Annotated in this window: 44 protein-coding genes and 1 pseudogene; 25 read left to right on the top strand and 20 right to left on the bottom strand. The window is 59.4% G+C overall.

Translation table 11 applies throughout. The annotated features are described in order from the left end of the window. A partial coding sequence (locus tag NH344_RS14150; protein WP_253028059.1) for a LysR family transcriptional regulator occupies positions 1-572 on the bottom strand: 572 nt, incomplete at its 3' end. Positions 573-735: 163 nt separating this feature from the next. Here NH344_RS14150 and NH344_RS14145 point away from each other — a divergent pair. Continuing rightward, positions 736-2,670: pseudogene (locus NH344_RS14145) on the top strand (EAL domain-containing protein); the annotation flags it as partial. Here NH344_RS14145 and NH344_RS14140 read toward each other — a convergent pair. From NH344_RS14140 to NH344_RS14120, 5 genes are read right to left on the bottom strand one after another with little or no spacing between them, the layout of a single operon-like run. After that, positions 2,650-3,678: a GTP-binding protein gene (locus NH344_RS14140; protein ID WP_054641251.1), complete on the bottom strand. Its 1,029-nt coding sequence runs from the start codon at positions 3,676-3,678 to the stop codon at positions 2,650-2,652. The pseudogene NH344_RS14145 and the gene NH344_RS14140 sit on opposite strands and share 21 nt — an antisense overlap. Positions 3,679-3,681: 3 nt before the next feature. Further along, positions 3,682-4,674 (bottom strand): GTP 3',8-cyclase MoaA, encoded by a 993-nt coding sequence (moaA, locus tag NH344_RS14135; RefSeq protein ID WP_044630051.1) that lies wholly within the window; start codon positions 4,672-4,674, stop codon positions 3,682-3,684. Continuing rightward, on the bottom strand, positions 4,671-5,924 hold the full coding sequence (glp, locus tag NH344_RS14130; protein WP_253028057.1) for a gephyrin-like molybdotransferase Glp: 1,254 nt from the start codon (positions 5,922-5,924) through the stop codon (positions 4,671-4,673). Before glp (NH344_RS14130) ends, moaA begins: the two co-directional genes overlap by 4 nt. Continuing rightward, the gene (gene mobA, locus NH344_RS14125; protein ID WP_253028056.1) at positions 5,921-6,541 is read right to left on the bottom strand and encodes a molybdenum cofactor guanylyltransferase MobA; all 621 of its coding nucleotides are present in this window, start codon (positions 6,539-6,541) and stop codon (positions 5,921-5,923) included. Before mobA ends, glp (NH344_RS14130) begins: the two co-directional genes overlap by 4 nt. Further along, on the bottom strand, positions 6,538-7,395 hold the full coding sequence (locus NH344_RS14120) for a formate dehydrogenase accessory sulfurtransferase FdhD (protein WP_253028055.1): 858 nt from the start codon (positions 7,393-7,395) through the stop codon (positions 6,538-6,540). The genes mobA and NH344_RS14120 overlap by 4 nt, the downstream gene beginning before the upstream one ends. A gap of 151 nt (positions 7,396-7,546) precedes the next feature. Between NH344_RS14120 and NH344_RS14115 the strand changes: the two genes are divergently transcribed. From NH344_RS14115 to glp (NH344_RS14065), 11 genes are all read left to right on the top strand, one after another. After that, on the top strand, positions 7,547-7,987 hold the full coding sequence (locus NH344_RS14115; RefSeq protein WP_253028054.1) for a DUF3305 domain-containing protein: 441 nt from the start codon (positions 7,547-7,549) through the stop codon (positions 7,985-7,987). After that, positions 7,984-8,598 carry a DUF3306 domain-containing protein gene (locus NH344_RS14110; protein ID WP_253028053.1) on the top strand — a complete coding sequence of 205 codons (615 nt, stop codon included), beginning with the start codon at positions 7,984-7,986 and terminating at the stop codon, positions 8,596-8,598. The genes NH344_RS14115 and NH344_RS14110 overlap by 4 nt, the downstream gene beginning before the upstream one ends. A 200-nt stretch (positions 8,599-8,798) precedes the next feature. Then, positions 8,799-10,511 carry a 4Fe-4S dicluster domain-containing protein gene (locus NH344_RS14105; RefSeq protein WP_253028052.1) on the top strand — a complete coding sequence of 571 codons (1,713 nt, stop codon included), beginning with the start codon at positions 8,799-8,801 and terminating at the stop codon, positions 10,509-10,511. Between the two features lie 4 nt (positions 10,512-10,515). Then, the gene (locus NH344_RS14100) at positions 10,516-11,169 is read left to right on the top strand and encodes a molecular chaperone TorD family protein (protein WP_253028051.1); all 654 of its coding nucleotides are present in this window, start codon (positions 10,516-10,518) and stop codon (positions 11,167-11,169) included. A 79-nt stretch (positions 11,170-11,248) separates the two neighbouring features. Beyond that, complete coding sequence (locus NH344_RS14095) at positions 11,249-11,452, top strand: twin-arginine translocation signal domain-containing protein (protein WP_052509959.1); 204 nt, start codon at positions 11,249-11,251, stop codon at positions 11,450-11,452. 24 nt (positions 11,453-11,476) lie between these two features. Beyond that, positions 11,477-14,332, top strand: a complete 2,856-nt coding sequence (locus NH344_RS14090; RefSeq protein WP_253028050.1) for a molybdopterin-dependent oxidoreductase — start codon at positions 11,477-11,479, stop codon at positions 14,330-14,332. A gap of 61 nt (positions 14,333-14,393) precedes the next feature. Next, entirely contained in the window at positions 14,394-15,008 is a 615-nt protein-coding gene (fdh3B, locus tag NH344_RS14085) for a formate dehydrogenase FDH3 subunit beta (RefSeq protein ID WP_074211440.1), read from the top strand. A gap of 11 nt (positions 15,009-15,019) precedes the next feature. After that, complete coding sequence (locus NH344_RS14080) at positions 15,020-16,120, top strand: formate dehydrogenase subunit gamma (protein ID WP_253028049.1); 1,101 nt, start codon at positions 15,020-15,022, stop codon at positions 16,118-16,120. 103 nt (positions 16,121-16,223) lie between these two features. Beyond that, entirely contained in the window at positions 16,224-16,571 is a 348-nt protein-coding gene (locus tag NH344_RS14075; RefSeq protein WP_253028048.1) for a DUF1244 domain-containing protein, read from the top strand. A 3-nt stretch (positions 16,572-16,574) separates the two neighbouring features. Beyond that, positions 16,575-17,093 (top strand): molybdenum cofactor biosynthesis protein B, encoded by a 519-nt coding sequence (gene moaB / locus NH344_RS14070; protein WP_253028047.1) that lies wholly within the window; start codon positions 16,575-16,577, stop codon positions 17,091-17,093. Beyond that, positions 17,086-18,291: a gephyrin-like molybdotransferase Glp gene (gene glp, locus NH344_RS14065; protein WP_253028046.1), complete on the top strand. Its 1,206-nt coding sequence runs from the start codon at positions 17,086-17,088 to the stop codon at positions 18,289-18,291. The genes moaB and glp (NH344_RS14065) overlap by 8 nt, the downstream gene beginning before the upstream one ends. Here glp (NH344_RS14065) and NH344_RS14060 read toward each other — a convergent pair. From NH344_RS14060 to NH344_RS14045, 4 genes are all read right to left on the bottom strand, one after another. Continuing rightward, positions 18,274-18,444 carry a hypothetical protein gene (locus tag NH344_RS14060; RefSeq protein WP_253028045.1) on the bottom strand — a complete coding sequence of 57 codons (171 nt, stop codon included), beginning with the start codon at positions 18,442-18,444 and terminating at the stop codon, positions 18,274-18,276. The two genes, glp (NH344_RS14065) and NH344_RS14060, sit on opposite strands and share 18 nt — an antisense overlap. A 154-nt stretch (positions 18,445-18,598) precedes the next feature. Further along, positions 18,599-19,765 (bottom strand): glutathionylspermidine synthase family protein, encoded by a 1,167-nt coding sequence (locus NH344_RS14055; RefSeq protein WP_253028044.1) that lies wholly within the window; start codon positions 19,763-19,765, stop codon positions 18,599-18,601. Positions 19,766-19,800: 35 nt separating this feature from the next. Continuing rightward, positions 19,801-20,403, bottom strand: a complete 603-nt coding sequence (locus NH344_RS14050) for a DUF1190 domain-containing protein (protein WP_054641245.1) — start codon at positions 20,401-20,403, stop codon at positions 19,801-19,803. 12 nt (positions 20,404-20,415) lie between these two features. Further along, entirely contained in the window at positions 20,416-20,829 is a 414-nt protein-coding gene (locus NH344_RS14045; RefSeq protein WP_062360914.1) for a DUF350 domain-containing protein, read from the bottom strand. 302 nt (positions 20,830-21,131) lie between these two features. On the opposite strand from NH344_RS14045, the gene NH344_RS14040 reads away from it, so the two are divergent. Continuing rightward, entirely contained in the window at positions 21,132-22,730 is a 1,599-nt protein-coding gene (locus NH344_RS14040) for a solute:sodium symporter family transporter (RefSeq protein ID WP_062360912.1), read from the top strand. A 247-nt stretch (positions 22,731-22,977) separates the two neighbouring features. Then, the gene (gene mtnK, locus NH344_RS14035) at positions 22,978-24,240 is read left to right on the top strand and encodes an S-methyl-5-thioribose kinase (RefSeq protein ID WP_253028043.1); all 1,263 of its coding nucleotides are present in this window, start codon (positions 22,978-22,980) and stop codon (positions 24,238-24,240) included. A gap of 152 nt (positions 24,241-24,392) precedes the next feature. Here the strand turns inward: mtnK and NH344_RS14030 are convergent, their stop codons facing one another. Genes NH344_RS14030 through mtnB form a run of 3 tightly spaced genes read right to left on the bottom strand, consistent with a single transcriptional unit; the run spans position 24,393 to position 26,250 of the window. Next, positions 24,393-24,941, bottom strand: coding sequence for a cupin (locus NH344_RS14030; protein ID WP_253028042.1), 549 nt, complete (start codon positions 24,939-24,941; stop codon positions 24,393-24,395). 35 nt (positions 24,942-24,976) lie between these two features. Continuing rightward, positions 24,977-25,663 (bottom strand): acireductone synthase, encoded by a 687-nt coding sequence (mtnC, locus tag NH344_RS14025; RefSeq protein ID WP_253028041.1) that lies wholly within the window; start codon positions 25,661-25,663, stop codon positions 24,977-24,979. Next, entirely contained in the window at positions 25,660-26,250 is a 591-nt protein-coding gene (mtnB, locus tag NH344_RS14020; protein ID WP_253028040.1) for a methylthioribulose 1-phosphate dehydratase, read from the bottom strand. Before mtnB ends, mtnC begins: the two co-directional genes overlap by 4 nt. 105 nt (positions 26,251-26,355) lie before the next feature. Between mtnB and mtnA the strand changes: the two genes are divergently transcribed. Then, a complete protein-coding gene (mtnA, locus tag NH344_RS14015) occupies positions 26,356-27,375 on the top strand; it encodes an S-methyl-5-thioribose-1-phosphate isomerase (RefSeq protein ID WP_253028039.1) in 1,020 nt (339 codons plus the stop codon). Here mtnA and recQ read toward each other — a convergent pair. From recQ to NH344_RS13985, 6 genes are all read right to left on the bottom strand, one after another. Continuing rightward, entirely contained in the window at positions 27,372-29,492 is a 2,121-nt protein-coding gene (gene recQ / locus NH344_RS14010; protein ID WP_253028038.1) for a DNA helicase RecQ, read from the bottom strand. The genes mtnA and recQ overlap by 4 nt on opposite strands. Positions 29,493-29,554: 62 nt before the next feature. Then, positions 29,555-30,397: a carbohydrate ABC transporter permease gene (locus NH344_RS14005; RefSeq protein WP_253028037.1), complete on the bottom strand. Its 843-nt coding sequence runs from the start codon at positions 30,395-30,397 to the stop codon at positions 29,555-29,557. After that, positions 30,394-31,278 carry a sugar ABC transporter permease gene (locus NH344_RS14000; protein WP_253028036.1) on the bottom strand — a complete coding sequence of 295 codons (885 nt, stop codon included), beginning with the start codon at positions 31,276-31,278 and terminating at the stop codon, positions 30,394-30,396. Before NH344_RS14000 ends, NH344_RS14005 begins: the two co-directional genes overlap by 4 nt. 68 nt (positions 31,279-31,346) lie before the next feature. Then, a complete protein-coding gene (locus NH344_RS13995) occupies positions 31,347-32,627 on the bottom strand; it encodes an ABC transporter substrate-binding protein (RefSeq protein WP_253028035.1) in 1,281 nt (426 codons plus the stop codon). A 44-nt stretch (positions 32,628-32,671) separates the two neighbouring features. Then, complete coding sequence (locus NH344_RS13990) at positions 32,672-33,799, bottom strand: ABC transporter ATP-binding protein (RefSeq protein WP_253028034.1); 1,128 nt, start codon at positions 33,797-33,799, stop codon at positions 32,672-32,674. A 94-nt stretch (positions 33,800-33,893) separates the two neighbouring features. After that, positions 33,894-35,312 (bottom strand): sigma 54-interacting transcriptional regulator, encoded by a 1,419-nt coding sequence (locus NH344_RS13985; protein WP_228168755.1) that lies wholly within the window; start codon positions 35,310-35,312, stop codon positions 33,894-33,896. A gap of 287 nt (positions 35,313-35,599) precedes the next feature. On the opposite strand from NH344_RS13985, the gene speB reads away from it, so the two are divergent. The 6 genes from speB (at position 35,600) to NH344_RS13955 (ending at position 43,239) form a co-directional block, all read left to right on the top strand. Then, complete coding sequence (gene speB, locus NH344_RS13980; RefSeq protein ID WP_253028033.1) at positions 35,600-36,550, top strand: agmatinase; 951 nt, start codon at positions 35,600-35,602, stop codon at positions 36,548-36,550. A gap of 137 nt (positions 36,551-36,687) precedes the next feature. Beyond that, entirely contained in the window at positions 36,688-38,070 is a 1,383-nt protein-coding gene (locus NH344_RS13975; protein ID WP_253028032.1) for a YjiH family protein, read from the top strand. Positions 38,071-38,080: 10 nt separating this feature from the next. Next, positions 38,081-39,700 (top strand): 5-guanidino-2-oxopentanoate decarboxylase, encoded by a 1,620-nt coding sequence (locus tag NH344_RS13970; RefSeq protein ID WP_253028031.1) that lies wholly within the window; start codon positions 38,081-38,083, stop codon positions 39,698-39,700. A gap of 13 nt (positions 39,701-39,713) precedes the next feature. Continuing rightward, positions 39,714-41,024 carry a cytosine permease gene (locus tag NH344_RS13965; RefSeq protein WP_253028030.1) on the top strand — a complete coding sequence of 437 codons (1,311 nt, stop codon included), beginning with the start codon at positions 39,714-39,716 and terminating at the stop codon, positions 41,022-41,024. After that, the gene (locus NH344_RS13960) at positions 41,021-41,764 is read left to right on the top strand and encodes an MBL fold metallo-hydrolase (RefSeq protein WP_253028029.1); all 744 of its coding nucleotides are present in this window, start codon (positions 41,021-41,023) and stop codon (positions 41,762-41,764) included. Before NH344_RS13965 ends, NH344_RS13960 begins: the two co-directional genes overlap by 4 nt. 20 nt (positions 41,765-41,784) lie before the next feature. Further along, complete coding sequence (locus tag NH344_RS13955; protein WP_253028058.1) at positions 41,785-43,239, top strand: aldehyde dehydrogenase family protein; 1,455 nt, start codon at positions 41,785-41,787, stop codon at positions 43,237-43,239. Between the two features lie 16 nt (positions 43,240-43,255). Here NH344_RS13955 and NH344_RS13950 read toward each other — a convergent pair whose 3' ends face one another. Further along, on the bottom strand, positions 43,256-44,029 hold the full coding sequence (locus tag NH344_RS13950; protein ID WP_172416562.1) for an SDR family NAD(P)-dependent oxidoreductase: 774 nt from the start codon (positions 44,027-44,029) through the stop codon (positions 43,256-43,258). 257 nt (positions 44,030-44,286) lie between these two features. Here NH344_RS13950 and NH344_RS13945 point away from each other — a divergent pair, with 257 nt between their 5' ends. The 4 genes from NH344_RS13945 to opgC all read left to right on the top strand — a co-directional run bounded on the left by NH344_RS13945 (position 44,287) and on the right by opgC (position 48,616). After that, a complete protein-coding gene (locus NH344_RS13945; RefSeq protein WP_172416560.1) occupies positions 44,287-45,267 on the top strand; it encodes a TRAP transporter substrate-binding protein in 981 nt (326 codons plus the stop codon). A 123-nt stretch (positions 45,268-45,390) separates the two neighbouring features. Next, entirely contained in the window at positions 45,391-45,933 is a 543-nt protein-coding gene (locus NH344_RS13940) for a TRAP transporter small permease (protein ID WP_172416559.1), read from the top strand. Continuing rightward, on the top strand, positions 45,930-47,225 hold the full coding sequence (locus NH344_RS13935) for a TRAP transporter large permease (protein WP_253028028.1): 1,296 nt from the start codon (positions 45,930-45,932) through the stop codon (positions 47,223-47,225). The genes NH344_RS13940 and NH344_RS13935 overlap by 4 nt, the downstream gene beginning before the upstream one ends. 206 nt (positions 47,226-47,431) lie before the next feature. After that, positions 47,432-48,616 (top strand): OpgC domain-containing protein, encoded by a 1,185-nt coding sequence (gene opgC / locus NH344_RS13930; protein ID WP_253028027.1) that lies wholly within the window; start codon positions 47,432-47,434, stop codon positions 48,614-48,616. The last annotated feature ends 143 nt before the right edge of the window (positions 48,617-48,759 follow it).

Below are 48,759 nucleotides of genomic sequence, written 5' to 3'. Positions count from 1 at the left end.
GACCGCGACGTGAATGCGGCCCGCAACATTCTGCAAGCAGGCACCGCGCTATTAGCCGGTGCAGATGGTTGAAAGATCATACCGAGGGGCACTCGGGAATGTACGCCTGTGGAGTTTGTGTAAGACCAGCAGTGCCAAGGCATTGAAGGCAACGAACATCGAAGCAGGAACCAGGAAGGTAACGACCTGGGAATCCCCTTCCTTTCCGCTGCAAGGCGGCAGCGCAAGCTGAGGGAGGGGAGGATGTCAACGGTAATACCGATATTCAATTCGCCTTTGATAGTGTGATGCAGCGCGTTAACGTCACTTTTAAAGGTCTCCAGCGCCGTAAGCAGCGTTAGCCCTGCCTGATAAATCTCTTTCCCCTCTTCTGTTAGGCTGAATCCGCCGCGTCCTCGCTGACAGAGGGAAAACCCCAGACGCCCCTCCAGGTCGTTCATATGCTGGCTAATGGCCGAGCGACTAATCCCCAAGGTGGTTTCCGCAGCGGTAAAACCGCCGCACTCAACGACCGTCTTAAAAATGCGGATCAGGCGTATTTCGTAGTCGCTCATTTGGCCTAGTGATGCCATAACTGTCTCTTGATCAGGAAAAAAAGGGGGGGCTGCATTGCGTTTAACAAAAAATTGATATACATCAAAAAAGCGAAGCGTCACTATCCTGGCATTGCGCCCATAGAGTCGCGGTGGTGTATCTTCCACTGTTATCCATGCCATCGCAAAGGACAAGCTACTCTTGGGTAGCCAGCAAGCGCTAGGATTGCACTATCAGCAGGTGTTGCCCCCCGCGTTGGCAAACACCTTTGACGCCATCTTTCATCAAGTTCAGCAAACCCGTCAGGTGGCGACGTTTGAATACCCGCTGATGCTAGGCCAACAGCAACGTTACTTTCATGCCACTGTTAGCCCCTTGGCAAGCAAAGCAAAATACTTTGAAGGAGTGCTTTCTGTGACCCGCGATATTACCGACGCGAAGCAAGCCGAGGCTGAACTGCAAATCGCCGCTGCGGCATTCCAGGCGCATTTAGGCATTATGGTGACCGATGCGCGGGGCAATATCCTGAAGGTTAATGATACTTTTAAGCGTATTACCGGTTACAGCGATGAGGAGATGATTGGCAAAAACCCGCGTATGTTTAGTTCCGGCCACCATAACGCTGCGTTTTATCGTCGGCTGTGGCGTAGCGTTATGGCAACGGGTAACTGGGAAGGGGAGATCTGGAATCAGCGCAAAAACGGCGAGCTGTTTCCTGAGTGGCTGACCATTAGCGCGGTGTATGGCCACGGCGGTGAATTGACCCACTACGTGGCGACCATGAGCGATATTAGTGAGCGTAAAGCGGCCGAGGAGGAGATCCACCAGCTTGCCTTTTATGACCCGTTAACCGGCTTTGCTAACCGTCGACTGTTTATTGATCGTATTGGTACAGCGTTAAAAGAGCTTAACCGTCATCAGCGCTGCGGCGCGTTAATCCTGATCGATATTGATAACTTTAATCATGTTAACGATACCCTAGGCCACCATGCGGGCGACCAGCTGTTGCAAAGTGTTGCCCGGCGCTTTGGGCGAATGCTGCGAGATACCGACACCTTGGCAAGGTTGGGAAGCGACGAGTTTGCGGTGCTGATCGAAGGGATTGATGGTAGCCCACGGCAAACTCAGCAACTGGCTAAATATATCGCGTATAAGCTGCTGGTGGCGCTGGATGAGCCGATCAGCGTGGGGGAAGAGAGTGCGTTAGTCACCGCTAGCGTAGGTATTACGATCATCGCAGATAGCCAGCGCAGCGCAGACGACTACCTTCAACAGGGAGATATGGCACTTTCTCAAGCGAAAGCCAGCGGCCGACGAGCAGTGCGCTTTTTTGACCCTTCCATGCAGGCAAAACTGCTAGCTAAGGTAAAACTAGAGTCGGAGCTTCGCCAAGCGCTTGAGCATCAGCAATGGCGGCTGCATTACCAACCTCAGGTTGATCGTCGGGGTAGATTAATAGGCGTTGAAGCCCTACTGCGCTGGCAGCACCCTGAGCGTGGGTTAGTCTCGCCGGGCGAGTTTATACCGCTGCTAGAGAGCACAGGGCTGATTAATGATGTCGGGGAGTGGGTGCTGGAAGAGGCTTGCCAGCAGTTAGCCCAGTGGGCAGGTTCGCCGCTGCTGAATAGGCTCACGATTTCGGTGAACATCAGCCCACTACAATTCCGCGAGAACAACTTTCTGCAGCGGGTCGAGCAGGTATTTCAGCGCACTCAAGCGCCGCTAGAGCAGCTGAAATTAGAAGTCACTGAAACGCTGTTTGTAGAGGCGCGTGACGATGCACGCGATAAAATGCTCAGTCTAAAAGCCTTGGGCGTTCGTTTCTCGCTGGACGACTTCGGCACCGGCTACTCGTCGCTGGCTTACTTGGCCCAACTGCCGTTGGACCAGCTGAAAATTGACCAATCCTTTGTGCAGCAAGTGCTCGAGAGCAAAGCAAACGCGGCGATTGTGGAAAGTACCATTGCCCTGGCGAAGAGCTTAAACCTGGATGTGATTGCCGAGGGGGTGGAAGTGGAAGCGCAGCAGGCGTGGCTGATGGCCCATGGCTGTCACGCCTTTCAGGGCTATCTGTTCGGACGGCCGGTGTCCGTTAATGACATTGAAGCAGCCGTGCTAGCTCAGTCCTACGCTTGAGGCATGCAGCTTGATGAGTAACGCCGCGATCAGCGCGGCGTGCTCAAAGCTCTCGGGGGTAATCACCTCAAGCCGCGAGTCTTGCCGCCAAGCGCTGCTGGCAACGCTCAGGGCGCCATCCGCGCGGTTGAACCGTTTCCAGCCGTCGGTGGTGTGGAACACTCCCTTTACCCGCGCCGTAGCGGGCAGCTCGCCAATACAATGGGCGAGATGGTCGAGGTCGAATCGCTCGGTAGGGTGCCAGCGCAGGCCCGTACTGGTGTAACCCAGGGCAGTGGCGGTTTGCTGTTGGGGCTGGCCAGGAGGGGGCGGAAAATCGAAAAAAGCCCCCTCTAGGCTAGGGCTGGCTGCCAGAGCCTGATGCTCGGCAGGCATCGCAGGCTGATCTTGTTGGCGCGCCTGGCCGCTGTCCAAGATGAGCGACACCGGCAGCACCCCTTCCTCAACGGTGTACACCCATTTACGGGCCGGCCATAGCGTGCCGATAAACTGCTGCGCTTGTTGATGCTGGGCGCTGCTTGCCTGCTCGCCCATGGTGATGGCGATGGCGTCGGCCATGTGGAGCTGGTCCTGAAACGTGTCGTGCTCGCGCACGCGGGCTTCATCCAATCGGCGTGGGTCAAGCGTGGCGATGATATCCTGCACCGTCACCACGTCTTGAAACGCCTCGCCGCGCAGTAAATCTAATAACCCCGCCGGATGGCCAAGGCCCGATGGCTCGATAATCACCCGATCGGGCTTGCTGCGCGCCAATAAATTAACCAGCGCCGCCTGAAGCACAAACGCCAGCTGGCAGCATAGGCAGCCGCCGGGCAAGCCTTTTACCACCACATCATCGCGGGCATCAAACATCGCTTGATCAATGCCGATCTGACCAAATTCGTTGACCAAAATCGCCCACTTCTCATCCACAGGCTTTTGCTCGATCAGGCTGTGGATAAGCGTGGTTTTGCCGCTACCTAAAAAGCCGGTGACGATGTGAACGGGAACGCGTGAAGCGGCTGCCAACGGTTAACCTCCGGTCATGTTCATAAAGCGCACCACCTGCACGTCGCCATCGGTGGTGAAGTGGTGGCGTTCGGGCTTAAGCGGTAGGGCGTTAATAATGGCGGTTTTGAGCGCCTGCATATCGCCAGGATGGCGGCGCAATACGGCGCGCAGGTCCACCGAGTGCTCATTACCCAGGCAGAGCAGCAGGCGGCCTTCCACGGTGACCCGTACGCGGTTGCAACTATCGCAGAAGTTGTGGCTGTGGGGCGAGATAAAGCCCACCCGGCTGTCGCTGTCGGCCATTTTGAAGTAACGCGACGGCCCTGGTGTGCTCTCTGTGGTGGGCATCAGCGGGTAGCGTGTTTCGATCAATGCCTGAACGTCGTCGCTGGAGTAGAAGGTCTCTGCCCGGGAGTGGTCCGACACATCGCCCAGCGGCATCTCCTCGATAAAGCTAATATCGAGGCCCTCCTGACGGGCAAAGGTCACCAAGTCGAGCACTTCGTCTTCGTTACGCCCCTTCAAGATCACTGCGTTCAGCTTGATGCGCTTGAAGCCCGCCTCTTTGGCGGCGTGAATGCCGTCGATCACCTTGGCTAAGTCGCCGGTGCGCGTCAGCTGCTTAAAGCGCTCGGGGTTGAGGGAGTCCAGGCTGATATTGAGCCTACGCAGGCCGCCGTCATACAGCCGCTTGGCGTGCTTGCGCAGGCTGGCGCCGTTGGTGGTCATGGTGAAATCGTCCAGCCCCGGTAGGGCGCCAATCTCGTCCACCAGTTGCTCAATCCCTTTGCGCACTAGCGGTTCGCCGCCGGTCAGGCGGATCTTCTCGACGCCAAGCTCGGTGAAGGCGCGCGCCACCATGGCAAGCTCTTCCAGCGTGAGCACTTGCGCGCGGGGGAGAAACGTCATCTCCTCGCTCATGCAGTACACGCAGCGGAAGTCGCAGCGGTCCGTCACGGAGATGCGTACATAGCGGACACGGCGGCCAAAATCGTCAATCAGTTGTTCGGTCATTGCCAGCTCGTTATGGGTTGAATGCAGACCGCCTCGCCTGGTTGAGCGTCTGCTTGGTCATCGCCAAGTTCAATTAAGCAGTTGGCCATCACCATGGAAGTCAAAATACCCGAGCCCTGGGCACCTGTGCTGCGCACATGTAGCACGCCCTGCTCATCACAAGTATAAATGCCACGCAGAAAGTCGGTGCGCTTCAGGCGGCTTTTTAGCGGTGTTTGGACAATCGCTGTGAGTCGTAAGGGCGGAGAAGGCAGCTGCCCCTGCAGCCGTTGCAAAAGCGGCACCACAAACTGGCTGAAAGTAACCATCACCGCCACCGGATTACCGGGTAGCCCCACAAACGGTGTGCGGGAGTCACTCAGTTGGCCGCAGGCCATCGGGCGGCCAGGACGTAGCGCCACCCGCCAAAAGGCCAGCCGTCCGAGCTTTTCCAGCGCAGCGCGGGTGTAGTCCGCGTGGCCCACGGACACGCCGCCGCTGGTAATCACAAGGTCACACTGCGCCGCTGCTTCCGCAAGCGCTTGCTCAATAGCGCGCGGGTCGTCGGGCAGAATACCTAAATCCACCACTTCGGCCCCTTGCTCGCTAAGCATGCCGATCAGGGTGAAGCGATTGGTGTCGTAAATTCCGGCGCTGGGGAGTGGCTCTCCCGGCGGCGTGACTTCGTTGCCGGTGGAGAAGATCGCTACCTTTGGACGCTGATAGACGTCGATGGTGGCATGGCCTAATGAAGCAATCAGCCCCATGCTGGCAGCATCCAGCCGTGTGCCCGCCGTCAATGCAACGGCCCCTTTGGCAATATCCTCCCCGGCTTGGCGTACGTGCTGCCCAAAACTGACCCGCTCTGGCGCATCGATGGTGACACTGTCGTCACCCTCAATGAGCTGCTCACGCATAATCACCGTATCGGTGCCGCTGGGTAGCGGCGCGCCGGTGGTGATACGCACGCACTGGCCAGAGGGCACCTCACCCTCAAACGCTTGCCCGGCGAAGGCATCACCTACGATCTGAATATGTGTGGTGTAGGGTGGCTCTTTGGGCCAGGACAAGGCAACGCCATCCATCGCCGCATTGGTATTCTGTGGCACGCTAATAGGCGCAGTGATATCAGTCGCCAGCCTGCGTCCGTAGGCGCTGCCTATTGCCACCTGTTCTACCGCTACCGATTTCTCAACCAGCGTCATCAGCGCATCGCGGGCGGCATCGACGCTGAGCATCTGCTCGCCTAGCTCAAAACACGACAGGCTCATGGCGTCTCCTGGGAAGGCGTTGTCAGTGCCAGCTCCAAGCGGGCTTTCTCCTCTTCGGTATTGAGGTTGGCAAACGCTTCAGGGCAGTCGGACATATCCACCCGGCACCAGGCGTGGCGCGCGTACCAGCGGTCGATTTTACGTTCGCCTTCGGCCAGGGTGGCCGCTAAATCGTCAGCCAGCGACGTACGCAGCAGCGCGACGACGGGGTGCAGGCGCTCGCCATCGAACGCCACGGCGATATCGTGCTCGACACCCGCCTGGGTAATACCGGCGACCATGCGCGCCACCAAATTGTGGGGCAGCGCAGGGGAGTCGCAGGGGGCGACCAGCAGCCACGGCGTTTGAGCCGCCCGCAGGCCGCTGTAAATACCCATCAGCGGGCCTTTGAAGCCGCCTTCGGCATCTTCAATCACACGGTCGGCAAACAGTGCATACGCATCGCTATTACGGTTGGCGTTAATCATCAACTCATGGACGTGGCCATCGAAGCGCTTAACGGTGTGCGCCACCAGCGGCAAGTCTGCGAAGGGCTCGAGGCCCTTATCTCGCCCGCCCATACGGCGGCCTTCACCGCCTGCGAGAATCATGCCAGTCAGATCATGCTTGGCGATCATACGCCTGCCTCCTTGGACGAGCGCGCACTCGGCGGCTTGGGGGGAATCGCGTCCAGCGTCAAGCGGCCAGCGGCGTTAATGGCTTGGAAGCCTTTCCCCTTCGCACGGGCAATCAGCATCACGCCGAAACGCTCGGCCAGCTCTACGCCTTTTTGTGTCACGCCTGAACGCGATACCAGTACGCTAATGCCCATTTGCGCGACTTTTAGCACCATTTCCGATGTTAGCCGGCCCGTGGTGTAGAAAATATCGGCGCTACGGCTATCAGCTTGGTTAAGCCACTGGCGACCCGCCAGTGTGTCCACGGCGTTGTGGCGGCCCACGTCTTCGACGAAATCCATCACCTGAGCTTGGTGGCACAGCGCGCAGCCGTGTACCGCGCCCGCGCTGCGGTAGGTGTCGTTATAGGTGTTCAAATTGGTCAACAGTTGATAGAGCGTCGATTGGGCCAGCGGTGTCTCAGGCAGCGCTGTGAGAGAAGTTTGCTCCAACAGTTTACCAAACACCGTGCCCTGGCCGCAGCCCGTTGTGACGGTGCGCGTGCTAAGGCGCGCTTCCAAATCATCAGGCAGGTGGCGGGTAACGATCACCGCAGCCTCTACTTCCCAATCGACTTGAACCGCGGTTAAGTCCTCGGCGCTTCTTAATAGCCCCTGGTTGCGCAGGTAGCCTACCACTAGTGCCTCGGGGTCATCGCCTAGCGTCATCAGGGTGACAATTTCACGCTTGTTAAGATACACCGTAAGCGCACGCTCGGCGGCAATGGCCTGGGGGCGGGTGTCGCCGTAGGCATCCATGACATCAATGGTGGTCGTGGCCGGTAAGCGGGCTCGGCTTAACTGAAGGGCGGGCATCCGCAATCCTCACTGATACCAAAACGCTGTGTGGCTGACGCAAACACGGCGCACAAGATCATAATAGTTGAGTAAAATAGTCTGAGTTGACGATGATGGCGCTCAAAAGGCTTACTTGTCTACCCGTTCAAGGTCTAAGGTGGTGAAACCCATGAGTGATAGTTTACGCGCATTAAGCGTTACCTTAGTCGCCGAGCCCAAGCAGGTGCGCAGTTTCACGCTGACCCAGTGGCGCATTGCCGAGCTGGTGCCGGGGGACCAAGGGGAGTGCGTACTCAACCTGCAGCTCTATATGACCGAGCGAGCCGCCTATCGATTTAACCTCACCGCGCCGACGCCGCGCCTGTTCGTGCGTGCCGGGTTCACCGGGCAAACCCCGAAGCCCGATGCGATCACCGCCAGCCAGGATGTGGCCGCAGGCTGGCTGGATGGCGAGCAGCAAGTATTAGAAGCTGCGATGCCGATGGCGATTCAGGTGTGGATAGAGCACTATCTCGCGCGCCACGGTGAAGCGCCGGTGGAAACCCGCAAGAAAAAACGCAAAGGGGCCGGGCGTGGCAAAGAGATCCCGACCAAGGAGCAGCCACAGTGAGCCGTTTGGAGCGCTGGTCGCGTAAAAAGCGCGGCATTGAACATGAGAGTGATGACAGTCAGCCGGTGGAGCCGATAGAGCCTCAGTTGGAAGTGGAGACGCACGCGCCTGAGTCTGAGGGCATAGATGCCTCCTCCTCAGCGGTAGGCGAGCAAGAGGCCGCAGCTCCGCCCCTGCCGGGCAGCCTGGACCACACGTTGCCCGACCCAGACACCTTGCCTGCAGGCAGCGACTTCAGCGCCTTTATGGTGCCTGGCGTCAGTGCTGCGCTGCGCCGCCGTGCCCTGCGTAGGCTCTGGGCCACCGGTAACTACAATGTGCGCGATGGTTTGGATGATTACGACGCCGACTTCACTCAACAGTTAAAGCCCATGGCCAGCGAGCTAGCGGGCAAGCTGCGGCGTTGGGCCAATAAGGCGGAAGAGACCTTAGAGAAGCTGGAAGATTCGGCACAAAAAGACGCTGAACACAGCGAAAAAGTGGCGGCTGAGAGCCCGCCTGAGCAGGTGAGCGCTTGCACAAGTGATGACAGTTTTGTACAAAGTGCCTCGCCAGACGACCAGTCTGATTATCCTGATCACGCTCCAGGAGAGCGAAAAAAAGAAAGTTAGCTTTTTGAATCAGTGGGTTATGGTAAGTATGGTGGGCTTTCGTTGACAGCGGTGCGACCAAAGGAAGTGGCAAAAAAGCTGTTTTCGCCATACGCTGATACAAGAAGCTATGTCGTTATAACGCCGAAAGTCATCCGTGGTGAGATGACAAAATCTAATCTCTAATTATAACAAAAACGACCTCTTGACCGTGAGAATGCATGAACCAACGAATCCAACTGGCGTCGATTGACGACCAGCGCAACGTCGCCGCTCGTGAAGCGGTGCGTCGGCGTATCTCATGGCCGGTGAATTTAACGCCTGCCAACGTGACCTACCACAGCCGCGGTCATGTGCTGCTGCTCGGTAGTGCGCCGTCAGTGACTCAAGCGGCACGAGTGCTTCAGGGGCGAGGATTAGCGTCCCTCACGATGCTGACCACAGATGAGGCCGTTGATCTTCCCGTCGCCAGCGAGCCGCTTATCGCTCAAGTGCTGAGTGCGCATCAACAGTCACAGCTTAACATCGCGGGTCATTTGGGTGGTTTTCGTGCCACTCTGAGCCAAGACGATGGCGACTCTCTCAATCTTGCCCAAGCGCTGATTGAGCGGGACGTGTTTGACGTAGTGCTGGACCTTTCGGAGGGAGCACTTAACGTCGCTTCTTGGGAACTGCCCCCGCCGGGCTACCTGCGCCTCGCGTGGGAGCGCCAGGAAGCTGAGCGTGCCGACGTGTTAGAGAGCGTGACGGAACTGGTCGGTGAGTTCGATAAACCGCGCTATTTCCAGGTCAATACCGATCTTTGCGCCCACTCTTCCAGTGGTAACGTCGGTTGCACTCGCTGCCTCGACGTCTGCCCGGCGGATGCGATTTCTAGCATCCAAGGCCGCATTGAGTCGCGCATTGAGATTGATCCTTTCCTTTGCCAAGGCGTAGGCAGTTGCACCAGTGCGTGCCCTACGGGTGCCATCGAGTTTCGCCTGCCGGAAACCCGCCGTCAGCAGGATACTCTGGCCAACTGGCTAACCGCCTATCGGGAAGCCGGTGGCGAGGTGCCGGTGCTGCGCTTTATTACCCATGACTCGCTGGAAGCTGAGCGTGTTGCAGGCATTACCACGCCGGGTCACATCATTGATGCCCCCTTGGAAGAGCTGGGCGCGGCGGGCCACGACCAGTGGCTGACGGCGCTCGCCAGCGGCGCTTCTGAAGTGCGCATTCAGCTTCACGACGACATGCCGAATCGGCTCAGCGCATTTTTAGAGCATCAAATCACTCAGGCTCATAGTTTGCTGACTGCGCTAGGCCACGACGCCGCGCGTATTAAGCTACTGCCGGTAGGTGCCGAGGGCGAGCGAGATGCGCTGCCCAGCTTAACACCGCTCACCGAGTCGCCATTGAGCTTTAATGAGCCTAATAAGCGTGCTCGCCTGAACGTTGTACTGGCGCGGTTGGCTGAACTGGGGGCGCCTAGCGGTGAACGTCACGCCATGCCTCAAGGGGCGGCTTACGGCGGCATTAATGTCGATAGCGCGGCCTGTACGCTGTGCCACGCCTGTGTCAGCAATTGCCCAACGCCTGCGCTTAAATCCGGCGGTAATACCCCCGCGCTTAGCTTCCTGGAAGCCGATTGTGTACAGTGCGGGCTCTGCGAACAGGCCTGCCCTGAAGACGCCATCACGCTGGAGCCAGGCTTCCTCGCGGCACCTGCGCGCGAAACGCGGCATATTTGCCACGAAGAGGCGGCTTTCGAATGTATTAGCTGCGGTAAGCCGTTTGCCACCGCCAGCACCGTTGCCACCATTAAAGCCAAACTGGCCAACCACCCTTACTTTGCCGGTGATGCCATGACGCGCTTAGAAATGTGTGAAGACTGTCGGGTGAAAGACGTGTGGAAAACCATGGCTCGTGACCCTGAAGCGCAACTAAAGGTGTAAAGCAATGAGCGATGCAATGCCGACGCTAAGTGAAACCGATGCGCTGCGAATGGATATCTACCAGCTGTTTGCCAGTCTGCTGCGCCAAGCGCCGGACAGCGAGCTACTGGCGTGGCTAGAAAGCCTCGATATTGAGCAAGATGGTAGCCGCATTGCCGAATACTGGGCCGCGCTGTCAAAAGCGGCAAGCCAAAGCGATGTGGACAGCCTGAAGCGTGCGCATTTCCGCCACTTAGTAGGCGTCATTCAAGGCGACGTTGTGCCCTATGCATCCTGGTACCGCAACGGCGAGCTGATGGAAGCCGCGCTGGTCGCGCTGCGCCAAGATCTCCGTGTGCTAGGCTTTGAGCGCAGCGAGCATACCCGGGACCCAGAGGATCACTTGGCGGCGATGTGCGAAGTGATGGCCATGCTCATCGCCGCGCAAAGTAGTGAACAGTTCACCTTTTTCCAACAGCACCTTGCCCCCTGGGCTAGCCGCTGTTGGGATGACCTTGCAAAAGTAGACACCGCTTTCTATTCAGCGCTGGGGCAGTTGGGTAGTGCTTTTATGGAGAGCGAACAGGCACGTTTGAGCGATCAAGCGGCCTATCAACCGGTGCGCATAGTGGAGCCTGCTTCCTATGACGCCGGTGCAGCGCGCAAAGCCACACCGTGACGTGACCGTGCGCAGCGTTAAGCGAACAACAGGGCCTACGGGCCACGCATAAAAAAAGGGCATGAAAGAGGAGAACCCCATGCACCAGTCACATAACCCTGAGCGCCGCCGGTTTATGAAAACCGTTGGTTTAGGCACCGCCGCTGCGGGCGCAGCCGTTGCGGTAGGCCACGTCACGCTGGCACAGGCAGATGATAAAAGTCCGGTTGAGCGCGACAAGCAGGCGGTGAACTACCGCGAGACCGACCATATTCGTGCTTATTACGCCTCGCTGCGTGACTGACGGCGAACTGCCAGGAGATTTGCCATGCGTCTAACTCGCAAAACGAACACCCCCGCTACCACTGGGTTGGGTATTTCCCGTCGTCAGTTCCTAAAGCGCACGGGTGTAGCCACCGGTGGGGTGGCTGCGGCAGGCTTTATGGGCGCGCCGATGATGCAGCGCACTGAAGCGGCTGATAAAACGCCGGTGCTCGACTCCCCGGTAGAAACGAAGCGCACCATCTGCTCCCACTGCTCGGTAGGCTGCGGTGTGTATGCCGAGGTTCAAGAGGGCATCTGGACCAAGCAAGAGCCCGCCTTCGACCACCCGATCAACCGTGGCGCTCACTGTGCCAAAGGTGCGTCGCTCCGCCAGCACGGCCACTCCACTCGCCGCCTGAAGTACCCGATGAAACTGGTCGCCGGTGAATGGCAGCGCCTGAGCTGGGACGACGCCGTCAATGAGATTGGCGACAAGCTGCTGGAACTGCGCGACGCCCACGGCCCCGACAGCGTTTACTGGCTGGGGTCGGCCAAGTTCAGTAACGAGCAGGCGTACCTGATGCGCAAGCTCGCCTCCATGTGGGGCACCAACAACACCGACCACCAGGCGCGTATTTGCCACTCCACCACTGTGGCGGGCGTTGCGAATACCTGGGGCTACGGGGCGATGACCAACTCGCTCAACGATATGCACAACAGCCGCTCCATGCTGTTCATCGGCTCCAACCCCAGTGAAGCCCACCCGGTGGCGATGCAGCACATCCTGATTGCCAAAGAGCGCAACAACTGCGACATCATCGTCGCGGACCCGCGCTTTACCCGCACCGCTGCTAAAGCCAACAAGTACGTGCGCATTCGCCCCGGTTCTGACGTGGCCTACATCTGGGGCTTGCTGTGGCACATCTTCGAAAACGGCTGGGAAGATAGCGAGTACATCAACCAGCGCGTCTACGGCATGGACGACGTGCGGGCCGAAGTCGCCCAGTTCCCACCCAGCGTCGTCGAAGACATTACCGGCGTGCCCGAAGCAGAGATGTTCGACGTGGCCAAGCGTCTGGCCGACAATCGTCCTGGCTGCGTGGTGTGGTGTATGGGCGGTACTCAGCACACCACCGGCAACAACAACACCCGCGCCTACTGCATCCTGGAGCTGGCACTGGGCAACATCGGCAAGTCTGGCGGCGGTGCCAACATCCTGCGTGGTCACGACAACGTACAGGGTGCCACCGATTTGGGCCTGGGGTCTGATTCACTGCCGGGCTACTACGGCTTAGCAGAAGGCGCTTGGCAGCACTGGGCCAATGTGTGGGACGTAGACTACGAGTGGCTGAAAGGCCGCTTCGACGACACCGAGTACGCCGACGGCAAGCCCATGTACTCCAACGGTATTACCGTATCGCGTTGGGTAGATGGCGTGCTGGAAGAGGACGAAAACATCTCCCAGCGCACCGCGCTGAAAGCGATGTTCTACTGGGGCCACGCGGTCAACTCGCAAACCCGCGGCGTTGAAATGCAAAAGGCGATGCAGAAACTGGAGATGATGGTCATCGTCGACCCTTATCCCACTGTCGCGTCCGTCATGCACGACCGCACCGACGGCGTCTACCTGCTGCCCGCTGCCACGCAGTTTGAAACCACCGGTAGTGTGACTGCCACCAATCGCTCGATCCAGTGGCGTGACCAAGTCATCGAACCGCTGTTCGAGTCCAAGCCCGACCATGAAATCATGTACCTGTTTGCCCGCAAGCTGGGCTTCGGTAATGAGCTGGTCAAGAACTATGAAATGAACGGCGACGAGCCGCTGATCGAAGATATTCTGCGTGAAATTAACAGAGGTATGTGGACCGTCGGTTACACCGGCCAAAGCCCAGAGCGCTTGAAAGAGCACCAGCAAAACTGGCACACCTTCAGTTTTGAGAACCTGCGTGCCCAGGGCGGCCCTGCCGATGGCGACTACTACGGTTTGCCGTGGCCTTGCTGGGGCACCCCGGAATTCCGTCACCCGGGCTCCCCGAACCTCTACGATACCAGCGTGCCCGTGATGGAGGGCGGCATGGGCTTCCGCGCCCGCTTTGGCATCGAGCGTAACGGCGTCAACCTGCTGGCCGAAGGCTCGGCCCCGGTAGGCGGCGACATCGACGACGGCTACCCGGAGTTCAACGACCAGTTGCTGAAAGACCTGGGCTGGTGGGATGACCTGACGGCCGAAGAGAAAGAGGCTGCTGAAGGTAAAAACTGGAAAACCGACTTCTCCGGCGGTATCCAGCGCGTTGCTATCGAACACGGCTGTGCGCCTTATGGTAATGCCAAGGCCCGTGCCGTGGTGTGGACGTTCCCGGACGCGGTGCCGAAGCACCGCGAGCCGCTCTACACCACTCGTCGTGACCTGGTCGAGCGCTACCCCACGTGGGACGACTTTGACTCCATCATGCGTCTGCCCACGCTCTATCGAACCATCCAGGAGCGCGACAACAGCGCGGACTACCCGATCATTCTGACCTCAGGTCGTTTGGTCGAGTACGAAGGTGGCGGCGAAGAAACCCGCTCCATGTCGTGGCTGGCGGAGCTGCAACAGGAAATGTTCGTCGAGATGAACCCTGCCGACGCCAACGATATCGGCGTACGTGACGGTGACGATGTCTGGGTCGAAGGCGCCGAGGGCGGCCGCGTCAAGGTGAAAGCCCTGGTCACCCCCAGGGTGGATCGCAAGGTGGCCTTCATGCCGTTCCACTTTGGCGGCATCTTCCAGGGCGAGAACCTGCATGATCGCTACCCGGAAGGCACGGCGCCCTATGTTCAGGGTGAGGCAGCCAACACGGCGACCACTTACGGCTACGACCCGGTGACACTGATGCAAGAGACCAAGTGCACCATTTGTCGTATCGAACGCGCCAGCTAATAAGACCTGACCTGACAGCATGCCGGTGCGGACACGCCCGCACCGGCAAGAGGAGAACACCATGGCTCAAATGAAATTCATGTGTGACGCCGAGCGCTGCATCGAGTGCAACGGCTGCGTCACCGCCTGTAAGAACGCCAACGACGTCGAGTGGGGCATCCAGCGCCGCCGAGTAGTGACTCTGAACGACGGCGAAGCGGATGAAATGTCCATTTCCGTTGCCTGTATGCACTGTGATGATGCCCCTTGTATGGCGGTTTGCCCTACCGACTGCTTCTACAAAACCGACGATGGCATCGTGCTGCACGATAAAGACCTCTGCATCGGCTGTGGTTACTGCCTATACGCCTGCCCCTTCGGCGCGCCGCAGTTCCCCCAGCAGAACGCCTTTGGCGAGCGCGGCAAGATGGACAAGTGCACCTTCTGTGCCGGTGGCCCTGCGGAAACCAAAGAAGAGGAGTACCAGAAGTACGGCTCCAACCGCATCGCGGAAGGCAAACTGCCGCTGTGTGCTGAAATGTGCTCTACCAAAGCGCTACTGGCCGGTGATGCGCAGGATGTGGCCGATATCTTCCGCCAGCGCGTGGTACACCGTGGCCATAAAGATGGTGCGTGGTCGAACAATCCTCAGGCTAGCACTGACAACCTTGCCTATGATGCTGCCCGCAAAGGGTAAGGAGGCGTGTCATGACAACGTTGACCATGACAAAGGTGCCCTCACGGGCACCTAGCGGCACCGCTAGCTGGCTACAGCGCGGATGGCGTGTATGCCTGATGCTGGTGCTGTTGGTTGCGAGTTTGGGGGTCACCCACATGGCCGTGGCGCAAGCCGACCCGGATCGCGAAATGACCACCGCCGCCCCCGGCATCACGGCGGATCAGTGGCGCCAAGTACGCAGTGGCGAGACGGGACCGAACTACCGTGACTCCCGGCACGAGAGTAACTACAACCTGATCAACGCCAGCGGCGAAACGTGGCGGATACTGCGCAATCGCTGGGTATCGCCGTTTGGCTTGATCGCCATCGGCGGCATGGCCGCGATGATTGCGCTGTTTTACTTCATCGTTGGCCGTAAATACCTGGAAGAGCCGCGCACGGGCCGCAAGCTCTTGCGCTGGTCGCTGCTAATGCGCGCGCTGCACTGGACCGTGGCGACGCTGTTCATCACGCTGGCGCTGACCGGGCTGAACCTGCTGCTGGGCAAGTTCGTGTTCCGTACGCTGTTCGGCGATGCCGTCTGGGGCTGGATGGTCGCGGCGTCCAAGGTGTTACACAACTACTTGGGGCCGATTTTTGGCGTGCTGCTGGTCATCATGCTGATTAGCCTGATCAAAGAGAACATTCCCAAGAAGCACGACTGGGTATGGTTCAAAAAGGGCGGCGGTATGATTGGCAAAGGCCATGTAGATGCTGGTTTTGCCAACGGTGGCGAAAAAGCCTGGTACTGGCTGCTAGCGTCGGTAGGCATTTTGGTGGTGGCGAGTGGCTTCGTGCTCGACTTCCCCAACTTTGACCAGGGCCGCGACACCATGCAGTGGGCCAACATCATCCACGCCGTGGGCGCGCTGGGCTTGACCGCCGTCTCGCTGGGCCATATCTACATCGGCACATTAGGTACGGAAGGCGCGCTGGAAGGCATGACCACCGGCTACGTGGATGAAACCTGGGCTAAAGAACACCACAACCTGTGGTATGAAGCGGTTAAAGATCAGACCGTTAGTGAAGAGGAACTGGCCGCGCGTAAAGCGGGCGGCAGCGGTGAGCCTTCAGCAGCCAAGCCAAGCTGAGTCACGCCGTCGAGATAAGTGGACGTGAACGCCCTTCGACACCGCCTTCGGGCGGTGTCTTTTGTTATGCTGCACTCCAATGACTTTTGAAAGAGGAATCACCATGGCGACATTTGACGAACTGGATGCCACCACCCGCACTGAGCTGGAAGCCGCCGCCTTTCGGCGCTTGCTTAAGCATCTGGACGACAATAAAGATGTGCAGAACATCGACCTGATGATTCTGGCGGATTTCTGCCGTAACTGCCTCTCGAAGTGGCTGGTGACCGCCGCCGATGAGCGCGGTACCGCGCTCGAACTGGACGCCGCCCGCGAGTACGTCTACGGCATGCCCTACAGCGAGTGGAAAGCCAATCACCAGGGTGAGGCAACGCCGGAACAGCTGGCCGCTCTTGAAGCGCGCCAAGCCAAGAAAAAGGCCAACGCCTCCTCCAACGAGCGCGAGGAGTAGCCGATGGATGCCATGGAAGCGCTGAACATCGCGGTGCTCACCGTCTCGGATACTCGCACGGAAGAGACCGATCGCTCGGGCCAATCGCTGGTGCAGCGGTTGACCGAGGCGGGCCATCACTTGGCCGAAAAGCGTATCGTACCGGATGACGTTTACCAGGTCCGAGCGGTGGTAGCCCAGTGGATTGCCGACCCCGGCGTGCAGGTGGTGCTGACCACCGGTGGCACCGGCTTCACTGGCCGTGACTCCACTCCAGAAGCGGTCTCGGTGCTGTTGGATAAACGTATCGAAGGCTTTGGCGAGCGCTTTCGCCAGCTGAGTGGCGACGAAATCGGCAGCTCCACGATTCAAAGCCGCGCCTTGGGCGGTTTTGCCAACGCCACGGTGGTGTTCTGCCTGCCAGGCTCAACCGGTGCCTGCCGAACGGGGTGGGATGGCATTCTGGCCGAACAGCTCGATAGCCGCCACAAACCCTGCAATTTTGCCAACCTGGTGATTCCCGGTCGGGGGCAGCATGGCTGAGTTACAGCCGATTGAAGCGGCGCTGAAAGCGCTATTGGCCGACGTGATGCCGCTCTCTGCCGAGCAGATCGCGTTGAATGACGCCGCTGGCCGTGTTCTAGCCGAATCGGTAACGGCCACGCTGGACGTGCCGCCGTTCGATAACAGCGCAATGGATGGCTATGCGCTGCGTGCTATGGATGCGGGTAAGCGGCTGCCGGTTAGCCAGCGGATTGCCGCGGGCAGTACGGCACGGCCATTGGCGGTGGGCACTTGCGCACGAATCTTTACCGGCGGGCAGATCCCCCCTGGTGCTGACTGCGTGGTAATGCAGGAGCGGGTGACTGAGGATAACGGCGAGGCGCTCATCCCCGTGGACGTGCCAGAAGGAGACAACGTTCGCCTGCAGGGCCGCGACGTGCACCAAGGCGATGTGCTGCTCAATGCTGGCGAACGCTTGGAAGCCGCCGCGTTAGGGCATTTGGCGGGGCAGGGCATCACCCATGTCAGCGTACGACGCCGCCCACGGGTGGCGCTGCTTTCCACGGGTGATGAGATCGTCGACCCCGGCACTCCGTTAAAACCAGGTCAGCTGTATAACTCCAACCGCCCCATGCTCAAGCGGCTGCTGGAGACGTTCGGGGCTGAGGTGGTTCAGCTGGTGAGCGTGCCCGATGACTACGCCCAAACCGTGGCGCTCTTGAACCACGCCGCTGCCGAGGCCGATGTGGTGGTGAGCACCGGTGGTGTCAGCGTTGGGGAGGAGGATCACGTCAAAGCGGCGCTGGAGTCGCTTGGCCAGCTCGATATGTGGAAGCTGGCGATGCGTCCCGGCAAGCCGCTAGCGTTAGGCCGCTTGCCCCGCGACGATGGCAGCCAAGCGAGGTTTGTGGGGCTGCCGGGTAACCCGGTGTCGGGGTTTGTGGGCGCTTGGCTGTTTCTACGCCCGCTGATGGGGGCACTACTAGGCTGCCCTGCGCTGGCGGAGCTTCCGTGCTTAACCGCCACCGCGACCTTTGCCACCGATACTGGCCCACGCCAGCACTACATGCGGGTGGCGCTGCGCTTTACGCCTAGCGGTATCGAGGCCGATGCTTTTGATGACCAAAACTCAGCGGTGCTCTCTTCCTGCATTGCTGCCGATGCGCTGGCGGTGATTGATCCGCATCGCCAAGTGGAGAAGGGCAGTCAAGTGCGCTGCTTATGGATGGTGAGTTGAACTTGCCTCGGAAGGTGGGCTTAGCCGAGCTCCGTTTAGGAGCAGAGTGAGCTGCTCCCCTTCCAGGGCGATGCCGCACAGCGCCGGATGGCGGGAGCGGGCAGCCAGCAGCGCCGGCAGCGGATGAATCGCTGTACTGGGCAGGTGGATCATCTCACTGTCGCCGGTAATGCCTAGCTGCCATGGCCCCTCGGCATCGCGTAGGGTTAGCCAGCGCGTTGGGTGGCTCGGTGGTTACGGAACTGATCACGCGATTAATTTTGAATAGGCACTTAATCGGTTGCTAGAAAAAAGAATGATCGAGCAACTAAATAATGGCATGGGGAATAAAACACGACGTATCCTTGGTAATACGTCCCACGTCTTCGCGAATGCCCATGCCGCAGGCGCGGTCGCCCACTACCCAACTGCCAATCAGCGCGTGCATGTCGCCAAAGCGCGGCAGTGGGTGGTACGCCTGGCGTATCCACGGGTTATCAGTGTAAGGCCCGCCCACGCTCTCTTGCTGGCCGCTGGGCGTTATCAAACTGATATTGCTCCCTTCCCGTGAGAAAAACGGCTTGCGCACCCAGCCTGCTTCCAGCGGCGAGTGACTATCTTTTTCAAAATACGCTGGTAGCAGATTCGGGTGCCCTTCAAACTCTTCCCACAGCAGCGGCAGAATCCCTTTATTGGAGAGCACGGCTTTCCAGGGCGGCTCGAACCAGTGGGTGTTGAGTTGCGTGACCGCCTCGCCAAACGCTTCTACCGCCATCTCTTCCCACGGATAGAGCTTGAACAGGGCGGTAATCGGCTGCTCGTCCAAATCGACAAAGTGCTCGACTCCTGGGGCCACGCCAATGTCTTCGATGTAGATAAACGGTGCCTGTAAGCCTGCTTGTAGAGCGATATCCTGCAAGTAGCTGACGGTGGCGCGCTCCTCGTCGCTGCCTTTTACACAGGAGAAGTAGAGGGTGCGGTTTTCCAAGCGGTCGCCCAGATGCGCCATGGCATTGAGCAGGCGTTCTTGAATCGAGTTGTACTGGTCGGCGTGGCGGGGCAGGATGCCTTGCTCAATCGCCTGCTCCAGCCATACCCACTGGAAAAAGCCCGCTTCATAGAGCGAGGTGGGCGTATCGTAATTCAGCTCTAACAGCTTGGCGGGGCCGTTGCCTGAGTAGGCAAAGTCCATTCGCCCATAGAGGGGCGGTTGCCCGCTGCGCCAGGAGTGGTGGATGAGGTCCCACATATGCTCGGGGATCGCGAGGCGTTGCATTAAGGCATTGGAGTGACAGACCTTATCCACCAGCTCCATACACATCTCGTGCAGGGCTTCGGTGGGTGCTTCGATCTCTTGCTCCACCTGCTCCAGGGTGAACTGGTAGTAGGCGTCCTCTTTCCAGTAGGGTTCGCCATCAATGGTATGGAAATGAAACCCCAGCTCTTTGGCCAGGGTTTTCCATTGCGGGCGTTCAGGAACGTTGATTCGCAGCATGGTAGCTCCCAAACGGTGGTCAATACCCCAAAATGCTAGGAACCCCAAGAGGCCGATCGTGTGCCCAGGCCGCGCCGCGTTGTGGCTTGGCGGTTTTGCACCACCGAGCTACGCAGGGCCTCGTTACGCTGATTGACCCGTTGCGTCGCCTGGCTGGCCGCAGCATTCCAGTTGCCCTGGTTTTGGCGGTTGCGGTAGACCGGCTCTTGATACACGCGCTCGAACGAGCGCCCTCGGCTGGTATTCGCCAGCATGTTACCGACCATATAGCCCATCATGGCAGGCATGAACCAACTGCCGCCGCCTGCGGCCTGGGCCTGCTCGTCGGTGGGGGCTGCGCAGGCGCCTTCGCCGTGTTCAGCTTCGCAGGTTTCTAGGGTGTCGAAGCGGGGGACGGACGCCAACGAGGCCTCGTAGGCGTCTTCGCAGGCGCTGCGGGTGTAGACGTTGGCTGCGACGCAATCCTCTACGCTTTGAAAGCTTTGCGGCTCATCAAAGCGCACATCGGTTAAGTGCTCATCTTCCGCTGGCTGGGTACAGGCAGTTAAGCCAAAGGCGCTCGCTCCCATCATCGCAAGCGATAGGCGTGCGCTACGTTTACGACGTGGCAGGTGGGTAGGGTGAGACTGCTTTTCCATGATGGCGCTCCGTTACCAGGTCATTGAAGCCGCGTTAATTAAGCCCACGGCAATCGAGATACTGCCCACTAGCGTGCCGTAGGCCTGATGACCTTCGGTGATGTGCTGGGACAAGCTCTCCCCCTGACGACGCAGGAACAGTTTTACACCAAAGAACGTGGCGATCTGTACGCCGAACGCCACCACGCCCCACAGAATAAAGTCGATATAACTAATGGAGTGGGCCATGGCGCTGTACAGCGGCAAGGTGAAGCCCAGGATAGAACCGCCATAGGCAGTAGCGGCTGCCGCATTGCCCGCTCGAATCAGCGCCCACTCGTGGTGAGGGGTCAGGCGGCTATAGCAGTACATAAAGGCCACCAGCAGCGCGAGCGCGCCAAGCAGGTAGGCGAAGAAAGACGGTAATCCCTGTAGGTAGTGCAACATGGCGGTGTGCATCCTTGTGGTTAATGACGTGTGGCCAATAAGCAATCGACATTGTGACATAGCTTAGCGGAGTAGCGAGAATCGCAGGCTGTGTTTCTGTAGGTTGTTGTCAGGTGGTTAAAAAACGTCTTTTTAATATTTTTATGCGACTAAAGGCTAATAGATGAATCGTGTCACCTTCTTAAAATCCCGCGATGCTTGGTATTTTTACCTAAACTCACCGTGTCGTATCGCTTGATACCGCTCTTCGTGCCCGTGTTGGGCACCGCTTTAGACGCGACCGCTTCGAAGGACTTCCCCTCATGCATGCCCTAACCCTGGCATCGTTTCTGTTTTTTACGGGCCTGGTGGCCTTTGTCACGTGGCGCATCACACGGCGCGATGATCATCGCAGCACCAGTGGTTATTTTCTGGCAGGCCGAACGCTGACCTTCCCGCTGATTGCGGCCTCCATGCTGATGACCAATCTCTCCACCGAGCAGATGGTGGGGCTGAACGGGTCCGCGTTTACCGATGGCTTAAGCGTGATGGCATGGGAGGTGATTGCGGTGATTGCGCTGGTAGCGCTGGCGCTGTTCTTCCTGCCGCGCTTTTTGAAAAGCGGCATTGCCACGCTGCCACAGCTGCTGGCGATTCGCTTTGATACAGGCACTCAACTGATCGCTAACGTTATTTTCCTGATTGCGTACGCGGTGGTACTGCTGCCGATCATCCTTTACTCCGGGGCCATCGGCCTTCAGGGGATGCTGGATTTACAGGGCTTGACCGGCATTGGCTCCAGCACGGTGCTGCTCTGGGCGACGGTATGGGCGGTGGGTCTGATTGGCGCGGTCTACGCGCTGTTTGGCGGCCTGCGTACCGTTGCCGTTTCTGACACTTTAAACGGGGTTGGTCTGCTGATTGGCGGCTTCGTGATCGTTTACTTTGGCCTACAGGCGGTGAGCGGCGGCAGCGGCGTGATGGAAGGCTGGAGCATCTTGAAAGAGAGCGACCCCAGCAAATTCAACTCCATGGGTGGCCCTGAACAGCAGGTACCGTTCTCGACCATCTTTACCGGCGTGCTGCTGCTTCACCTCTTCTACTGGACCACCAACCAGCAAATCATCCAGCGCACCTTTGCCGCCAAGAACCTCGCTGAAGGCCAGAAAGGCGTGCTGCTCACCGGCTTCTTCAAGCTTTTGGGGCCGCTGTACCTAGTACTGCCCGGCATCATTGCCTACCACCTGTATGCCGACCAGGGCATTCGCGCCGATGAAGCGTATGGCCACCTAGTGTTCAACGTACTGCCGCCCTACCTGACCGGCTTCTTTGCCGCCGTCATGGTCGGGGCCATTCTCTCCTCGTTTAACTCTGCGCTGAACAGCACCACGACGATCTTCAGCCTGGGCATCTACAAAGGCGTGCTGAAAAAGGACGCCACGGAAGAGCAGGTGGTGAAGTCTGGCAAGGTGTTTGGCTGGACCATGGCGATTACCACCATGATTATTGCGCCGCTGCTGGCGGGCCAGGACAGCCTGTTCGGCTACCTGCAGAAGATGAACGCGATCTACTTCATCCCGATTCTCGCCGTAGTGCTGGTCGGTCTGCTAACCAAACGCGTACCGCCCATGGCCGCGAAAGTAGCGCTGGTCGGCGGCTGTTTGCTGATTGCGGCGGGCTACTTCGTGCCGCCGTTCAACAAGCTGCCCATAGTGATGCACGAGTTCCACTTCGTCGCTTCGGTGTTCGTGCTGCTAGTGGCGGTCATGCTGGTGATCGGTAAGCTGCGCCCCCGCGCAACGGACTGGGTGCAGGAAGACTCCGGCGATGTCGATCTCACCCCGTGGAAAGGCGCGGTGCCTACCGGTATCGTGCTGGTGGTGTTGGTGGTGATTATGTACGCCTCCTTTGCGGGTGGCTAATCACGCCAATGTTATAAATGGAATAGCCCCAACGCCCCGCATTGCGGGCGTTGGCGTTGTTGGCGATAGGCTTGGCGGCATGACAGGTGGCGTCGAAGCGTTAGAGAAGGTGTGTAGAAGCGTACTGAGCGAAATGCATTTTAAAAAGTGATGCAGCCAGTGGTGTACCGCCCCATCATGCTGCACTGAATTGACAACGTTGCCGGGGTATGACAAACACACATCCATTTTGTGCGAGGAATCATCGGTGGCAAACGAGCAGACTTATCAAGCGTTGGGAGTGGACACCCTTGGCCAACGGCTAGGCGGTGTGGAGGCAGTCGCCAGCCGCGTGGGCGGCAACCCTGCCGAGTGGCACATTCGTGAAGTAGGCGACGGCAACCTCAACCTGGTATTCATCGTGACGGGCAGCACCGGCAGCGTGGTGGTCAAGCAGGCACTGCCCTATGTGCGCATGGTGGGCGAGAGCTGGCCGCTGCCGCTTTATCGCGCCCATTTCGAATACTACGCACTGGTGCGTCAAGCCAAGCGCGCGCCCGGCGTGGCCCCCGAGGTGTACCATTTCGACAAGCCCCAGGCGCTGATCGTGATGGAGTATCTGTATCCGCACGTGATTTTGCGGCGCAAGCTGATCAGCGGCGAACGGGTGGCGGAGCTGGGTGCTACTCTGGGTGAGTTTTGTGCGCGCACGGCGTTTCGCGGCTCTGAACTCTCCATGGCAAGCCCGGATAAGAAAGCCGATGTCGGGTTGTTCTCTGGCAACGTGGCGATTCCGGCGATCACCGAATCGCTGGTATTTACCGACCCCTACTACGGCGCGGAGATGAACCGCCACACGCCCGAGCTATCGCCCGTGGTGGACGAGCTGCGCCGCAACGCCCGCCTGAAAGCCAAGGTGCAGCGGCTGCTGATGAAGTTCACCGCCAACACGGAAACCATGCTGCATGGCGACTTGCACTCCGGTTCCATCATGGCCACCGACACCAGCGTGCGCGTCATCGACCCTGAATTTTCTCAATACGGCCCCATGGCGTTCGACTTGGGCATGGCGGTAGCCAACTTCTTCATGGCCTACTTTAGCCAGCCCGCCCACCGTGCAGAGAGCGATCTTGACGCCTATCAAGCGTGGATTTTAGAAGTGATCACCGATTGCTTTACCCGCTTCGATGAGGAGTTTCGCCACCTCTGGCAAACCGAACGCACGGGTATCCTGTTCCCCAGGTCGCTATTTGAAGAGCAGGGCAACAGCGCCGACGACGCCTGCGACGCGCTGCTGGAAGAGATCCGTGAAGATGCGCTGGCCTACTGCGGCATCGAAATGCACCGCCGCGTGCTATCTCTTGCCCACAACGCCGACTTTGAAGAGATCGAAGACACCGCCCTGCGCGCCAAGCTGGAAGCACGCAACGTGTTGATGGGCCAAGCGCTGATCATGGAGCCGGAAGCCTACTGTGATCTCAACGCACTGGCAGAGCTGGCCAAAACGTTTAACCAGAAAGCGGTGTTGTAGGAAGAGGTTATTAAAGACAGAACGGCGATGTGGGAAGGCCGGTACAGACCGTAGCGGGGGTCTTTCGCCATGGATGGCGAAAGTAGCGCCCATGGATGGGTTCACAGCGCCCCCGCATAGGTGTGTACCGGCCTGGGATCAGTCTTATTTATTCAAAGCTGATCCAAACGATCAAACTTCCCAGCGATGTCGCTTTCGGTCCAGTGGGGCACCCAACCTTCCACGTTGTCGAAGAAGCGCAGCGCGGTGAATTCCGGCTCGGGGCCCATGTCGAACCAGTGCGGGGTGTTGGCGGGCACGCTGATCAGGTCGTTGCGGGTGCAGAGCACCTGATACACCTTGTCGTCGATGTGCAGGCAGAACAGCCCCTGGCCCTTCACGAAAAAGCGCACTTCGTCTTCATGGTGGCGGTGCTCGTTTAAGAACTTCTGACGCATCGCTTCTTTGTCCGGGTGGGTGGGCACCATGTGCAGCACATCGACGGTTTGGTAGCCGCCCTTGGCTTTTACCCGGTCGATATCTTCCTGGTAAAGCGCCAGAATCTCCTCCTGGGTGGCATCGTCGGCAATCTCGCCCGGCGCTGCCCAGCGCTCAAATAGCACGCCTACCCGGTTCAGCTCAGCGGTAATCCGTTCGCCGTCGGTGGTGTCGATGAGGGCATCATGGGGATTGTTATCGGCAAATACTTTGAGTTGCGACATCGTAAACTCTCCTTGAAAGTGACGAGACAGAAACGTTACAGGAGGATCTCGTCGAAACGGGTGACGCACGGATGGCGGGTGCCCGCCTGGGTACCTTCACGCACCAGCTGTAGCGTTTGCATGCCCGCCTGCTGGGCCGCATCCAGCTCTTCGACGACATCTGACAAGAACAGCACCGATGCGGGCGGCAGGTCAAGGGTGTCGAGGATACGCTGATACGAGGCGGCCTCGCGCTTATGGCCAACATGGGTGTCGAAGTAGCCGCTGAACAGCGGGGTCAAATCTCCCTCGTCACTGTAGCCAAACAGCAGTTTCTGCGCCTGCACGGAGCCTGACGAGTACACATACAGCGCCTTGCCTTCCGCCTGCCACTGGCGCAGCGCCGGAGCCACATCCGCGTATAAATGGCCGGTGAAGTCGCCGCGCTGGTAGCCGTCGGCCCATACCATGCCCTGCAGGGCTTTCAGCGGCGTCACTTTCTGGTCGGTGTCGATCCAGTGCAGCAGCGTGGCGATGACCGCTTCCAGCGAGGCGTCGGCGTCCTGCATGACATCACGCACGGCATGGATCTGCTCGGCCACCGCCGGTGCCTCTGCGTTCTCGCGCAGAAAGTCAGGCAGCTTGGCGTAGGCGTAGGGGAACAGCACTTTGTGAACGAAGTTGATATCGGTGGTGGTGCCTTCGATATCGGTCACGATAGCGCGAACGGTTGGTTGACTCATTGGGGCCATCGGCTCTCTTCCAGTACACAGGCAAGTAAAAATTCAATCGCTTCCAGATGGCGGCGGCAGCTGGCAATGCTGTCGCCCACGGCGTAAATACCGTGGCCTTCGACCAAAAAGCCCCAGGGCATCGGCCAGCCTTGGCGAACGTGCTCTGCTAACTCCTCCATATCCTGGGAGTTAGGCACCACCGGCAGGCGAATCGTTGCATCATGCGTCACGTTACCCGCCAACGCCTTTTGCATCTCAAAGCCGCTTAGCTCAATGCCGTCGGGAAAGCGCCGCGACAGCACGGTGCTGGCCACGGTGTGGGTGTGCAGCACGCAGTGGATGCTTGGGTCTAGCCAGTACAGCGCGGCGTGCAGGTCGCTTTCGGCGCTGGGTTTGCCGTTGCCTTCCAGCACACGGCCTTCCAGGTCGCAGAGCAGCAGATCACCCGCCTGGATGCGGGTTTTATCCCGCCCGGATGCCGTGACCCAGTAACCAGCCTCGGTACGCGCGGAAAAATTACCGCCGGTGGCGGGGGTCCAGCCGTGCTGCGCTGCCCAGGCAATGGCGTCCAGCAGTTCGGTGTGTAAGGTAGTCATAAGGCCTGCATCGTCTCATCCAATGGGCATCATTCTATATGATAAGCTTCGCGCCTGATAAGCCGCGCGCCGAGTTCACCGGTTCAAGACCTCAAGGAGCCCTTCATGGTTACGTTACAGTCACGCAGTTTACGGGTGTATGCCGATGCGCTTGAGTATTTGGACCAAACCCGGCTACCCCAGGCCGAAGAGTGGGTGCGCTGCGACTCTCCCGAGGCGTGGCAGCACGCCGTCAAGCATCTTGCCATTCGCGGGGCGCCGCTGATCGGCTTGAGCGCCGCCTTCGTATTGGCCCAGTACGCGGCGCGCCATCCGCAAAGCGATTGGCAGTTAGTGAGCGACCGCTTACGGGCGACGCGCCCCACGGCGGTGAACCTGATGTACTGCCTGGACGCCATGGAAGCCTGCTTTGCCCAAGGCGCGCACGCCCTGGCCGAGCGTGCCCAAGCGCTGTTCGAAGAGGACCGTGCCCTGTGCCAGCGCATGGCCGAACGGGGCGCCGACCTGTTGGCCTCCGGCGACCGGGTGCTGACCCACTGCAACACCGGCGCGCTGGCCACGGCGGGCGTAGGCACCGCGATTGGCGCGTTGGCCATCGCCAAACAACGCGGCATAGATCTGCATGTCTACGTGGATGAAACCCGCCCGCTGCTCCAGGGCGGGCGTTTAACCGCGTGGGAAATGGCCGATTTAGGCATTCCCTACCAGCTAATCACCGACAGTATGGCGGCCAGCCTGATGGCGGCAGGCAAGGTGGATAAAGTGATGGTCGGCGCGGACCGTATCTGCGCCAACGGTGATTTTGCCAACAAAGTGGGCACCTACATGCTGGCGGTGGCGGCGTACTACCATCAGGTGCCGTTCTACGTGGTCGCCCCTTACACCACGGTCGACCCCGCCTGCGCGACCGGCGCGGCGATTCCCATTGAACAGCGCGATGGCGCGGAGGTGCGCGGAGCCGCCGGCGCGTTTGGCGAGGTGGTATGGGCGCCCAGCGATGCACCGGTGTGGAACCCGGCGTTTGATGTGACGCCCGCCTCACTGGTCACCGCCTGGGTTCTGGATACTGGCGTGTTCGACTCAGCGGCGATTGCTCGGGGCGAGCATCTGCGGGGATGGCGCTAACCCTTGGCGGCCATGGAGGCCCGCACGCAGTGCAGTATCGAATAATCGATACGCCCCTCCAGCGACTCGAACACCACTTTCAGCCCCTGGCCTGGAAACTGCTCAAAAGCTGCGTGAATCTGCGCCAGGGTCGCTGGGTCCAGGTTGACCACCTCTTCCAGTGCCAGTTCGCTGCCTTGAATGGCGTCGCTCAAATGGCGGTAGACCGTGTTGGCGGCCAGCCCGCGCTGCTCGGCGACTTGCTCGGGGGTTAGCCCTTGGCGCAGCAGCGCGGCGGATTCCATGGCGCTATTGCCGATGTTGGTGGGCGTTTCGGGTTCATTGGGGTGCGCCAGTATCACCGCCAGAAAGCCTTCGCCATAATCCGCCAGCTTGCGTGCGCCGATGCCCGAGATGGTGCCCAGCGCCTGCAGCGTTTGCGGTTTTTGCGCTACCAACTCGGCCAGGGTGGCGTCGTTGAAGATCACGTAGGCGGGTACGCCCTGGGCGTCGGCAAGCGCTTTGCGATGCTGGCGCAGTGCTTCCCACAGTACGCCGTGGCCCTTGGCGGCGGATGACCCTTTGGCACCGCGCCGCGCTGGCTTGCTGGGTTTGCGCAGGGTGAGGCGCTGCTCGCCGCGCAGTAGGGGCCTGGCGTTGGCGGTGAGCTTGATGCCGCCATGGCCCTCCATGTCCACGCTCAGATAGCCGCTGGCGATCAGCTGGCGAAACAGCGCTTTCCACTCGCTGGCGGTGAGCTCCTGGCCGATGCCGAAGGTGCTCAGGCTGTCGTGGCCAAAGCGGCTGATACGCTCGTTGCGCTTGCCGAGCAGCACATCCACCAGATAAGTGACGCCAAAGCGCTGTTCGGTGCGGTAGACACACGACAGCGCCTTCTGCGCGGCCACGGTGGCCTCCCAGGTGTCAGGCGGGGTGAGGCAGTTATCGCAGTTGCCGCAGGGTTCGTCTAACGAATCGCCAAAGTAGTGGAGCAGCGCCTGACGGCGGCAGCTGATGATCTCGCAGAGCCCCAGCATGGCGTCGAGCTTCTGTTGTTCGATGCGCTTCTGCTGGTCGGCGGCACTGGAGTCCTGCTGCATCTGGCGCAGGGTGATCACGTCCTGAAGACCATAGGCCATCCAGGCATCGGCGGGCAGCCCATCGCGTCCGGCGCGGCCGGTTTCCTGATAGTAGGCTTCGATGCTTTTGGGCAGGTTGAGGTGCGCCACGAAGCGCACGTCGGGTTTGTCGATGCCCATGCCGAAGGCAATGGTGGCGACGATCACCACGCCATCTTCGCGTAGAAAACTGGTTTGATGCTGCTGGCGCTGCTCGGCGGGCAGCCCGGCATGGTAGGGCAGCGCGGTGAGTCCCTGGCGGGCCAGCCAAGCGGCGGTTTCTTCCACCTTGCGCCGAGAGAGACAGTAGACGATGCCCGCTTCGCCGTCGTGGTGTTCGCGGATGAAACTCAGCAATTGCTCTTTGGCATTGCCCTGGTTTTCAGCGATATGGTAGCGAATATTGGGGCGGTCGAAGCCGTTGTTGTAGAGCGCGGCGTCCTGAAGCTGAAGATGCTCCATGATGTCGTGCCGGGTAGGCACGTCGGCGGTGGCGGTGAGCGCGATGCGCGGCACGTCAGGAAAGCGCTGGTGCAGATGAGAAAGCTGACGATACTCGGGGCGGAAGTCGTGGCCCCACTGGGAAACGCAGTGGGCTTCGTCGATGGCGAACAGCGCAATGCGCGTCTGCTCCAGCAACATCTGCATGCGCGCCGTGGCCAGCCGCTCGGGGGCGACGTATAAAAGATCCAGCTCGCCCGCGCGCAGGCGGTTTTCCACCTCCATCGCCTCATGCATATCGAGGCTGGAGTTGAGGTAGGCGGCGCGCACCCCGTTCTGGATCAGCGCGGCCACTTGATCCTGCATCAGCGCGATGAGCGGCGAGACCACAATCGCGGTGCCTTCACGTAGCAGCGCAGGGATCTGATAGCACAGCGATTTGCCGCCGCCGGTGGGCATCAGCACCAGCGCGTCTCCGCCGCCCGTCACGTGCTCGATGATGGCCTGCTGCGGGCCACGAAAGTGCTCAAAGCCAAAGACCTCCTGCAGTACCTTGAGGGCTGCCGAGTCGCCGTGCATCGCTGCTCTCCTTGTCGTGTGCGTGAAGGAGAATTGTCGCACGAAAACCCGAGTGAGTTGGGTTAGCGAATCCCCGCGCGTAAAAACGACTGCACGAACTGGCGCTGGAACAGCAGAAACGCCACCAGCAGCGGCGCAATGCTCAGCAGCGTGGCAGCGCTGACGGTGGCCCAGTTGACGCCGGTTTCTGGCGCGGAGAACACGCCCAACCCCACCGTCAGCGGGCGGCTCTCCACCGAGTTGGTCACCACCAGCGGCCACAAGAAGTTGTTCCAGTGGTGGCTGATCGACACCAGCCCGTAGGCCAGATAGGTGGGCTTGGCCAGCGGCACGTAGACCTTCCACAGGATTTCCAGCCAGCCACAGCCCTCGATACGGGCGGCGTCCTCCAGCTCTCGGGGGATGGTCTTGAAGGTCTGACGCAGCAGGAAAATGCCGAAGGCGCTGGCCACGTAGGGCAGGCCAATGCCGGTGATGGTATTGATCAGCCCCAGCTCGCTGGCGATACGGTAGTTTTCGACGATCAGCACTTCGGGAAACACGAACAGCTGAATCAGTACCAGCATGAACAGCAGGTGCTTGCCGGGGATCGGAAAGCGGGCAAAGGCAAAGGCGGCCAGCGTGCAGACCACGAACTGGGCCAGTACCACGCCGGTCACCAGCGCGAAGGTGTTCAGGTAGTAACGCGCAAAGGGGGCCTGTGCCCAGGCGTTCGTGAAGTTGTCCAGCGTCAAAGGCGCCAGCAGATCGAAAAGTACCATGTAGGCGGGCGGGTGAATCGCGGCCCACACCGCGTAAAGCAGCGGAAAGATCCAGATCACGGCCAGCAGCCAGGCCGCCAGGGTTTCCAGGCGGGGCAGCGCCAGGGTGCGCCGTGGCGACACCGGAAAAGAGAAGGTACTCATTGGTAGTGCGTCCTGCGGTCCAGAATCGTGAACTTCAGCGTGGCCACCACCGCCAATACCAGCAGAATGACCACGGTGATGGTGGCCGCCATGGTGCGGTCGAAGAACGAAAAGGCGTTCTCGTAGACGTAATACAGCAGCAGGTTGGTGGCGTTATTGGGCCCGCCCTTGGTCAGAATGAACAGGTGGTCGACCACCCGCACCGCATTGATCAGCGCATTGATCAGTACGAACAGCGTGGTGGGCATCAGCAGGGGAAACGTCACTCGCCAAAAGAAGCTCCAGCGGCTCGTGCCTTCCAGGTCAGCGGCTTCCTTGAGCTCCGGGGGGATGGCCTGTAGCGCGGCCAGGTAGAAGATCATGAAAAAGCCCGCTTCTTTCCACACCGACATGACGATGACCGACCCCAGCGCCACGCCGGGGTCGCCCAGCCAGTTCACCCCGGCAAGTCCCAGGGCGCCGAGCAGCTTGTTGAATAGCCCTATCTGCGGGGCGTAGAAAAACATCCAGATATTGGCGGCGGCGATCATGGGCAGAATGGTGGGCGTGAAATAGGCCATGCGTACCAGCCCGCGCCCGGGCAGGCGGGCATTGACCAGCAGCGCCATGCCCAGTGCCAGCGCCATGGACGTGGGAATCGTACCCAGCGCGTACAGCAGGTTGTTGCGGGCGACTTTCCAGAACGTCGGGTCGTCCATCAGCACGCGATAGTTGTCGAGCCCGACGAAGGCGGCGGGCTCGCCGCGAAAGCCGGGCAAAAAGAGACTGTTGATCACGGTGGTGACCGTGGGCAAGTAGGCAAACGCAGTGAGCAGCAGCGCTGCTGGTAGAAGCAGCAGGGCGCCGTAAAGCTGCATCGTTCGATGGGCGTTCAGGTTCATGGGGCCGCCGTGATGAGAAAAAGCCGAGGCGAACCCCGGCGAGCATGGAAACGTCCGCCTATCGGCGCTTACCGGGCATAGCGGCGCAGCGCCGCATCGGCCTCACGCTGGGCCTGGCTCAGCGCGTCGGCAGGGCTCATTTGCCCTGTCAGTGCGGCTTGCACGGCGTTATCCAGGGCACGGCGCACTCGGCCACCCTGGTAGGTAGAGAGTTCGGCAGTGCCGTGTTCGAGCTGGTCCCGAGCCACGGCGGCAGGGGCGAATTCTTCCACGTAATGCTGCAATGCCTCGGTGTCATAGGCGGCGGGGCTGACGCCCATGTAGCCGGTTTCGATGGACCAGGCGGCGGCACGCTCGGGGGCGGTCATCCAGCGGATGAAGGTCATCGCTGCGCGCTGCTCCTCTTCACTGGCATCTTCGAAGATATAGAAGTTGCCGCCACCGGTGGGGCTGCCGCGCTGGGTCTTCATGGGCAGCATGGCGACGCCAAACTCGAAATTGGCCTCGTTGCGTACCGCGGCCAGGTTACCCGTGGTGTGCCACATCATGGCGGTGGACTGCTCGAGGAAGTTCTGGCGCAGGGTGCCCCACTCGATGGTGCCACTGGGCATGGTGTCGTGCTCGGTGGCCAGCGACACCCAGTATTCGAGGGCTTCGATGGCGGCCGGGTCATCAAAGTAGACCTCGGTGCCATCGTCGTTCATCAGACGATGGCCGTTCTGGAAGGCAAAGGCCTGGAACATCCAGTAGGGGTAGCCGGTGGACGGCACCATCACGCCCCACTGTTCACCGTTCGTGGCTTCGCGCACGGTGGCGGCCATCTCGGCCATCTCTTCCCAGTTTTCCGGCGGCGTTTCCGGGTCCAGGCCAGCGGCTGCAAAGGCGTCCTTGTTCCAGAACAGCACGATGGTAGAGCGCTGGAAGGGAATGCCGTAGGTCTTGCCATCCAACTGACCGTTCTCCATCAGGCCGGGGTAGAAGCCATCCAGCCACGCGCGCTCTTCCTCTGTGTCGATGAGGTCATCAAAGGCCACGATGGCGTTCTGCTCGATCAGCTCGTACAGGTCGATGGAGAACAGCACCGAGAGCTGAGGCGCATCCCCTGCCTCCATGGCGGACATGGCGCGCACGCGGGTGTCGTCGTAGTTGCCCGCGTAGATGGCTTCCACATTGATATCCGGGTGTTCGCTTTCGAACTCTTCCACCAAGTTGTCAACGACCTCGGTCAGTGCGCCGCCCACGGAAACAGGGTAGTACATCGTCAAGTCGACACTGTTAGCGCTGGCGTGGCTGGCACCTAACAGTGCTGCGGCGATGGCTGTCATTGCAAAAGAGAACTGAGAACGCATGAGAGACTCCACATGTGTTTGTGATGTTGTCAGTATGAGAGCGGTCAGTATTGGAAAGAGCCCACGGCGGGCGGGCGCGGTACGCTTCGATGCGAAGCGGGTAAGGCAAGGGGCGCTAACGCTTGCTGACGCAGACCTTTTCGATCAAACAAATGGGCGCTATCTGGCGTCCAGTAGAGTTTGCAGGGCTTACCCGAGAGCGCTTGCTTACCGCTCAGGCGAACGCGCACGGTGTGATTGCCGACGGCGACATGGGCAATCGTGTCGGCACCTAAGTACTCATCGCTGAGTACCTGGGCCGGAATGCCTGCCTCGGATGCTGGGCGCAGTTCGATATCTTCAGGGCGCACGCCCAGCTGCCCTCCGGCGGCCTCCATGGGAGCCACTGGGGTCGAGGGTTCGCCCTCGATAACGGCCCCCTGGTCACCTTGCACTAGAGGCAAAAGGTTCATGGCCGGGCTGCCAATAAAGCTGGCGGCAAACGCACTGGCGGGCTGGTTATAAAGCGCGTCGGGTGTGCCGTCCTGCACGATATGTCCCTGTTGCATCAAGATCACACGGTCTCCCATGCTCATGGCCTCCACCTGGTCGTGAGTGACGTAAACCACCGTCATATCGAGTCGTGATTGCAGGGCTTTGATCTCCCTGCGCATATCGCTGCGCAGCCGCGCATCTAGGTTGGACAGCGGCTCATCCATCAAACAGATGGGGTGCTCTGAGATAATCGCTCGCGCCAGCGCCACCCGCTGACGCTGGCCGCCGGAAAGCTGGGCCGGTTTGCGGTGCAGGTAATCCGTCAGGTCCACCAGCTCGGCCACCTGGGCCAGGCGCTGCTGCCGTTCTGCCTTCGCTACCTTCCGGCTGCGCAGGCCAAAGACGATGTTGTCGGCCACGCTCAAATGCGGAAATAGCGCATAGGACTGAAACACCATGCTCAGCCCACGGTCGCCAGGTGGCAGGCGTGTCACATCGCGCTCACCAATATGAATCTCCCCGCCGCTGGCTTCTTCCAAACCTGCGATCATGCGCAGCGTGGTGGATTTTCCACAGCCCGACGGCCCCAGCAGAATGACGAACTGCCCAGGCTGGATATCGAAGGAAATGTCGTTGACTGCCGTGGTCGCGCCCCAGTGCTTGGAGACGCCTGCCAGGCGAATGCGCGATTGGTTCATGGCTCTCATCCGTCATGCGTGGCGACGATCTATAGTGAGAGCAAGGTGTTGCGTTTGTATGACGCCTGGATGTCAGGTTGATGTCGTGAGGCGATCACGGGGTGATCTTGATGCCGTAATGCTGCAGGCGGCGCACGACGCTGGATTGGCTGATGCCCAAACGTTTGGCGATGGCATACGTGCTGGGCAGAGTGCCGCACAGTTGGCTCAAGGTCTCGCGCTCGATGCGCGCCAGGTACTCCTTCAGGCTTTCGTCCTGTTGCAGAGACGCCGCTGGGGACGTCAGCCACGCAGTGGGCAGCGGTGTGTCGGGTGGCTCAGAGGCCGAAGGTGCCGCGGGCGCTTCGATCTGGTCGCCGGGGCTTGAGAGCCAGGCTCTTTCCAGCCAGTTTTCCAGCTCCCGCACGTTGCCGGGCCAGTCGCTGCCCATCAGCGTCGACCAGGCCGGGTTACTGATGATTTTTTGGCGGCCATAGCGGTGGTTCAGCCGGGTCAGGCAGGCTTCCACCAGCACGGGAATGTCTTCGCGGCGCTCGCGTAGCGGGGGCAGCGTGATGGGGATGACGTTCAGACGATAGTAGAGGTCGAGCCTGAACAGGCCGGTTTCGACCCGTTTGGCCAAGTCCTGATTGGTCGCCACGACCAGCCGGAAATTGACGCGACGAGCCCGCGTGTCGCCCAACCGGGTCAAGCTGCCATCTTGAATCACTTTCAGCAGTTTGGTCTGCATCAGCAGTGGCAGCTCGCCAATTTCATCCAGAAAGAGCGTGCCCCCTTCGGCCTGCTCCAGCAGTCCGGCCTTGCCTTGCCGCGCGGCACCGCTGAAGGCGCCGGGCTGGTAGCCGAACATCTCCGACTCGAACAGGTTTTCCGGGATCGCTGCGCAGTTGACCTCGATGAACGGGCCATGATGGCGCTCGCTCCAGCGGTGGAGCTGCTTGGCAAAGGCTGTCTTGCCCACGCCAGACTCCCCCAGCATCAGCACGTTGGCATCCGATGATGCCACGCGCTTGAGCAACAGGGCGATTTCCCGCATCACATGGCTTCTGACCTGAAGGTGGTCCAGCGCAGCATCCAGCGCTTGCTCTTCGGCATCGGGGGCGGCCTGGCTGCGTTTCAAGTGTTCACTAAAACGTTTTTGCAGCAGAGCGTATTCGTCCTGCAGCAGCTGAAGGTCGGTCAAATCCCGTGAGCGGCTGACAATGCGCTCCAGCTTGCCGTTGGCGAACACGGGGTAGGCTTCGGCAATGACGCGGCGGCCCGTGCCGGTGATTTGCATTAGCTGAGCGGGCTGTCGAGTGCGGATGACTTCCATGGTGATGGACGGTTTCAGAACACCGGCGGCCTGGAGCTGTTGAACGCTGCTGGAAAGCAGCTCCTCCCGTGATACGCCGTATACCGCCTCGGCACCGGGGCTGATATCCATAATCTGACCGTCGCCGCTGACGATAAAGAAGTGGTCATTGGCGGTTTCCACGATGGTTTGCAGTACGCGCCTGTCGATTTCACTCATGCGTCTTCCTTATCTACCGCACCGGCTTTTGTATCGTTAGATGAACAGGATAATGCAAATATGACTCATTGATTCATTTTTGCATCATTTCATTGGCGTTGCGATTCATTTTTGCATCGATGGGGCGGTAAACCTCCCTATTTATCAGCGCAGGTGACTTGGCATGGTCTGTGCAGTGGTCTGTGTATTGAACTGTGCATCAACGATACATGAGCGGTATGAGCTGGATAAATCGCTGAAGCGCCAGCCCGTCAGGCTGGCCACAATAAATCCAAGGAGAGAGAACGATGTCGGAATTCAATCAGCCGCTGGGCGGCAACACCATGCCACGCTTTGCAGGCCCCGCCACCATGATGCGCCTGCCCACGCAACAGAGCGCAGAAGGGTTGGACGCGGCATTTATCGGCATTCCCATGGATATCGGCACCTCCAATCGCCCGGGTACCCGACTGGGGCCACGCCAGATTCGCGATGAATCGCGCATGTTGCGCCCCTACAACATGGCCACGGGGGCGGCTCCCTTCGAGCGGCTTCAGGTCGCCGATATCGGTGACGTACCCATCAACACCTTTCACCTGCCGAAAAGCGTCGACATCATCACCGCCTTCTACGACGACGTGCTGAAGCATGACTGCATTCCTCTGACGCTGGGGGGCGAGCACACGCTGACGCTGCCGATTCTACGCGCCATGGCCAAAAAGCACGGCCCGGTGGGCTTGATCCATATCGATGCCCACGCGGATGTGAACGAGCACATGTTCGGTGAGCCCATTGCCCATGGCACGCCGTTCCGCCGCGCCCAGGAGGAAGGGCTGCTGGCTCATAACAAGGTCGTGCAAATCGGCCTGCGTGGAACCGGCTATGCCCCGGAGGATTTCGACTGGTGCCGCAAGCAGGGTTTCCGCGTAGTGCCCGCCGAGGAGTGCTGGTACCGCTCGCTGGCCCCACTGATGGCTGAAGTGCGTGAGCAAATGGGCGATACCCCCGTGTACATCAGTTTCGACATCGATGGTCTGGACCCTTCGGTCGCCCCCGGTACCGGCACGGTGGAAATGGGCGGGCTGACCTCTGCTCAAGGGCTGGAAATCGTGCGTGGTGCCGCTGGCTTGAACATCGTGGGCGGGGACCTGGTCGAGGTGTCGCCGCCGTACGACCCCAGCGGCAACACGGCGCTGATGGGCGCCACGCTGCTGTATGAAATGCTCTGCGTACTGCCCGCAGCGCAACGCCGCCCGTAAGCGCTGCCTGCAAAAGTGCCCTGCACCAAGCGCCGACCTGACAAGGCGCGGATGACAATACACAGGAAGGGGAGCGGTGCTCCCTTTCAGGACGCCGCCAGCCCACCTCCAATAATCACATCCAATAGGTGAACCGTATGTCACACTCTAACGCGACGCTGGAAGTATCCGCTTCGTCCACGTCGATACCCCGCGCGCATTTGCTGAAGTTTCTGATTCCTTCGCTGATCGGCGTGCTGCTGTTTCTGATCCCTTTTCAGTTTGGTGAGACCGTCAATATCGGCATGGGGCTGATGGCCGATGGCCTGCAGACCCTGCTGGGTGGGGTGCTGCCTGCCATTGCGCTAGGCGTGCTGTGCGTTTCCGTGATGGTGACGCTGTACGTCAAGCTGGCAAAGCCTGCCTGGGCACAGCAAGGCCACTTCAAGGAGATGTTCGATGTGGGCCCCGTATGGATTGCCATGCGCGTTCTGGGGGCCGTCTTCGTCATCATGACCTTTTTTCAGGTCGGCCCTGAGTTCGTGACGGCGTCCTTTACCGGCGGCGTGATGCTGAACGACCTGGCACCGGTGCTGCTGACGTTCTTCTTTTTCGCTGCGCTGCTGCTGCCGTTTCTGGTCGAGTTTGGTTTCATGGAGTTCATTGGCACCATGGTGCGCAAGCCGTTTCGCGTCATCTTCAACTTACCGGGTCGCAGTGCTATTGATGCCACCGCTTCGTGGATGGGGTCGGGAACGGTAGGCGTGCTGATTACTGCCCAGCAGTACGAGCAAGGCTATTACAATGGCCGCGAAGCCTCGGTGATTGCGACGAACTTCTCTGTTGCATCCATTGCGTTTAGTCTGCTGGTGGTTAATTTCGTCAACCTCAACCACCTATTCGTGCCGTTCTACTTTACCGTTGTGGTGTCGGGTTTAATCGCCGCGGTGATTGTCTCGCGGATTCCGCCGCTGTCGCGTAAAGCCGACGATTACTACGAGCCGGTAGGTTGCCAGTTAAGCGAAGAGCGCACCGAAAATGTGGGCCTGTTCCGCTACAGCCTGCTGCAGGCAACCCGCCGCGCAGCGGGCGCACCGGGCCCTAAAGAGTTGGCGCGTTTAGCGCTTCTTAACGTCATCGATATCTTCCTTACGCTGTTGCCGCTGGTATTCGCGATTGGCACCGTGGCGCTGATTCTGGCCGAGTTCACGCCGCTGTTTACCTGGCTCTCGTACCCCATGGTGCCGGTACTGGAGCTGCTGCGTCTTCCTGAAGCCCAGGCGGCTGCCCCTGCAACGCTCGTCGGTTTTGCCGATATGTTCCTGCCCGCCGTGTTGGCTACCAGTATTGAAAGCGAGCTGACCCGCTTCGTGATTGCCTGCCTTTCCATGACGCAGTTGGTCTATATGTCGGAGATTGGTGCACTGCTGCTCAAGTCGAAGATTCCCATCAAGTTCTGGGAACTGGCCGTGGTATTCCTGCTGCGTACCGCGATTACGCTGCCGATCATCGCCTTTATGGCCCACACGTTTTTCTTCTAAGGGGCCTGGTATGAACGAGTCAACGACAATGACCTGTGCCGAGCTGCTGATTCACCTGCTGCGCGATACTTACGGCGTGCGCGCACTGTTTGGCATTCCCGGCGTGCATACCGTGGAGCTGTACCGTGGCCTGGAGGGCAGCGAGGTGGCGCACATCACCCCGCGCCATGAGCAAGGGGCGGGGTTCATGGCCGATGGTTATGCCCGTGCCAGCGGTCAGCCGGGGGTGTGTTTAATTATCACCGGGCCGGGGATGACCAATATGGCCACCGCCATGGGCCAAGCCCTGGCGGACTCCATCCCCATGCTGGTGATCTCCAGCGTCAATCGTCGCGATACGCTGGGCCTGGGCCAAGGGCGCCTGCACGAACTGCCCAGCCAACAGCAGATGGTTAGCGGCGTGGCGCGGTTCAGCCACACCCTGCTGGATGCCAGCACGCTGCCGGAGGTACTTGCCCGCGCCTTTGCCGTGTTCAACGGTGCTCGCCCAGGCCCGGTGCATATAGAAATCCCCATCGATCTGTTCAATGCACCCGTACCCGTGCCGACCAGTTGGCAAGCGCCAACGCTATACCGAGCGGCCCCCGACCCGGAAGGCGTGGCCGAAGCGGCTCGCTTGCTCCAGGCGGCGAGGCAGCCCTTGGTGCTGTTGGGGGGTGGCTGTGTGTCAGCGCCAGCAGCCGCGCGAGCGCTGGTTGAGCAACTGGATGCGCCCACGGTGACGACCATCAACGCCAAGGGGCTGCTGGGGCGTGATCACCCGCTGGACCTGGGGGCCAATGCCGCGCTGCCTGCCGTCAGGGAGCTGGCTGCCAGTGCCGATGTGATTCTGGCCATAGGCACCGAGCTGGGCGAAACCGACTATGACGTCGTTTTCGACGACGGTTTTCACCTCAACGGCACACTGATTCGAATCGACCTGGACCCCGAGCAACTGGCGCGCAATCAGCGCACCACGCTGGGTTTGGTGGGTGATGCCGGGCGCAGTTTGGAGCTTCTGCTTGAGCATTTTTCAGCGCCGCTGAAACGTCAGGGCGCCGAGCGAACGGCCGCTGCGCTAAACGCATTGGATTTGGCCAATGATCCTGCGTTTCGCGATTTCGTACCGCTTTATGCCGCGCTGGCCGACCACCTGCCTGAGGCCATCCTGGTCGGCGATTCCACCGCGCCGGTGTATGCCGGTAACCATCTGGTCAGTCAGCCTGCGCCCAGGCGCTACTTCAATGCCTCTACCGGCTACGGCACCTTGGGCTATGGGCTGCCTGCGGCACTAGGGGCACAGCTAGCCCGGCCTGATCTCCCCGTCGTCGCGCTGGTGGGAGACGGCGGAGTGATGTTTACGCTCTCGGAGCTTGCCACTGCGGTGGAAGCCCGCCTGCCAGTGGTCATCGTGCTATGGCACAACGCCGGTTATGAAGAGATCCGCCGCTATATGGATGCCAACGGGGTGGCCCGCCTGGGGGTCGATATTCAAGCGCCCAATTTTCTCACCTTGGCCGAAGGCTTTGGCTGCCCCGGCATGCTGGTAGAGAGCCCCGCTGAACTTTCCAGAGCGCTCGCCAATCGTGCTCCCCGCGGGCCGCTACTGATCGAGATTGACGCCGCTGCCTGGCAAAAGAGCTTGCTCTAAACAGGAGATAATAATGAAAACTAAACGTGTTTTTGGTCAAGATACGCTGTCTGCTGACGATGTGGAGCACAGCTTGGGCTTGCCCGGTACTTTTGCGCTTTGGCTAGGTGCGAATGTCGTGGTCACCACGATATTGACCGGTATGTTCTTAGTGCCGGATCTCACCTTTCAGCACGCTATGGGGCTGATTTTGATAGGCTCAGCGATCGGTATTATTCCGCTAGTGCTAATCGGTGCCATGGGGCAGCAAACCGGTATGACCACCATGGTGCTAGCGCGAGGTACGTTTGGTCGCAAGGGCGCTAACTTTCCCGCCTGGGTAAATTTGTTAGCCCTGATTGCTTGGAGTTGGATTCAGGCGCTGCTAGCGGGTATGAGTCTTGATTATGCCGTCGAGAGCCTGACGGGTTACTCCAACGTAGCGCTCTTTACGGTTATTTGTGAGACTCTGGTCGTTCTGATTGCTCTACGCGGTCATTTGGGGATCGAGAAAGTTGAGAAGATAGCAGCGCTACTAATGTTGGGGTTATCCGCTGTGGTGCTCTTCGCGCTCAACCGGCATTACGACCTGCCTAGCATAACCCGGTTGGAACCCGAGGGAGTATTGGGTGGTGGCGTGGTGTTCGATATTGTCGTCGCTACAGCCTTCTCGTGGATTCCCTTGGCAGCCGATTACAACCGCCATTGCCGTTCGCTCAAAGCCGCCGTTGTGGGCACTTGGGGCGGCTATGTGGTCGCTACACTTATTGCCATGGGGTTAGGCGCTACCGTATCAGCGCTGTCGATCAGTATTGGTAGAGAACCCACCTATGACCCGACGGCTCTGCTCAGCGGTTTTGGTTTTGGCTTACCGGCTGCATTGGTTATTTTCTTTTCAGTGCTCACCACCAACGTTATGTGTGTCTACAGCGCGACGCTTTCATTTATGAGCGTGCGCCCTAGCGTGCCGTTTTGGAAACCAGCGCTAATCATTGGTGTGGTGTCGGTCATCGGTGCGCTCATTCCGGGCATCCTTGATCAATTCCAGACCTTTCTATTAATTATCGGCAGTGTCTTTATTCCCGCCTTTTCACTCATGATCGTCGATTACTACCTATTGGGCCGGGAGCGCTATAAACCGTTACAGCTCATCCAAGCTGAGCATAACCTGCCAGCCTTTAACTGGCTGGCACTGGGAAGTTATGGCGTAGGCGCATTGCTGGCCTATTACTGGAATTGGGTGGCTCCTCTCTCGTTTGGTGCATCGCTGCCCGTGTTCGTCATCACTGGCGCGCTCTACTTTGTGGCTAGTAAATCGGTGGCTGGAAAGCGGGTGGCTGTATGAGTCTGCAACGTATCAGCGAAAAGCAGTGGTATCGAACCACCGCCAAGGCAAACGGCATCACTCTAGTTGATGAACCGTGGATAAAACCGTTTTATCGCTGCAACATCTGGCATGTTCAGGGCAGACAGCGCGGTATGGTCGTCGATTTTGGTCTGGGCGCAGTGCCGTTGCGTGAACAGGTGGCGCTGTTGAGTGAGCGGGATCTTCTAGCAGTCGCCAGTCATACCCATTTCGACCATATCGGTGCGGCTCATGAATTTGGTTACTGTCATGTTCATGCCTCAGAAGCGGATATTCTTACCTCACCTGATAACACGCGAACACTAGCGGATCAGTTTCTTAGTGACGATATGTTCGAGGCGCTTCCTCCCCAGCCCTATTCTCATGATCGCTACCGTATTAAGGCACCGCAAATGGTTGCCCCGCTAGAAGAAGGCGAGATATTGGATTTGGGTAACCGGCAGTGGGAGGTGATTCATACACCGGGCCACTCACCCGGCGGTATCGCACTGTGGGAAGTAAACAGCCAAACGCTCATCTCTGGTGATCTCATCTACGAGGGCCCGCTCATTGAAGATCTATGGCACAGCGACCTCGCCGACTATGCCGCTAGTATGCGTCGGCTACGCCAGTTGCCGGTTCGTACTGTTCATGGGGGCATTTTCCCAGCTTTAGCGGCCAGCACTTACGCCAACTCATTGATGATTGGCTTCGCCAACACGAGCTTTAAGGAGCCTTAATCGTGTCTACGACATCTAAAATGGAGCAAGCCTCTCTGCTAGATAAGCAGTTCATCAACAACCAGTGGGTTGCATCGAAGGGCACCCGTTTGCTCGACGTGATGAACCCTTACCGCGAAGAGCGTATCGCACAGGTCACCGCAGGGGATGCGGCAGACGTGGATGCTGCCGTCAAAGCTGCTCAGCAGGCGCAGCCGAAGTGGCAGGCGTTGGGTGGGGCCGCACGTGCCAACTACCTCGATGGATTTGCTGATGCACTGGAGTCTCGCCGAGAGGCATTGATCACACTGTCGGCCACCAATAACGGTAAGCCACTGGTGGAAGCAGGTATTGATCTAGACGATGCGATTGCCTGCTACCGCTACTACGCCAAACAGGCCAAAGCGCTGGATGCCCGGCAAGGGGAGCGGGTCAGTGTCGGCATAGAAGGCGTTGAAGCGCGTACGTATCACGACCCGGTTGGGGTAGTGGGATTGGTTGCGCCATGGAACTTCCCCTTAGTGACCAGTGCTTGGAAGCTGGCACCTGCCCTAGCGGCGGGCTGCACTGCGGTACTTAAACCTTCAGAAGTGACGCCGCTGCCTGAACAAGTGCTGGCAGAGATCGCGCTGGAAATCGGTTTGCCTGCAGGCGTGCTAAATCTGCTCAATGGTGACGGCGAAGGCATTGGCGCGCCGCTCACTCACCATGCAGGTGTGGATAAAATCTCCTTTACCGGCAGTAACCGCGTGGGCGAGGCCGTCATGCAGGCCGCCAGCGCCCGCACTGCGAGCGTATCGCTGGAGCTGGGCGGCAAATCCCCCATCCTGGTGATGGACGATGCCGACCCCGCCCAGGCCGCTGACTGGGTGATGGCGGGTATCTACTTCAACGCCGGGCAGATTTGCTCTGCCACCTCGCGACTGCTGGTGCACGAAGACGTTGCCGAGGCGCTCTACGCGGCGCTTGCCGAGCGTATGGACGCGCTGACGCTGGGAGACCCGCTCGCTGAAGGCACCGACCTGGGGCCGTTGACCAGCGCCAGGCAGCGCGATGCCGTACAGCGCTATCTCGATATTGCCGAGCAGGAAGGGCTGACGGTGGTGCGCGATGGGCGGCACCGAACGCTACCCACCCAAGGCTATTTTCTGGCACCCACGCTTTACCGCGATGTGCCGGTAGAGAGCCGTCTGTGGAAAGAAGAGATCTTCGGCCCCGTGCTTTGCGGTCGCAGCGTGGCAAGCGAGGCCGAAGCCATTCGGCTTGCCAATGACAGTGACTTTGGCCTCGCCGCCACGGTGATCAGCAGCAACCCGGAGCGCGCCAAGCGCATTGGCCGCCAGCTGAAAGCGGGCAGTATCTGGTACAACAGCGAGCAGCTCGTACTGCCCGAAACCGCCTGGGGTGGCTTCAAGCGCAGCGGTATTGGTCGCGAGCTGGGCCCTTGGGGGTTGAGTGCCTACCTGGAAGTGAAGCATGTGGTTGGCCCGGCGTAAGTCGTCGGGCCAACGCTTACGTCTGGTGGCGCAAAATGGTCGGCGCTGACCACTGCTGACACACGGGCATGACTTCCAGGCGGGTGATGTTGACGTGGGCAGGCAGGGACGCCACATGCAGCGCCTGCGTGGCCACATCTTCTGGCTGGAGCGGTTGCGCACCTTCGTAGTATCGGTCGGCGAGGCTCTGGTCGCCCTTCATGCGCACCAGGGTGAACTCGCTGGCCGTCATGCCGGGGGCCAGGTCCGTGACGCGAATACCCAGCGGGCCCACGTCACAGCGCAGGTTATAGCTGAACTGCTCCACGAAAGCCTTGGTGGCACCGTAAACATGGCCGCCCGGGTAGGGCGTATTGGCGGCAATGGAGCCCAGGTTGATGATCGTGGCCCCTGGGGTGGAAGCGCTCAGCAGCGGCAGCAGGTGCTTGGTAACGTTGACCAGCCCCTTGATATTGGTGTCGATCATGCGATGCCAGTCTTCCAGCGATGCTTGCGGTGCCGGATCCTTGCCCAGCGCAAGCCCAGCACTATTGATCAGCGTGTGCACTTGCTGAAAACGCTCGGGCAAGGCTGCCACCACACTGGCCACCGCTTCGGCGTCGCTGACGTCCAAAGCCGCCGTATGGGTAGGCACGCGCTGTTCGAAGGTGGCCTGCAGCTGCGCCAGGCGGTCCTGACGCCGCCCGGTCAATACCAGTGCCCAGCCAGCTTCGGCAAAAAGGTGCGCGCATGCCAGCCCAATGCCTGACGTGGCACCGGTGATAAACACGACCTGCTCGGTTTCGTGCATTGAGAATACTCCCACACTGAATTGTCATGGAACCTCTCGGGGTGGCGCCATTGGGTAACGAACCCGAGCGCTTGAGTATCCATCTTTAGTCGCAGCTTTTTGCAACATCGCCTAAAAGGGGACCAATTTCAGGGCGATTGCAGCCATCGTCATTGACGAAGCCAGCCTTCTCGAACGCCGATTTGAGCCGTTCGGCGGCTTGTTTCAAGATCGAATCAGCACCACACCCAATAACGACAACCGTAGAGAGCCATCCCATGCGGAAACAACTGCTTGCCACACTGGCTACCCTGGGCATGTTAACGACAGCTCCGTTCGTTCTTGCCAACCCGATTGAAATTCAAGTGAACAACACGATGAGCGAGGGCGGTTCCGAAAGTGCCGCCGTGGAGCGCTTCGCCGAGTATTTGGAAGAGAAAGCGCCCGGCCGCTTTGACGTGCGGCCTTTCCTAGCCGGTTCGCTAGGCGGAGAAAACGCCGTGCTGGAACTGCTCAACTTGGGTCAAACCCAGCTCTCCATCACCGGCGGTAACTGGCGCCAGCAGTATGCGCCTGAATATGACGCCATTACGGTTCCTTTCGTATTCACCACTTGGGAGGACGTGGATGCCTACATGGAGAGTCCCTCCGGCCAAGCACTGGTAGAGCAAGCCGAAAGCCAGGGCGGCTTGAAGTATTTTGGTTTGCAGCACCGCGGGCCCCGCCATATGACGGCGAATAAAGAGATCCACACGCCGGACGATCTGGAAGGTTTCCGCCTGCGCCTACCGTCGCTGCCAGTATGGCTGGAAGTGTGGGAAGAGATCGGTGCTCAGGTCGTCAACGTGCCCGCGCCCGAAATTTATCTTGCCATGCAGACCGGTCAGGTCGATGGCCATGAGAACTCGCTCTCCTCCCCCTACACTCGTCGTCTCTGGGAAGTACAGGACTACCTGATCATGACCAGCCACGTACAATTCCCGTGGAGCTGGGTGGCCAGTTCACGCTGGTGGGACGGCCTCGAAGCCGACGACCAAGCGCTGATCGAAGAAGCGATCGACGTGGCCCGTCAATACGGTTCAGAGCAAGAGCGCGAACTCGACGAGTTCTATCTCGAATCCCTTCAAGAGGAAGGCATGACCGTGATCGAGCCAGACGTTGCACCTTTCCGTGAAGCCGCGTTACCGGCCATTGACCGAGTCATGGCTGATATGGCCGATGGCGTTCGTGAAGATGCACTGGGTAACCAAGGCCAGTAACAAGCGCTGAGCAGGCATCGCGACGGCCCATTGGGCCGTCGCTGTTTTACTGTCCAAATAAGTGTTTGATTACCACTAGTTTCCATAGACGACCAAAAAGACGTCAGGGTAAGGAGTTCTCCTGTGGAAGACGCTGTAGCGCCCAGCAAAGGGCTGGATCGAATGGCTTTCTATACGCTACGCAGCGTTACTCGTCTTTGCGACGGGGTGGGCGTTGCTCTCATGGCCACTATTCTGTTGTTGATCGTGGCGGCCGTCATTGCCCGTGACCTGTTGGGGCTGGGGATGCCCTGGACAGAAGAGGTGGCGTCGCTACTGGCAATTTATGCCATTGGCTTTGGTTCGTTATCCGCGTGGGTTCGCAGTGAGCATTTAGTGGTGGATTTGTTTAGCCATAAACTTTCCGGTCTGGGTAAAAATATTCAGTACCGTGTTACCACCTTAATCTCTTGCGGATTTTTCGCGCTTGCCGCTTGGGGGGCGTGGATCATGTCGGACGTGAGCGCCAACAATAAAACCGTCTCGCTCAGCATCAGTTTTAGTTACCTCTATTACGGTATCTTTTTCAGCTTTATGGGCATGGCGTTGATTGCCCTGTGGCAATGTCTGCGTGGCCCCGTGGCCTGGTTGGAAGCGCCCCGTGAAGAGGAGCCCACGCAGCCATGATGGAATTGCTCGTATTCGTAGGGGGCTTGCTGGCCCTAATGGCCATTGGGTTGCCCGTGGTGGTGGCCATTGGGGTGACCTCCTTCATTGCCCTGACGGTAACCGGGGCGGGGGGCCTGCCGGTGGAGCTGCTGCCGTTGCGCATGGTGCAAACCCTCAACAACTTCACGCTGCTGGCGATTCCGCTGTTCATTCTGGCCGCCAATATCATGAACGTGGGCTCCACCACCACGCGTATTTTTGACTTTGCTACCGCTTTAGTAGGCTTTACCAAGGGCGGCCTGGGTCACGCCAATGTGGTGGCCAGCTCTATTTTTGCCACCATGTCAGGCACAGCCGTTGCCGATGCTGCTGGGCTGGGCAGTATCGAAATCAAGGCCATGAAGGAGCGCGGCTACGAGATGGGCTATTCCACCGGTATTACGGCGGCCTCCAGCGTCATCGGCCCTATCCTGCCGCCCAGCATTGCGCTCGTCGTTTATGGCTGGCTGGCCAATGTGAGCATTGGTGGACTCTTCATGGCGGGGTTATTGCCGGGTATCTTGATGGCGCTGTTGCTCATGGGAATGACCGTGTTGCTCTCGGCAAGTGGCAAGGTGGTGATGCCCAAGCCAGTCCCCTTCGATGCTTGTGAAGTGGCCCGCACTGGCAAGCGTGCCATTCTACCGCTGATGATGCCGGCGATTATCGTTGGCGGTATCTGGGGTGGCTTTTTTACACCCACGGAGGCTGGCGCCATTGCCTCGCTTTACGCGGTTGTTCTGGGGGGCTTGATCTATCGAGATTTGAACTGGCGGGATTTATTCCTGGCGTTTCGTAGAACCCTGATGTTCAGCGCGGTCATTCTGCTGATCATCGCGGTATCGAGCTTCTACGGCTGGATTCTGGTCCGTATGGGTATCCCCCAGGCGCTGGCAGGCCAGGTCGCCAGCATCGATATGCCCACCATCGTGCTGCTGCTCTGTTTTGCGCTGTTTTTCCTGCTGATCGGCTGCTTCATGTCGGTGATCGAGAGCATCCTGATTTTCACGCCCATCGTCGTACCGGCCGCCCTCAGCGCGGGGTTGGACCCCGTTCACTTCGGTATCGTGATGGTCATCACGCTCTCGGTGGGCGTCATCACGCCGCCCTTTGGCACGGTACTGTTCCTGATGGTCGGGATTACCCGGTTGAGGTACGGCCAGGTGGTCAAAGCCGTATTGCCGTTCCTGCTGCCGATTATTGCGACTATCCTGCTTTTGATCGCTGTGCCTGGACTGGCCACTTGGCTACCCGATGTGATGGGCTATTGATGAAGCAAATGGGTGAGCTTCGCCCCTTATGTATCCATGGGTGAGATGTTCAAGACATAAGGGGCGAAAAAGGGATGTTAGCAGGAGGAAAGCTAATGGATTAGCCCTTACCTATCCGCCCTAATCCGCTCAACAATCTCCGCCAACGCATTTTCTGCCTGGTTATCGTGTCATAGAGGCGAAGCGTGGAAGGGAAATGCGCGTGAATGCGCTATGGTAAGAGACGCATCTTCACAAAATCCCTCCGCTATGACCCTGACCACGATCACAAGGACGTGCCCAACGTGTTTACCTGGCAAGAAGTGCCACGCCTACCCCGCGCCGAAGGGCGTATCGAAGCCATCGACCTGGCACGAGGTATCGCCATCGGGCTGATGATTCTCAGCCATACGGTGAGTGGGCTGATTGGAATACGCAACGTGCCCGATTGGGGCATGGTGCCCGTCCATTTTCTCACTAAGTTCTCTTCTTCCCTGTTCATCCTGGTCTTCGGGATTGCGCTCACCGTGGCCTTTTTAGCGTCTACCCAAACAGAGGCGTGGCCAAAACGGCGGCTAAAACTATGGGTGCGCGCGGTTGAAGTGTGGTTTTGGTACAAGGCGTTGACGGTCGTCGAGATGCTGCCGTATTACGCCCCAGGCGATATTGTTGATGCGTTGCTTTATCAGCGCTTTGCGATTTGGGTAGAAATCCTCGGTTTTTACGCCATCGTCCTACTGTGGGTGCCGCTGGTACTTCCATTATGGGCACGTACACCGCTGTGGGGGCGGTGTGCGCTTATTATTGGCTTAACCGCGCTCTCCGCTTGGCTGCAGGGGCTGAGCTTTGGCGGTAACGACACCTTAAAAGCGCTGTTGGTAGACCATGAAGACCATTACACCTGGGGCCAGCTTAGCCGTGCGCCGTTAATTTTGGCGGGCCTGCTGATCGGTGAAGCCTTGCTGCGCTGCTATTTTGATACGGCGCTAAGGCGAAAGCTGGTGCTGGCGCTGGTGGGCGTAGGGATGTTGATGATCGCCGCGTTCTATGGCTTGGCCTTTGCCGAAGGCGATGTTTCTGCTGCGATGCTGGCGGTGGCGAATAACGACGGCAAGCACCCGCCTGGGCTGAAATTCACGCTGTACAGCGTGGGCGGCGCGCTGGTTATTTTAGGCGCTGCACTCGCTGGTGGAGCTACGGCAGCCAAGGCGCTACGGCCATTAACGATGGTAGGGAGCGACGCGCTCAAAGCGTTTATTTTCCATATTGTGATGATTTTTCTGGTGCTGCGTTTTCTGCTGGAAGGCGAAGGCATTTACACCTATCCACAGGCGCTTGGTGTGGGTGGGCTGTTAATTCTTGGAGCCGCGTTGTGGATTTGGCTAACGCGCTGGATTGCCCGTTACAAATAGCCCGCCACTCGCCGCGGTAGACATCATGGATTGACCTGCCCCTCCTCAACGTCGTGGATTACGTTGAGGTAGGGACCAAAATGCAGAGCCACTATTGAGGGAGGCAGGTCATGAAACAGTCTAACGCAACTCAGCAAGCTGTT

This window comes from Halomonas sp. Ps84H-12 (assembly GCF_024124725.1).
Classification (GTDB): Bacteria; Pseudomonadota; Gammaproteobacteria; order Pseudomonadales; family Halomonadaceae; genus Vreelandella; species Vreelandella aquamarina.
The sequence above is the reverse complement of the archived record's forward strand: the minus strand, read 5'-3'. Positions and strand labels throughout refer to the sequence as shown.

Coding starts and splice junctions, on each gene's coding strand:
- moaA (WP_044630051.1), bottom strand. CDS start 4,674: ATGACCGAACAACTGATTGACGATTTTGGCCGCCGTGTCCGCTATGTA.
- glp (WP_253028057.1), bottom strand. CDS start 5,924: ATGAGCCTGTCGTGTTTTGAGCTAGGCGAGCAGATGCTCAGCGTCGAT.
- mobA (WP_253028056.1), bottom strand. CDS start 6,541: ATGATCGCCAAGCATGATCTGACTGGCATGATTCTCGCAGGCGGTGAA.
- NH344_RS14120 (WP_253028055.1), bottom strand. CDS start 7,395: ATGCCCGCCCTTCAGTTAAGCCGAGCCCGCTTACCGGCCACGACCACC.
- NH344_RS14115 (WP_253028054.1), top strand. CDS start 7,547: ATGAGTGATAGTTTACGCGCATTAAGCGTTACCTTAGTCGCCGAGCCC.
- NH344_RS14105 (WP_253028052.1), top strand. CDS start 8,799: ATGAACCAACGAATCCAACTGGCGTCGATTGACGACCAGCGCAACGTC.
- NH344_RS14100 (WP_253028051.1), top strand. CDS start 10,516: ATGAGCGATGCAATGCCGACGCTAAGTGAAACCGATGCGCTGCGAATG.
- NH344_RS14095 (WP_052509959.1), top strand. CDS start 11,249: ATGCACCAGTCACATAACCCTGAGCGCCGCCGGTTTATGAAAACCGTT.
- NH344_RS14090 (WP_253028050.1), top strand. CDS start 11,477: ATGCGTCTAACTCGCAAAACGAACACCCCCGCTACCACTGGGTTGGGT.
- fdh3B (WP_074211440.1), top strand. CDS start 14,394: ATGGCTCAAATGAAATTCATGTGTGACGCCGAGCGCTGCATCGAGTGC.
- NH344_RS14080 (WP_253028049.1), top strand. CDS start 15,020: ATGACAACGTTGACCATGACAAAGGTGCCCTCACGGGCACCTAGCGGC.
- NH344_RS14075 (WP_253028048.1), top strand. CDS start 16,224: ATGGCGACATTTGACGAACTGGATGCCACCACCCGCACTGAGCTGGAA.
- moaB (WP_253028047.1), top strand. CDS start 16,575: ATGGATGCCATGGAAGCGCTGAACATCGCGGTGCTCACCGTCTCGGAT.
- glp (WP_253028046.1), top strand. CDS start 17,086: ATGGCTGAGTTACAGCCGATTGAAGCGGCGCTGAAAGCGCTATTGGCC.
- NH344_RS14060 (WP_253028045.1), bottom strand. CDS start 18,444: ATGATCCACCTGCCCAGTACAGCGATTCATCCGCTGCCGGCGCTGCTG.
- NH344_RS14055 (WP_253028044.1), bottom strand. CDS start 19,765: ATGCTGCGAATCAACGTTCCTGAACGCCCGCAATGGAAAACCCTGGCC.
- NH344_RS14050 (WP_054641245.1), bottom strand. CDS start 20,403: ATGGAAAAGCAGTCTCACCCTACCCACCTGCCACGTCGTAAACGTAGC.
- NH344_RS14045 (WP_062360914.1), bottom strand. CDS start 20,829: ATGTTGCACTACCTACAGGGATTACCGTCTTTCTTCGCCTACCTGCTT.
- NH344_RS14040 (WP_062360912.1), top strand. CDS start 21,132: ATGCATGCCCTAACCCTGGCATCGTTTCTGTTTTTTACGGGCCTGGTG.
- NH344_RS14030 (WP_253028042.1), bottom strand. CDS start 24,941: ATGTCGCAACTCAAAGTATTTGCCGATAACAATCCCCATGATGCCCTC.
- mtnC (WP_253028041.1), bottom strand. CDS start 25,663: ATGAGTCAACCAACCGTTCGCGCTATCGTGACCGATATCGAAGGCACC.
- mtnB (WP_253028040.1), bottom strand. CDS start 26,250: ATGACTACCTTACACACCGAACTGCTGGACGCCATTGCCTGGGCAGCG.
- mtnA (WP_253028039.1), top strand. CDS start 26,356: ATGGTTACGTTACAGTCACGCAGTTTACGGGTGTATGCCGATGCGCTT.
- recQ (WP_253028038.1), bottom strand. CDS start 29,492: ATGCACGGCGACTCGGCAGCCCTCAAGGTACTGCAGGAGGTCTTTGGC.
- NH344_RS14005 (WP_253028037.1), bottom strand. CDS start 30,397: ATGAGTACCTTCTCTTTTCCGGTGTCGCCACGGCGCACCCTGGCGCTG.
- NH344_RS14000 (WP_253028036.1), bottom strand. CDS start 31,278: ATGAACCTGAACGCCCATCGAACGATGCAGCTTTACGGCGCCCTGCTG.
- NH344_RS13995 (WP_253028035.1), bottom strand. CDS start 32,627: ATGCGTTCTCAGTTCTCTTTTGCAATGACAGCCATCGCCGCAGCACTG.
- NH344_RS13990 (WP_253028034.1), bottom strand. CDS start 33,799: ATGAACCAATCGCGCATTCGCCTGGCAGGCGTCTCCAAGCACTGGGGC.
- NH344_RS13985 (WP_228168755.1), bottom strand. CDS start 35,312: ATGAGTGAAATCGACAGGCGCGTACTGCAAACCATCGTGGAAACCGCC.
- speB (WP_253028033.1), top strand. CDS start 35,600: ATGTCGGAATTCAATCAGCCGCTGGGCGGCAACACCATGCCACGCTTT.
- NH344_RS13975 (WP_253028032.1), top strand. CDS start 36,688: ATGTCACACTCTAACGCGACGCTGGAAGTATCCGCTTCGTCCACGTCG.
- NH344_RS13970 (WP_253028031.1), top strand. CDS start 38,081: ATGAACGAGTCAACGACAATGACCTGTGCCGAGCTGCTGATTCACCTG.
- NH344_RS13965 (WP_253028030.1), top strand. CDS start 39,714: ATGAAAACTAAACGTGTTTTTGGTCAAGATACGCTGTCTGCTGACGAT.
- NH344_RS13960 (WP_253028029.1), top strand. CDS start 41,021: ATGAGTCTGCAACGTATCAGCGAAAAGCAGTGGTATCGAACCACCGCC.
- NH344_RS13955 (WP_253028058.1), top strand. CDS start 41,785: ATGGAGCAAGCCTCTCTGCTAGATAAGCAGTTCATCAACAACCAGTGG.
- NH344_RS13950 (WP_172416562.1), bottom strand. CDS start 44,029: ATGCACGAAACCGAGCAGGTCGTGTTTATCACCGGTGCCACGTCAGGC.
- NH344_RS13945 (WP_172416560.1), top strand. CDS start 44,287: ATGCGGAAACAACTGCTTGCCACACTGGCTACCCTGGGCATGTTAACG.
- NH344_RS13935 (WP_253028028.1), top strand. CDS start 45,930: ATGATGGAATTGCTCGTATTCGTAGGGGGCTTGCTGGCCCTAATGGCC.
- opgC (WP_253028027.1), top strand. CDS start 47,432: ATGCGCTATGGTAAGAGACGCATCTTCACAAAATCCCTCCGCTATGAC.